48 protein-coding genes (2 of these 48 only partly in view) are annotated in these 56,798 nt (G+C 65.6%); 24 read left to right on the top strand and 24 right to left on the bottom strand.

The genetic code is table 11. The features are described 5' to 3' along the window. The 5 genes from F6X42_RS14740 to F6X42_RS14720 form a co-directional block, all read right to left on the bottom strand. On the bottom strand, positions 1 to 2,135 hold the 5' portion of the coding sequence (locus F6X42_RS14740) for a RelA/SpoT family protein (RefSeq protein ID WP_187634923.1). It extends 109 nt beyond the left edge of the window; the window shows 2,135 of its 2,244 coding nt (coding positions 1–2,135); its start codon is at positions 2,133 to 2,135; the stop codon falls past the left edge of the window. Positions 2,136 to 2,204: 69 nt separating this feature from the next. Continuing rightward, positions 2,205 to 2,558, bottom strand: coding sequence for a RidA family protein (locus tag F6X42_RS14735; RefSeq protein ID WP_187634922.1), 354 nt, complete (start codon positions 2,556 to 2,558; stop codon positions 2,205 to 2,207). A gap of 79 nt (positions 2,559 to 2,637) precedes the next feature. Beyond that, entirely contained in the window at positions 2,638 to 3,549 is a 912-nt protein-coding gene (locus tag F6X42_RS14730; protein WP_187634921.1) for an alpha/beta fold hydrolase, read from the bottom strand. A gap of 225 nt (positions 3,550 to 3,774) precedes the next feature. Continuing rightward, positions 3,775 to 4,416, bottom strand: coding sequence for a CoA transferase subunit B (locus F6X42_RS14725; RefSeq protein WP_187634920.1), 642 nt, complete (start codon positions 4,414 to 4,416; stop codon positions 3,775 to 3,777). 2 nt (positions 4,417 to 4,418) lie between these two features. After that, a complete protein-coding gene (locus F6X42_RS14720) occupies positions 4,419 to 5,123 on the bottom strand; it encodes a CoA transferase subunit A (protein WP_187634919.1) in 705 nt (234 codons plus the stop codon). Positions 5,124 to 5,342: 219 nt separating this feature from the next. Between F6X42_RS14720 and F6X42_RS14715 the strand changes: the two genes are divergently transcribed. Next, the gene (locus tag F6X42_RS14715; RefSeq protein ID WP_187634918.1) at positions 5,343 to 5,888 is read left to right on the top strand and encodes a LuxR C-terminal-related transcriptional regulator; all 546 of its coding nucleotides are present in this window, start codon (positions 5,343 to 5,345) and stop codon (positions 5,886 to 5,888) included. A gap of 54 nt (positions 5,889 to 5,942) precedes the next feature. Here F6X42_RS14715 and F6X42_RS14710 read toward each other — a convergent pair whose 3' ends face one another. After that, positions 5,943 to 6,374, bottom strand: a complete 432-nt coding sequence (locus F6X42_RS14710; RefSeq protein WP_187634917.1) for an acyl-CoA thioesterase — start codon at positions 6,372 to 6,374, stop codon at positions 5,943 to 5,945. Positions 6,375 to 6,429: 55 nt separating this feature from the next. After that, positions 6,430 to 7,206: an SDR family oxidoreductase gene (locus F6X42_RS14705; RefSeq protein WP_018421159.1), complete on the bottom strand. Its 777-nt coding sequence runs from the start codon at positions 7,204 to 7,206 to the stop codon at positions 6,430 to 6,432. Positions 7,207 to 7,393: 187 nt separating this feature from the next. Between F6X42_RS14705 and F6X42_RS14700 the strand changes: the two genes are divergently transcribed. Continuing rightward, positions 7,394 to 9,067: an electron transfer flavoprotein-ubiquinone oxidoreductase gene (locus tag F6X42_RS14700; RefSeq protein ID WP_187634916.1), complete on the top strand. Its 1,674-nt coding sequence runs from the start codon at positions 7,394 to 7,396 to the stop codon at positions 9,065 to 9,067. 172 nt (positions 9,068 to 9,239) lie between these two features. On the opposite strand, the gene aroC is transcribed toward F6X42_RS14700, so the two are convergent. From aroC to F6X42_RS14685, 3 genes are all read right to left on the bottom strand, one after another. Then, positions 9,240 to 10,340 carry a chorismate synthase gene (gene aroC, locus F6X42_RS14695; protein ID WP_187634915.1) on the bottom strand — a complete coding sequence of 367 codons (1,101 nt, stop codon included), beginning with the start codon at positions 10,338 to 10,340 and terminating at the stop codon, positions 9,240 to 9,242. A gap of 91 nt (positions 10,341 to 10,431) precedes the next feature. Beyond that, positions 10,432 to 12,369 carry an MFS transporter gene (locus F6X42_RS14690; RefSeq protein ID WP_187634914.1) on the bottom strand — a complete coding sequence of 646 codons (1,938 nt, stop codon included), beginning with the start codon at positions 12,367 to 12,369 and terminating at the stop codon, positions 10,432 to 10,434. A 202-nt stretch (positions 12,370 to 12,571) separates the two neighbouring features. Beyond that, a complete protein-coding gene (locus tag F6X42_RS14685; RefSeq protein ID WP_187634913.1) occupies positions 12,572 to 13,039 on the bottom strand; it encodes a CBS domain-containing protein in 468 nt (155 codons plus the stop codon). A gap of 301 nt (positions 13,040 to 13,340) precedes the next feature. Here F6X42_RS14685 and F6X42_RS14680 point away from each other — a divergent pair, with 301 nt between their 5' ends. From F6X42_RS14680 to F6X42_RS14670, 3 genes are all read left to right on the top strand, one after another. Then, positions 13,341 to 14,738, top strand: a complete 1,398-nt coding sequence (locus F6X42_RS14680) for an O-acetylhomoserine aminocarboxypropyltransferase (RefSeq protein WP_187634912.1) — start codon at positions 13,341 to 13,343, stop codon at positions 14,736 to 14,738. After that, on the top strand, positions 14,735 to 15,568 hold the full coding sequence (locus F6X42_RS14675) for an alpha/beta fold hydrolase (RefSeq protein ID WP_187634911.1): 834 nt from the start codon (positions 14,735 to 14,737) through the stop codon (positions 15,566 to 15,568). The genes F6X42_RS14680 and F6X42_RS14675 overlap by 4 nt, the downstream gene beginning before the upstream one ends. Before the next feature lie 143 nt (positions 15,569 to 15,711). Then, positions 15,712 to 16,032, top strand: coding sequence for an Mpo1-like protein (locus F6X42_RS14670; protein WP_187634910.1), 321 nt, complete (start codon positions 15,712 to 15,714; stop codon positions 16,030 to 16,032). A gap of 34 nt (positions 16,033 to 16,066) precedes the next feature. On the opposite strand, the gene F6X42_RS14665 is transcribed toward F6X42_RS14670, so the two are convergent. Beyond that, positions 16,067 to 17,380: a YihY family inner membrane protein gene (locus F6X42_RS14665; protein WP_187634909.1), complete on the bottom strand. Its 1,314-nt coding sequence runs from the start codon at positions 17,378 to 17,380 to the stop codon at positions 16,067 to 16,069. Between the two features lie 129 nt (positions 17,381 to 17,509). Here F6X42_RS14665 and wrbA point away from each other — a divergent pair, with 129 nt between their 5' ends. Genes wrbA through F6X42_RS14645 form a run of 4 tightly spaced genes read left to right on the top strand, consistent with a single transcriptional unit; the run spans position 17,510 to position 20,871 of the window. Further along, entirely contained in the window at positions 17,510 to 18,112 is a 603-nt protein-coding gene (gene wrbA, locus F6X42_RS14660) for an NAD(P)H:quinone oxidoreductase (protein WP_187634908.1), read from the top strand. 22 nt (positions 18,113 to 18,134) lie between these two features. Then, a complete protein-coding gene (locus F6X42_RS14655; RefSeq protein WP_187634964.1) occupies positions 18,135 to 18,545 on the top strand; it encodes a DUF2069 domain-containing protein in 411 nt (136 codons plus the stop codon). A gap of 48 nt (positions 18,546 to 18,593) precedes the next feature. Then, positions 18,594 to 20,012 (top strand): FAD-binding oxidoreductase, encoded by a 1,419-nt coding sequence (locus tag F6X42_RS14650; RefSeq protein ID WP_187634907.1) that lies wholly within the window; start codon positions 18,594 to 18,596, stop codon positions 20,010 to 20,012. Between the two features lie 52 nt (positions 20,013 to 20,064). Then, positions 20,065 to 20,871: a metallophosphoesterase gene (locus tag F6X42_RS14645; RefSeq protein ID WP_187634906.1), complete on the top strand. Its 807-nt coding sequence runs from the start codon at positions 20,065 to 20,067 to the stop codon at positions 20,869 to 20,871. A 36-nt stretch (positions 20,872 to 20,907) separates the two neighbouring features. On the opposite strand, the gene F6X42_RS14640 is transcribed toward F6X42_RS14645, so the two are convergent. Next, on the bottom strand, positions 20,908 to 21,060 hold the full coding sequence (locus F6X42_RS14640) for a hypothetical protein (RefSeq protein WP_187634905.1): 153 nt from the start codon (positions 21,058 to 21,060) through the stop codon (positions 20,908 to 20,910). A 197-nt stretch (positions 21,061 to 21,257) separates the two neighbouring features. Beyond that, entirely contained in the window at positions 21,258 to 22,196 is a 939-nt protein-coding gene (locus tag F6X42_RS14635) for a LysR family transcriptional regulator (RefSeq protein ID WP_187634904.1), read from the bottom strand. 156 nt (positions 22,197 to 22,352) lie between these two features. On the opposite strand from F6X42_RS14635, the gene F6X42_RS14630 reads away from it, so the two are divergent. Genes F6X42_RS14630 through F6X42_RS14615 form a run of 4 tightly spaced genes read left to right on the top strand, consistent with a single transcriptional unit; the run spans position 22,353 to position 27,297 of the window. Beyond that, positions 22,353 to 23,975, top strand: a complete 1,623-nt coding sequence (locus F6X42_RS14630) for an efflux transporter outer membrane subunit (protein WP_187634903.1) — start codon at positions 22,353 to 22,355, stop codon at positions 23,973 to 23,975. Positions 23,976 to 23,983: 8 nt separating this feature from the next. Further along, positions 23,984 to 26,200 carry an FUSC family protein gene (locus tag F6X42_RS14625; RefSeq protein WP_187634902.1) on the top strand — a complete coding sequence of 739 codons (2,217 nt, stop codon included), beginning with the start codon at positions 23,984 to 23,986 and terminating at the stop codon, positions 26,198 to 26,200. Continuing rightward, on the top strand, positions 26,190 to 26,390 hold the full coding sequence (locus F6X42_RS14620; protein WP_018421177.1) for a DUF1656 domain-containing protein: 201 nt from the start codon (positions 26,190 to 26,192) through the stop codon (positions 26,388 to 26,390). The genes F6X42_RS14625 and F6X42_RS14620 overlap by 11 nt, the downstream gene beginning before the upstream one ends. A gap of 13 nt (positions 26,391 to 26,403) precedes the next feature. Beyond that, positions 26,404 to 27,297, top strand: coding sequence for an efflux RND transporter periplasmic adaptor subunit (locus F6X42_RS14615; RefSeq protein WP_187634901.1), 894 nt, complete (start codon positions 26,404 to 26,406; stop codon positions 27,295 to 27,297). Positions 27,298 to 27,312: 15 nt separating this feature from the next. Here F6X42_RS14615 and F6X42_RS14610 read toward each other — a convergent pair whose 3' ends face one another. Then, the gene (locus F6X42_RS14610) at positions 27,313 to 28,914 is read right to left on the bottom strand and encodes a methyl-accepting chemotaxis protein (RefSeq protein ID WP_187634900.1); all 1,602 of its coding nucleotides are present in this window, start codon (positions 28,912 to 28,914) and stop codon (positions 27,313 to 27,315) included. A gap of 481 nt (positions 28,915 to 29,395) precedes the next feature. On the opposite strand from F6X42_RS14610, the gene F6X42_RS14605 reads away from it, so the two are divergent. Next, entirely contained in the window at positions 29,396 to 30,622 is a 1,227-nt protein-coding gene (locus F6X42_RS14605) for an MFS transporter (protein ID WP_187634899.1), read from the top strand. Positions 30,623 to 31,250: 628 nt separating this feature from the next. Here the strand turns inward: F6X42_RS14605 and F6X42_RS14600 are convergent. Next, positions 31,251 to 31,556: a hypothetical protein gene (locus F6X42_RS14600; protein WP_246530096.1), complete on the bottom strand. Its 306-nt coding sequence runs from the start codon at positions 31,554 to 31,556 to the stop codon at positions 31,251 to 31,253. A 214-nt stretch (positions 31,557 to 31,770) separates the two neighbouring features. On the opposite strand from F6X42_RS14600, the gene F6X42_RS14595 reads away from it, so the two are divergent. After that, positions 31,771 to 33,675, top strand: coding sequence for a propionate--CoA ligase (locus F6X42_RS14595; protein ID WP_187634898.1), 1,905 nt, complete (start codon positions 31,771 to 31,773; stop codon positions 33,673 to 33,675). A gap of 31 nt (positions 33,676 to 33,706) precedes the next feature. Here F6X42_RS14595 and F6X42_RS14590 read toward each other — a convergent pair whose 3' ends face one another. Both F6X42_RS14590 and F6X42_RS14585 read right to left on the bottom strand, forming a co-directional pair. Beyond that, positions 33,707 to 34,501 (bottom strand): 5'-methylthioadenosine/adenosylhomocysteine nucleosidase, encoded by a 795-nt coding sequence (locus F6X42_RS14590; RefSeq protein WP_187634897.1) that lies wholly within the window; start codon positions 34,499 to 34,501, stop codon positions 33,707 to 33,709. Next, on the bottom strand, positions 34,498 to 36,852 hold the full coding sequence (locus F6X42_RS14585) for a UvrD-helicase domain-containing protein (protein ID WP_187634896.1): 2,355 nt from the start codon (positions 36,850 to 36,852) through the stop codon (positions 34,498 to 34,500). The genes F6X42_RS14590 and F6X42_RS14585 overlap by 4 nt, the downstream gene beginning before the upstream one ends. A 719-nt stretch (positions 36,853 to 37,571) precedes the next feature. Between F6X42_RS14585 and F6X42_RS14580 the strand changes: the two genes are divergently transcribed. Continuing rightward, complete coding sequence (locus F6X42_RS14580) at positions 37,572 to 40,463, top strand: valine--tRNA ligase (RefSeq protein ID WP_187634895.1); 2,892 nt, start codon at positions 37,572 to 37,574, stop codon at positions 40,461 to 40,463. A 63-nt stretch (positions 40,464 to 40,526) separates the two neighbouring features. Further along, the gene (galU, locus tag F6X42_RS14575; RefSeq protein ID WP_187634894.1) at positions 40,527 to 41,408 is read left to right on the top strand and encodes a UTP--glucose-1-phosphate uridylyltransferase GalU; all 882 of its coding nucleotides are present in this window, start codon (positions 40,527 to 40,529) and stop codon (positions 41,406 to 41,408) included. Between the two features lie 97 nt (positions 41,409 to 41,505). Here the strand turns inward: galU and F6X42_RS14570 are convergent, their stop codons facing one another. The 4 genes from F6X42_RS14570 to F6X42_RS14555 form a co-directional block, all read right to left on the bottom strand. Further along, positions 41,506 to 41,733, bottom strand: coding sequence for a sulfurtransferase TusA family protein (locus F6X42_RS14570; RefSeq protein ID WP_026225937.1), 228 nt, complete (start codon positions 41,731 to 41,733; stop codon positions 41,506 to 41,508). 137 nt (positions 41,734 to 41,870) lie between these two features. After that, positions 41,871 to 42,917, bottom strand: coding sequence for a Gfo/Idh/MocA family oxidoreductase (locus tag F6X42_RS14565; RefSeq protein ID WP_187634893.1), 1,047 nt, complete (start codon positions 42,915 to 42,917; stop codon positions 41,871 to 41,873). Further along, on the bottom strand, positions 42,917 to 43,933 hold the full coding sequence (gene iolG / locus F6X42_RS14560) for an inositol 2-dehydrogenase (RefSeq protein WP_187634892.1): 1,017 nt from the start codon (positions 43,931 to 43,933) through the stop codon (positions 42,917 to 42,919). Before iolG ends, F6X42_RS14565 begins: the two co-directional genes overlap by 1 nt. Continuing rightward, complete coding sequence (locus tag F6X42_RS14555; protein ID WP_187634891.1) at positions 43,926 to 44,810, bottom strand: MurR/RpiR family transcriptional regulator; 885 nt, start codon at positions 44,808 to 44,810, stop codon at positions 43,926 to 43,928. Before F6X42_RS14555 ends, iolG begins: the two co-directional genes overlap by 8 nt. A gap of 277 nt (positions 44,811 to 45,087) precedes the next feature. On the opposite strand from F6X42_RS14555, the gene F6X42_RS14550 reads away from it, so the two are divergent. From F6X42_RS14550 to iolB, 7 genes are all read left to right on the top strand, one after another. Next, positions 45,088 to 46,134: a sugar ABC transporter substrate-binding protein gene (locus F6X42_RS14550; RefSeq protein WP_187634890.1), complete on the top strand. Its 1,047-nt coding sequence runs from the start codon at positions 45,088 to 45,090 to the stop codon at positions 46,132 to 46,134. A 176-nt stretch (positions 46,135 to 46,310) separates the two neighbouring features. Beyond that, positions 46,311 to 47,501: an ABC transporter permease gene (locus F6X42_RS14545; RefSeq protein WP_187634889.1), complete on the top strand. Its 1,191-nt coding sequence runs from the start codon at positions 46,311 to 46,313 to the stop codon at positions 47,499 to 47,501. Between the two features lie 13 nt (positions 47,502 to 47,514). Then, the gene (locus tag F6X42_RS14540; protein ID WP_187634888.1) at positions 47,515 to 48,321 is read left to right on the top strand and encodes an ATP-binding cassette domain-containing protein; all 807 of its coding nucleotides are present in this window, start codon (positions 47,515 to 47,517) and stop codon (positions 48,319 to 48,321) included. A gap of 86 nt (positions 48,322 to 48,407) precedes the next feature. Next, on the top strand, positions 48,408 to 50,432 hold the full coding sequence (locus tag F6X42_RS14535) for a bifunctional 5-dehydro-2-deoxygluconokinase/5-dehydro-2-deoxyphosphogluconate aldolase (protein WP_187634887.1): 2,025 nt from the start codon (positions 48,408 to 48,410) through the stop codon (positions 50,430 to 50,432). Beyond that, positions 50,429 to 52,384, top strand: coding sequence for a 3D-(3,5/4)-trihydroxycyclohexane-1,2-dione acylhydrolase (decyclizing) (gene iolD, locus F6X42_RS14530; protein WP_187634886.1), 1,956 nt, complete (start codon positions 50,429 to 50,431; stop codon positions 52,382 to 52,384). Before F6X42_RS14535 ends, iolD begins: the two co-directional genes overlap by 4 nt. A 19-nt stretch (positions 52,385 to 52,403) precedes the next feature. Then, positions 52,404 to 53,312, top strand: coding sequence for a myo-inosose-2 dehydratase (gene iolE, locus F6X42_RS14525; RefSeq protein WP_187634885.1), 909 nt, complete (start codon positions 52,404 to 52,406; stop codon positions 53,310 to 53,312). Beyond that, the gene (iolB, locus tag F6X42_RS14520; protein ID WP_187634884.1) at positions 53,309 to 54,109 is read left to right on the top strand and encodes a 5-deoxy-glucuronate isomerase; all 801 of its coding nucleotides are present in this window, start codon (positions 53,309 to 53,311) and stop codon (positions 54,107 to 54,109) included. Before iolE ends, iolB begins: the two co-directional genes overlap by 4 nt. Before the next feature lie 21 nt (positions 54,110 to 54,130). Here the strand turns inward: iolB and F6X42_RS14515 are convergent, their stop codons facing one another. The 3 genes in view from F6X42_RS14515 to F6X42_RS14505 are tightly spaced (each overlapping or abutting the next) and all read right to left on the bottom strand, a layout consistent with a single transcriptional unit that may run on beyond the window. After that, positions 54,131 to 54,856 (bottom strand): ABC transporter ATP-binding protein, encoded by a 726-nt coding sequence (locus F6X42_RS14515; protein WP_187634883.1) that lies wholly within the window; start codon positions 54,854 to 54,856, stop codon positions 54,131 to 54,133. After that, positions 54,853 to 55,653, bottom strand: a complete 801-nt coding sequence (locus F6X42_RS14510; RefSeq protein WP_187634882.1) for an ABC transporter ATP-binding protein — start codon at positions 55,651 to 55,653, stop codon at positions 54,853 to 54,855. The genes F6X42_RS14515 and F6X42_RS14510 overlap by 4 nt, the downstream gene beginning before the upstream one ends. Next, on the bottom strand, positions 55,650 to 56,798 hold the 3' portion of the coding sequence (locus F6X42_RS14505) for a branched-chain amino acid ABC transporter permease (RefSeq protein WP_187634881.1). It continues 198 nt past the right edge of the window; the window shows 1,149 of its 1,347 coding nt (coding positions 199–1,347); the start codon falls outside the window, past its right edge; the stop codon is at positions 55,650 to 55,652. The genes F6X42_RS14510 and F6X42_RS14505 overlap by 4 nt, the downstream gene beginning before the upstream one ends.

Genomic DNA, 56,798 nt, shown 5'->3' with positions numbered 1-56,798 from the left:
GCATTGCGGCGCGATTGCGTCTTCACGCCGATCACGTTCATCTTTTCCCGCGCGAATACTTCGGAGATATCGCGCAGCAGACCTTGCCGGTCCGTCGCCTCGATACTGAGGTCGACCGGGTAGACGGAGTGGCCGCGGCCGCTCATCACGTCCGCCGACCACGCTGTCTGCAGCACGCGCTCCGGCGCGCGCTCCGCCATGCGGCGGAACGTCGCGCAGTCGCTGCGATGAACCGACATGCCCTTGCCGCGCGTCACGAATCCGCAGATGTCGTCGGGCGGTGCTGGCCGGCAGCAGCGCGCGAGTTGTGTGAGCAACGCATCGACGCCGACCACCAGCACCCCCGTGGATGCGCCGCGCGCAACGCTCGCGCCGCTGCTGCGTTTCTCGAATTTCTCCGGCGCATCGACCTCGGGCTCGGGCGGCGGCGCATCCTGCAGCGCCTGCTCGACGAGCCTCAAGCTGAACTCCTCCTTGCCGACCACGGAGAACAGATCGTCGGTGGCCTTGAAGCCGAGCCGCGTAGCCAGCTGATCGAGATTGACCGAGGTCTTGCCCTCGCGCTGCAGGGTTTTTTCGACCATCGCGCGACCGTTCGCGATGTGCTCCTGTAACTCGACCGCGTTGAACCACGCGCGCACCTTCTGCCGCGCGCGCGAGCTTTGCAGATAGCCGAGCTGCGGATTGAGCCAGTCGCGCGACGGACCGCCCTCCTTCACCGCCACGATCTCGACCGTCTGGCCGTTCTGCAATGGCGTGTTGAGCGGCACCATCACACCGTCGATGCGCGCGCCGCGGCAGCGATGCCCAAGCTCGCTGTGCAGGTGATACGCGAAGTCGATCGGCGTCGCGCCGTGCGGCAACGGAATCACGCGCGCCTGCGGCGTCAGCACGTAGATGTGATCGTCGTCGAGCGTGGCCTGGCGCAACTGCTCCCACGGCCGCGCCGCAGTCGCTTCGCCGTGCTCGCCCTCGGACACCTCGTCCTTCCACGCGAGCAGCTGCCGCAGCCATGCGATCTTCTCGTCGTATTTCTCGTTCGCGCTGAACGTGCCGCCATAGCCGCGCGCGCCCGCTTCCTTGTAGCGCCAGTGCGCGGCCACGCCGTATTCGGCGAAGCGATGCATTTCCTGCGTGCGGATCTGCACTTCGAACGCACGGCCGTCGTCGCCGATCACGACCGTGTGCAGTGACTTGTAGCCGTTAGGCTTCGGCCGTGAGATGTAGTCGTCGAATTCCTTCGGCACCGGCTGCCACAGGTTGTGCACGATGCCGAGCACGGTGTAGCAGTCCTTGACGTCCGGCACGATCACGCGAAACGCGCGCACGTCGTACAACTCGGCGAACTCGAGCTCCTTGCCGCGCATCTTGCGCCAGATGCTGTAGATATGCTTCGGCCGACCGCTCACTTCCGCGCGGATATGCGCGGCGGCCAGCTCCTGCTGCAGGCGTTCGATCGCCTGCGCGACATAGCTCTCGCGCTCGACGCGCTTCTCGTCGAGCAACTTCGCCACGCGCCTGTAGGTGTCCGGCTCCTCGAAACGGAACGCGAGGTCTTCGAGTTCCCACTTCAATTGCCAGATGCCAAGGCGGTTCGCAAGCGGCGCGTAGATATCAAGCGTTTCGCGTGCGACGTCGGGCGACGGCGTGATCTTCGCCGCCGCGTAGTAGCGCAGTGTCTGCAGCCGCGAGGCGAGGCGGATCAGCACGACGCGAATGTCCTGCGCGAACGCGAGCAACATTTTGCGCAGCGCCTCGACCTGCGCGCGACGCGCGGCCTGCGCGTCACGCCCGGCCTCGGGCATCGCGTTTTGCGCCGCACGCAGACTGACCGTGCCGAGGCGCAGCAGCTTGCGTACGTCGCCGACCAGTTGCGCGACCTCTTCGCCGAAGTTGTCCGCGATCACGCGCTCCGGATCGCGCAGATGCGGTGTCAACGCAAACAGCGCCGCGGCCAGCACAGCCGGCGGGTCGACGTTGAGCTTGCGCATGATCGACGCGGTGCCCGCCGCGTGATCCGCGAGCAATTCGCCCGACGACAGCCGCACGTCACCCGCATGTTCGCGCACGAACGCCATCGCTTCGTCGAAGGAACGATGGGGATGAGGCGCGTTCGAAACGGTTTCGGTGTTCATAGTGCGACGGCCCGCCGGGCCAGACGATTCAACGGAAAATCAACAACGATGCTGCCTGACGACCGCGACTCAGCTGCGCTGCGCGGCGATCACGACGATTTCGACGAGGCACTTCGGATTCGCGAGCTTGGCCTCGACGGTTGCGCGCGGCGGCGTATCGCCCTGCGCGACCCACTCGTCCCACACGGCGTTCATGCCGGCGAAATGCACCATGTCCGAGATATAGATCTGCACCGACAGCAGCAGCGATTTGTCGCTGTTCGCTGCAGCGAGCAGACGGTCGATGTGGCCGAGCACTTCGCGCGTCTGGCCGGTGATGTCCTGATCGTCGTCTTCGGCGATCTGACCCGCGAGGTACGCGGTGCCGTTGTGCACGGCCATTTCCGAAAGACGCTTGCCGACGTGGTAACGAATGACTGCCATGAAAAGTCCTGAGCTGAGGGGTTAGTCGAACCGCATCCCGCACGACACTGCCAATCGCAGCGTCATGCTGAACTCAATATTATGACGCGTTCGCGGCTGGACCGAAGAACTCCCGCGCGAGCGCGATCTGGTCAGCCTCCAGAAACGCCGGCGCATGCCCGACGCCCGCGATTTCCACGCTCGATACCGCACGCCCGGTCGCCACCATCTTCGCGATCGTTTCACGCGACAGCAAATCCGACTGCTCGCCGCGCACCACGAGCACCGGCCCCTGGAACGACGCGAGCGAATGCCACAGCGCCGCCTCGCCCTGCTTCGCCGCTTCCTCGGTGACCGCGGCGAACGGCTGCGCGATGCGCGGGTCATAGCGCAACACCCACCCGCCGCCCTCCTCGCGCAGCAACGGCGTATTGATTTCGCGCCATTCGTCCGGCGTCAGCGGGCCGAAGCTCTGCGCGAGCTGCGCGGCGTAGTCGACACCCTGCTGCAGCGTATCGAAGCGCGCGGGCTTGCCGAGGTAATCGCCGATGCGCTTGACCGCGGCCGGCTCGAGATGCGGCCCGACGTCGTTCAGCAGCAGCTTGCGGATCGGCGTATGCGGCAGACCGGCGAGCCCCATGCCGATCAGGCCGCCCATCGAGGTGCCGAACCAGTCGACGGTGTCGACATCGAGCCGCGCGATCAGCGTGACCATGTCGGCGACGTACTGCGGCACCGCGTACAAGTTGGGGTTCGCGAGCCACGACGACAAGCCCCGGCCGACCACGTCCGGGCAGACCACGCGATAGGTCCCGGCGAAGTCGGCGGCGAGGCGGTCGAAATCGCGCCCCGATCGCGTGAGTCCGTGCACGCATAGCAGCACGCGCGGATTGTCCGGTTCGCCCCACTCGGTGTAGGCGACGCGATGCAGGCCGGCAGCGCTCGCGCACTGCACGTAACGTTGACGCGGCGCGGGCCGCCCGACGGTGGAAGCGGAGGTCGTTGCGGTCATACGGGATCCTTGCAATGGCGCCGCGGATTGGGCCTGCGAACGATTGTAAACCGCTTCGTCGCGCAGCAAGCATCGGCCAGAAGGCTTAGGAAGATCGACTCAACCGCCCCGCGCATCCGGTGCCGCGCGCAAAAACAAAACGGGCGAGACTCACGCCTCGCCCGTCCGAACGGCACCGTTGCCGCCGCGCCGTCGCATCGACTCGCGCGGCGCGTTTGAACCGCGTCAGCTCACCGCGCTCACATCGAGCGGCGCGCCGGTCTTCGCCCTGATTTCGTCGACGCTCACGCCGGGCGCGAGTTCGGTCACCTTCAGGCCGTTTTCGGTCACTTCGATCACACCGAGATCGGTGATGATCTCGTCGACCACACCCACGCCCGTCAGCGGCAGCGTGCATTCTTCGAGGATCTTGTGCTGATCGCCTTTCGCGACGTGCTCCATCAGCACGACCACGCGCTTGACGCCCGCGACCAGGTCCATCGCGCCGCCCATGCCCTTGATCATCTTGCCCGGGATCATCCAGTTCGCGAGATCGCCCTTCTTGCTGATCTGCATCGCGCCGAGAATCGCCAGATTGACGTGGCCGCCGCGAATCATCGCGAACGAATCCGCCGACGAGAAAATCGACGAACCCGGCAGCGTCGTCACCGTCTGCTTGCCGGCGTTGATCAGGTCGGCGTCGACTTCGTCTTCGGTCGGCGACGGGCCGATGCCGAGCAGGCCGTTCTCCGACTGCAGCCACACCTCGACGCCCGGCGGCACGTGGTTCGCGACCAGCGTGGGCAGGCCAATGCCGAGGTTCACGTAAAAGCCGTCCTGCAGTTCCTTCGCCGCGCGCGCGGCCATTTCCTCACGAGTCCATGCCATGATCAGTCTCCTTTCGCGCGGACGATGCGTTGTTCGATGCGTTTTTCCGGATGCGCATTCAGCACGATGCGCTGCACGAAGATGCCAGGCGTGTGGATCGCGTCGGGATCGAGCTCGCCCACTTCGACGATCTCTTCGACTTCAGCGACGGTGATGCGGCCGGCCATCGCGCACATCGGATTGAAGTTGCGCGCGGTGCGGCGATAGATCAGGTTGCCAGACTTGTCGGCCTTCCATGCCTTGACGAGCGCGATGTCGGCGGTCAGCGAATGTTCGAGCACGTAGTAGTTCGCGCCGAACTGGCGGGTTTCCTTGCCCTCGGCGATCTGCGTGCCGTAGCCGGTATTGGTGAAAAACGCGGGGATCCCCGCGCCGCCCGCGCGCAGCTTCTCGGCGAGCGTGCCTTGCGGCGTGAATTCAAGCTCGAGTTCGCCGGCCAGATACTGGCGCTCGAACTCCTTGTTCTCGCCGACGTACGACGAGATCATCTTCTTGATCTGGCGAGTCTCGAGCAGCAGGCCAAGGCCGAAACCGTCGACGCCCGCGTTGTTGCTGATGCACGTGATGCCCTGCACCTTCGAATCGCGCAGCGCCACGATCAGCGCCTCAGGAATGCCGCACAATCCGAAGCCGCCGACGGCGAACGTCTGCCCGTCCTTGACGATGTCCTTCAGCGCCTCGGCGGCGCCTGGATAGACCTTGTTCATCTGAATGTCCCTTCCTCTATGGAAACCCGAAACCTGTACGCCTGCCGCCGGATCATTGCGGCTGATATCGCAACTGGCGAACTTAACGCCGCCTCGCGATACCGCTACGTCATTCTAGTCATACGCGGCAAGCGCCGCGCTGTCATCTGCCCGGAAGAGTACGCTGGGCCCACCATACGGCACAATACGCAAAAATACATAAGTACTTACCGCCCGCCCATGCCCGCCCTGGATTACCGCACTGCGTTTCACCTCGCGCCGATCGGACTCGCGCTGTCGCGCGAACGGACCATCGAAGACTGCAACGACCAGCTCGCGTCGATTTTCGGCTATGCGCGCGACGCGCTGATCGGCCAGTCGTTCCAGGTGTTGTATCCATCGGCGGATGAGTTCGAGCGCATCGGCGTGCGCATTCCGCCGATCATGACCGCGCAAGGCAGCTACGCGGACGATCGCATCATGAAGCGCGCGAACGGCGAGCTGTTCTGGTGTCACGTGACGGGCCGCGCGCAGCGGCGCACCGACCCGCACGCGGCGGGCGTCTGGACCTTCGAGGATCTGAGCGCGACCCGGCGCGTCGCGGTGGAGCTCACGCCGCGCGAGCGCGAAATCGCCGCGCAACTGGTCACCGGTAAAACCAGCAAGCAGATCGGCCGCGTGCTCGACATCAGCCCGCGCACGGTAGACGTCTACCGCGCAAGGCTCATGCGCAAATACGGCACAGGCAATGCGACCGAGCTGTTGCAGCGGCTGCTCGGCAATTGACAGAGAGGGAGTTGGCGGCGCGCGGTCGCGCACCAGGCCGCACTGGCCGCGCGCTCAGGCCGCCTTGACGAGCGCCGCGCCCTCGATGGCCGCGCGCAGCACGTCGGGCACCGGCATCGACTTGCCGCCCGCGTAATCGATCCACACGCATCGCGCGGCGCCCCGCGCATAGAGCGTTTCCGGTTCATCGGCGCGCAGCAGCTCGAAAGCCGTATCGAAGCTGCTGCGCCCCGGCGTCGCCACCGACATCCGGCCGATCACGTCGCCCGGATAGTGCAGTTGCCTCAGAAACTCCATCGACGCATTGACGATCACCGGCCCTTGCCCGTCCATGCGCTGGTCGAGAAAGTCCATGTGCTCGAACCACGAGATCCGCACCTGCTCCATGTAGCGGAAATAGACCGTGTTGTTCACGTGACCGAAGGCGTCCATGTCACCCCAGCGGATCGGCATCGTCATTTCGAAGACTGCGTGAAAATCGCTCATTCTGTACTTCCGTTCTTCCTTTGCTTCCTGACTTTTGAAACCTTGGACGACCCGCTCACGCGAGCCCGAAACCGTCGTCGGCGACGATCACCGAGCCGTTGATGAACTGCGATTCGTCCGCCGCGAGCAGCAGCAGCAGCCCGTCGAGATCCTCCGGCTTGCCCACCCGATGACGCGGCAGCATCGCAACGAGTTTCTGCCCCTGATCGGTCGACCAGTGGTGATGGTTGATCTCGGTATCGATATACCCCGGGCAGATCGCGTTCACATTGATGCCGTGCTTGCCCCATTCGAGCGCCATCGCTTTCGTCATGTGAACGACCGCCGCCTTGCTCATCGAATACAGGCCGATTTGCGGCAGCACGCGCAAGCCCGCCATCGACGCGATGTTGATGATCCGGTACGACGGCTTCTGCGCGTTGTTGCCGCGCATGATCATGCGCTTGGCGACTTCCTGCGCGACGAAAAACGCGCCGCGCGTATTCGTGTCGAACACATATTCGAAGTCCGCTGGCGTGACCTCGGACAGCTTTTGCGTGGTCGACACGCCCGAGTTATTGACGAGGATATCGATCGTGCCAGCCTCGGTCTCCGCGTGCGCGACCGCCGACTTGATGCTCTGATAGTCGGTCACGTCGAGCGACACGACATGCGCGGCGCCGCCGGACGCCTCGATTTCCGCGCGCAGCTCCTTCAGCCGCTCCGTTCGTCGGCTCGCCAGCACGACCTTTGCACCCGCCTGCGACAGTACCTGCGCGAAGCGCTTGCCCAACCCGCTCGAAGCGCCCGTAATCAGCGCGACCTTGCCTTCCAGATTGATCGAACGGCCCATTGTCTTTCCTTGTTCGGTTGTATGACAACTGCGGTTGACGGGGTTCGGTAGGACCGCCACTAAGGGTCGATACCGTGTCATTAAATAGTACGATCGTGCTAATCTTTGGCTTTTGGGTTGCGGCACTGGGATCGAACGCCCACAATACGAACCCGAAAAAAGTATTCTAACGGTAAGAGGAGCATCAATGACCCCCGCAAGTCTCATTGAGCAGCACGGCCCGCGCGAGTCGATGGAGTATGACGTCGTGATCGTCGGCGGCGGCCCTGCGGGCCTGTCGGCCGCCATTCGTCTGAAGCAGCGCGCTGCCGAACAAGGCGTCGAGCTTGGCGTGTGCGTGCTGGAAAAAGGCTCGGAGATCGGGGCGCATATCCTGTCGGGCGCCGTGATGGATCCGCGTGCGTTGAATGAACTGATTCCTGACTGGAAGGAAAAAGGCGCGCCGCTGACGGTCGACGTGACCGAGGACCGCTTCCTGTTTCTGTCGGAAACGGGCGCGAAGAGCGTGCCGAACTGGGCGCTGCCGGACAATTTCAAGAACCACGGCAACTACGTGATCAGCCTCGCGAACGTGACGCGCTGGCTGGGTCAGCAGGCCGAGGCGCTCGGTGTCGAAATCTTTCCCGGCTTTCCCGCCGCTGAAGTGCTGTACAACGACGACGGCTCGGTCAAGGGCGTCGCGACCGGCAACCTCGGCATCGGCAAGGACGGCCAGCCGACCGAGAACTTCCAGCTCGGCATGGAACTGCACGCGAAGTACACGCTGTTCTGCGAAGGCGCGCGCGGCCACCTCGGCCGTCAGCTTAACGACCGGTTCAAGCTGCGCGACGGCGCCGATCCGCAGGTCTATGGCCTCGGCATCAAGGAGTTGTGGGAAATCGATCCCGCGAAGCACAAGCCGGGTCTGGTGATGCATACGGCCGGCTGGCCGCTCGAAAACGACACGTATGGCGGCTCGTTCCTCTATCACATGGACAACAACCAGGTGGTGGTGGGCTTCGTGGTCGGTCTGGGTTATAGGAATCCGTATCTGTCACCGTTCGAGGAGTTCCAGCGCTACAAGACGCATCCGGCGATCCGCGCGATTCTCGAAGGCGGCAAACGCGTGTCGTACGGCGCGCGGGCGATTACCGCAGGCGGCCTGATGTCGCTGCCGAAGCTGGTGTTCCCGGGCGGTGCGCTGGTCGGCGACGATGCGGGCTTCCTCAACGCATCGCGCATCAAGGGTTCGCATGCGGCGATCAAGACCGGCATGCTCGCGGCCGACGCTGCTTTCGAAGCGGTACAGGCTGGCCGTCATAACGATGAACTCACTGCCTACCCGGAGTCCTTCAAGACCTCGTGGCTCTACACCGAGTTGTACCGCGCGCGCAACTTCAAGCAGTGGATGAGCAAGGGTCTGTACCTCGGCACGCTGATGGTCGGTCTCGAGCAGAAGCTGCTCGGCGGCAACGTGCCGTGGACGCTCCATCATCAGCATTGGGATCACGAGATGCTGAAGCCGGCGTCGCAGTGCAAGCCGATCACGTATCCGAAGCCGGACGGCAAGCTCACGTTCGACCGGTTGTCTTCGGTGTTCATCTCGAACACGAATCATGAAGAGAATCAGCCGGCGCACCTGACGCTGAAAGATCCGACCGTGCCGGTCAACGTGAACTGGCAGACCTATGCGGGACCGGAGTCGCGCTATTGCCCGGCCGCAGTGTACGAGTTCGTCAAGAACGACGATGGCAGCGAGCGGCTCGTCATCAATGCGCAGAACTGCGTGCACTGCAAGACCTGCGATATCAAGGACCCGACGCAGAATATCGTGTGGGTCACGCCGGAAGGTGGCGGCGGTCCCAACTATCCGAACATGTGATGGGTGTGCTGCTTGCCTTCGCGGTGCTGTGCGATAACCGGCAGCGTCGTGAAGGCAAATTCCGATGGCGCGTTCGCGCTTTCGTCTGCGCGCTTTCTTGCGCGTTTCGTTCGTCCGCTTCCCTATTCTTTTTGGCGGCTCATTTACCGCCAATCGCCGGGCCGCGTCAGCGTTACGGCGCGCTTGCCGCGATCTTCGGCGTGCTCACGGCCACGTCGCCGCATTGCGCGCGATGACGCAACGCGTGATCGATCAACACGAGCGCGAGCATCGACTCGGCGATCGGCGTCGCGCGAATGCCGACGCACGGGTCGTGTCGCCCGAAGGTTTCGACGACCGCCGGCTGCCCCGCCTTGTCGATCGAACGGCGCGGCGTGCGAATGCTCGAGGTCGGCTTGATCGCGATCGACACCGTGATGTCCTGCCCCGTCGAAATACCGCCGAGCACACCGCCCGCGTGATTGCCGACGAAACCCTCCGGCGTCAGTTCGTCGCCATGCACCGAGCCGCGTTGCGCGACGCTCGCGAAACCCGCGCCGATCTCGACGCCCTTCACCGCGTTGATGCCCATCATCGCGTGCGCGATGTCGGCGTCGAGGCGGTCGAACAGCGGCTCGCCTAGGCCGACCGGCACCCCGGACGCGACCACGTTGATGCGTGCGCCGATCGAATCACCGTCCTTGCGCAGCGCGTCCATATACGCTTCGAGTTGCGCAACGATCTGCGCATTCGGCACGAAGAACGGGTTTTCGCGCACGTGCGCCCAATCGACGAACGGCACGTCGATCTCGCCGAGCGCGGCCATATACCCGCGAATCTCGGTGCCAAACTTCTCGCGCAGCCACTTCTTCGCGACCGCGCCAGCCGCGACCGTCGGCGCCGTCAGCCGCGCCGACGAGCGGCCGCCGCCGCGGTAATCGCGAATGCCGTATTTTTGCCAGTACGTGTAGTCGGCATGGCCGGGGCGGAACGTCTCGGCGATGTTGCCGTAGTCCTTGCTGCGCTGGTCGGTGTTGCGGATCAGCAGCGCGATCGGTGCGCCGGTGGTTTGATCTTCGAACACGCCTGACAGGATCTCGACCTTGTCCTCTTCCTGGCGCTGCGTCACATGGCGCGACGTGCCCGGCTTGCGGCGATCGAGCTCCGACTGGATGTCGGCTTCGTTGAGCGCCATGCCCGGCGGGCAGCCATCGATCACACAGCCGATAGCGGGGCCGTGCGATTCGCCGAAGGTCGTGACAGTGAAAAGCGTACCGAGCGTGTTGCCGGACATGAGCGTCGTCCAAAGAAATACGGGGAGAACGCCATTATGCCAGCCCGCTCGCCGCGAAGCCCGGGCCTGGCGACGGCGATGGCGATGGCCGCTATTTCCGCGCGCCGCGCAGCTCGGTCACGACCTGCTGCAGCTTCTCCGGCGTCGCGAGCGCCGGGTCGATCGGCTCGCCCACCGCGAGGCTCAGCCGGCTCATCACGCCTTTTCTGAGCGGACGCGGCCAGTGGGCATCGACCGCGCGCGAGAACACGCTGCCCCACAGACCGCGCAGCGCCATCGGGATAACCGGCGCCGGCGTGCGCCTGACGATGTCGGCGACGCCGTGGCGAAATGGATTCAGCTCGCCCGTGCGCGTCAGCTTGCCTTCGGGAAAGATGCAGACGAGTTCGCCGGCCGCAAGCGCCTGCGCGCACAGATCATACGCGCGCGCGAGCAGCGCCGCGTCCTGATGGGCCGGCGCGATCGGAATCGCCTTCGCGTGCCGGAACAGCCAGCCGACGACCGGCGAGCGGAAGACCTGATGGTCCATCACGAAGCGGATCGGCCGCGGGCTTTCGGCCATGATGACGATCGCATCGACGAAACTGACGTGGTTGCACACGAGCACCGCCGCGCCCTCCTCCGGAATCCGCTCCGCATGCACGAGCCGGATCCGGTACAACGTATGCACGAGCAGCCACGCAATGAAGCGCAGCAGGAACTCGGGCACGAGCGAATAGATGTAGCCCGCGACGACCACGTTCAGCAGCGCGGTGACGAGGAAGATCGCCGGAATGCCGAAGCCCGCTGCGGTCAGGCCCATCGCCATCAGCGCCGACACGATCATGAACAGCGAATTGAGGATATTGTTCGCGGCGATGATGCGCGCGCGATGGCTCGGCTGACTACGGCTCTGGATCAGCGCATACAGCGGCACGCTGTAGAAGCCGCCGAACATCGCGAGCAGGAACAGATCGGCGAGCACGCGCCAATGCGCGAGCCGCGCGAGAAATTCGCCGACGCTCAGCAAATGCCCCGCCGGCGGCAGCGCGTGGCTGGCGAAAAAAAGATCGATCGCGAACACGCTGATGCCGATCGAGCCGAGCGGCACGAGCCCGATCTCGATCCGGCGCTTCGACAGCCGTTCGCACAGCAGCGAGCCAATGCCGATGCCGATCGAGAACGTGGCCAGCAGCACGGTCACGACGTCGGGATCGGCGGACAGCACGTCCTTCGCGAAGTTGAAAAACGACGCGAGAAATGTCGCGCCGACGAACCACAGCCATGAAATGCCGAGCAGGCTCAGAAACACCGTACGGTTCTCGTGCGCGAGCTTCAGATTGCGCCACGTTTCGCTGACCGGATTCCAGTTGATGCGCAAGCCGGGCTGCGGCGCGGGCGTAGCCGGCACGAAGCCCGACACGACACGCCCGAGCAGCGCGATCGCGATACACGCGCAAGCCAGCACCCCCGCGCCATGCTCGGCGAACCCCGCGCCCGCGCCGCCGACGATCGTGCCAATCAGGATCGCGACGAAGGTGCCCATCTCGACCATGCCGTTGCCGCCGACCAGTTCCGCCTGCGACAGATGCTGCGGCAAATACGAGTACTTGACCGGCCCGAACACGGTCGAATGCACGCCCATCAGGAACGTGCACAGGTACAGCAACGGCGCGCTATGCAGCCAGAACCCCGCGCCGCCGACCAGCATCACCGCGATCTCGAAAGTCTTGACGACGCGCGTGAGCAACGCCTTGTCGTACTTGTCGGCGATCTGGCCGGAAGTGGCCGAGAACAGCACGAACGGCAGAATGAAAATCGCGGAGATCAGGAACGCCGCGGTTTTCGGGTCGACGCCCGAAAACCGCGCCGCCTGATACGTAACGAGCGACGTAAAGCCGATCTTGAACACGTTGTCGTTCATCGCGCCGAGAAACTGTGTCCAGAAGAACGGCGCGAAACGGCGCTGGCCGAGCAGGCGGAACTGGGATTCGTGCGCTTCGTGCGCGCGAGCGGCGCGGCGGGCGGCGGGCAACGGACGATCGTTCATGAAGTCTGGAGAACGGCGCGGAAAAATGGCCACGAAGCGGGCGGCACGGCCGGCAAGCGGATCGCCGCGACACGCGCACGCGGCTCCCGCAATCCGCCCGCACCAGTTCCAGACACAAAAAAAGCGCCCGCTTGCGCGCGCGCCCTGTCGGCGGATTTGCGCTCGCGGCAACGGCCGGAGCGCGACGTTCGAGCCACGCGCATCAACGCGCCGGCTGCTGGTCCTGTCCTTCCTGTTCTTCCGGCCAGTCGCGGATATACGCCTTCAGCATGCGGTTCTCGAACCCCTGCTCCTCGACCACCGCCTTCGCGACGTCGTAAAACGAGATCACGCCCATCAGCGTGCGGCTTTCCATGACGGGCAGATAGCGCACGTGATGCTCGAGCATCATGCGGCGCACTTCGTTGACGTCGGTTTCGGGCGTGCAGGTGAGCGGATGGTCGTCCATCACCTTGCGGATCGTCGAGGTGCCGACGCTGCCGCCGTTCTCGCGCAAGGTCAGAATGATTTCGCGAAACGTCAGCATGCCGACGAGGTCGCCGTACTCCATCACGACAAGCGAGCCGATGTCGCGCTCGGCCATGGTATTGACGGCGTCATGCAGTGTGGTTTCCGGCGTGACCGTAAAAAGGGTATTGCCCTTGACTTTAAGAATGTCGCTGACTCGCATGATCTATCTCCTGATGCCGCCAATCTTGCAGTGCATGAAATGTTTTTTCGATCCTATCGGAAAGGCCCGTAAAAGGAAAGCCGGCCGCCAGCCAAGGCTCGGCGGCCTTCCGGGTCCTCCCATTCATCTGACTTCCAGATAGCGAGCATGCCCCGCTCCCGGCACACGCCGCACGAAGCCATAGACCAACCGGGTACAAACCCACGGGAAAACCGCGCTTGAAGCGGCGCGCGCCAATGATAGGATGGCCGGCCCACCCTGTTCTTTCGCGAGGCCGCCGCACGCGGCCCCGCCGCCCACGATGTCCGCCAACCGTTTCGATACGCTCGCGCTGCACGCCGGCGCAGCCCCCGACCCCGCCACCGGGGCGCGCGCGACGCCGATCTACCAGACCACGTCGTTTTCGTTCCGCGACTCGGACCACGCCGCCGCGCTATTCAACATGGAGCGCGCCGGCCACGTCTACTCGCGCATCTCGAATCCGACCGTCGCCGTGTTCGAGGAGCGCGTCGCCGCGCTCGAAAACGGCGCCGGCGCGATCGGCACCGCGAGCGGCCAGGCCGCGCTGCATCTCGCGATCGCGACGCTGATGGGCGCAGGCTCGCACATCGTCGCGTCGAGCGCGCTGTACGGCGGCTCGCACAGCCTGCTGCATTACACGCTGCGGCGCTTCGGCATCGAGACGACCTTCGTCAAGGCCGGTGACCTCCCCGCGTGGCGCGCCGCGCTGCGCCCCAACACGCGCCTGCTATTCGGCGAAACGCTCGGCAATCCGGGCCTCGATGTGCTCGACATCGCCGCGCTCGCGCAGATCGCGCACGCGCACCGGGTGCCGTTGCTGGTCGATTCGACCTTCACGACGCCTTACCTGCTGCGCCCGTTCGAGCACGGCGCCGACTTCGTCTACCACTCGGCGACCAAGTTTCTCGGCGGCCACGGTACGACGATCGGCGGCGTGCTGGTCGACGGCGGCACGTTCGACTTCGAGGCTTCCGGCCGCTTTCCCGAATTCACCGAGCCGTACGACGGTTTCCACGGCATGGTGTTCGCCGAGGAAAGCACCGTCGCGCCGTTCCTGCTGCGCGCGCGCCGGGAAGGCTTGCGCGACTTCGGCGCGTGCCTGCATCCGCAGGCCGCGTGGCAGCTGCTGCAAGGCATCGAGACGCTGCCGTTGCGCATGGAGCGTCACGTCGCCAACACCCGGCGCGTGGTCGAATTTCTCGCCGGGCATGCGGCGGTCGAATCGGTCGCCTATCCCGAGTTGCCGACGCATCCCGACCACGCGCTCGCCAGGCGGCTGCTACCGCGCGGCGCCGGCGCGGTGTTCAGCTTCAACCTGCGCGGCGACCGCGCGGCCGGGCGCGCCTTCATCGAAGCGCTCACGCTCTTCTCGCATCTCGCGAACGTCGGCGACGCGCGCTCGCTGGTGATCCATCCGGCATCGACGACGCATTTCCGCATGGATACCGCCGCGCTCGCAGCGGCCGGTATCGCGGAAGGCACGATCCGTCTGTCGATTGGTCTCGAAGATCCGGATGACCTGATCGACGATCTCAAGCGCGCGCTGAAGGCCGCGCAAAAAGCCGCGCAACCGGCGGGCGGCAGACGTACCGCAACGCCAGACGCCAGCGCCTCGCAGCAAACCGCCACTGCCGCGCCCGCCGGCACCAGCGCCCCCGCCCGCCCGGAGTCCGCATGATCGTCACCGTTCAAGGCAAACCGGCCTACGCCTACACAGGCGGCAAACCCTTCGATGCGAGCCTGCCGACAGCGGTATTCATTCACGGCGCCGAACACGATCACAGCGTGTGGGCGCTGCAAAGCCGCTACTTCGCGCATCACGGCTTCGGCGTGCTCGCGGTGGATCTGCCGGGCCACCGCCGCAGCGCCGGACCCGCGCTCGCCAGCATCGCCGCGCTGGCCGACTGGCTCGCCGCGTTGCTCGACACCGCGGGCGTCACGCGTGCGTTCGTCGCCGGTCACAGCATGGGCTCGCTGATCGCCCTCGACTTCGCCGGCCGCTATCCGCAGCGCGCGACGCATCTTGCGCTGCTCGCGACCGCGCTGCCGATGACCGTCTCCGACGCGCTGCTCGACGCCGCGCTCCATCGCGAGCCCGAGGCGATCGCCATGGTCAACCAGTGGTCGCATTCGACGCTCGCCGCGAAGCCGTCCTGCCCCGGCCCCGGTTTCTGGCTGCACGGCATGAACCAGCGGCTGATGGAGCACGTCGCCTCTAGCGGTGAACCGCATCTGTTCCACACCGATTTCACCGCCTGCCACACCTATGCGGACGGCCTCGCCCGCGCGGCGCAGGTGCGTTGCGCAACGCGTCTGATCGTCGGCCGGCGCGACGCAATGACCCCGCCGCGTGTGGCGAAAGCGCTTGCCGATGCGCTCGCGCAAGCGGGTATGCCGGTCGACACCGTCACGCTCGATGCGGGCCATGCGTTAATGACCGAGCAACCCGACGCGACGCTCGATGCGCTGTACGGCTTCGCTTCGCGGCCGCCGCACGAAGCGCGTTGAGTGGGCGTGCGATTGCGGCTCTGCGTGCACCTCGGTGGTCCGCGGGCGGTCGCCGCAAAGGCGTCGCGAATGGCCAGGTTGCGTTAGGCAGGCGATCGCCGGAGAATGATTGAAGCTGTCTTTTTCAGCCTCCGGAGGCCGTCATGGCTCATACAGCACATACCGATCACTTCGCGAGCTTCGCGGAGTTTTATCCGTACTACCTGAGCGAGCATCGCAACCTCGTGTCGCGGCGGCTGCATTTCGTCGGCTCGCTCGGCGTGATTGGCTGTCTCGCGATGGCGCTCGCCACCGGCGGCTGGCTATGGTTGCCGGCGGCCGTGGTGTGCGGCTATGGCTTCGCGTGGGTCGGCCATTTCTTCTTCGAAAAGAACCGGCCGGCCACCTTCCGTCATCCGTTTTACAGCCTGATGGGCGACTGGGTGATGTTCAAGGACATCTGCGTGGGCAAGATTTCGTTGTAGTTCTACCGGGGCGGCTCGAAGTCGAGCCGCCCTGTCACGCTGCCTGGTGCGGCATCGAAGCCGCCGCTCGCTCGCCGTCTCCGGGTCGCGCCGCCCTTGCCGCCGCGCGCGAGGCGAGCAACGCGGCGAGCGTCACCTTCAGCTGGTCGTTGTCGAGCGCGGCAAGCAGCATGCCGCTGTCCACCCGCGTTGAGTCGAGTTCGAGCTGATACGTGAGCTCCGCACGGTCGATCACGAACAGGTCGTACAGCCGCTGCACGGTCACCTGCGCCGGGTTCGCGAGCAACACGAAGTGCGGGCCGGTATGGTCCTCCTCCAGCCGCGCGATCCACTCGATCTCCTCGAGACGCTGCAACAGCATCAGCGTCGTATCCATGTCGCGGCGAAGCATGCGCGCAAGCTCGGGCATCGTGTAGCCGCGCCTGCCGGCCTCGCGCGCTTCGCACAGCCGCGCGAGCAATTCGAGCGAATCGAACAGATTGCTGCCGTAGAACACGGGGCGGTGAAACTGACCGATGCGAATCGCCGGCAACGCCGATGCAATCATCGCGCCGGTCAGCGTGATGAACCAGCACAGGTACATCCACAGCAGGAACAGCGGCACCGCGGCGAACGCGCCATACACGGCCGTATAGGTCGGAATACGGCGCACGTAGTAGCCGAAGCCGCGCTTGGCGAGCTCGAACGCGACCGCCGCGATCACGCCGCCGACCACCGCGTCGCGCCATTCGACGCGGCAATTCGGCAGATAAACGTAAAGAATCGTGAACGCGAGCATCGTAAACGGCAGCGAGGCGCTCGCGAGCGCCCATTCGATCAGCGGGGTGATGCGCTGCGCGGCACTGAACGACATCGATTGCGTGAACAGATACGACGAGATCGACAGACTCACGCCGATCAGGATCGGACCGAGCGTGATGATCGCCCAGTAGACGAGAATGCGCTGCGCGACGGGCCGCGCCTTGCGTACGCGCCAGATCACGTTGAACGCGGACTCGACGGTCATCATCGTCATCACCGCGGTGACGAACAGCACGATCATGCCGATCGTGGTCAGCCCTTTGGCCTTCGACGCGAACTGGTTCAGATACTTGAAGATCTGATCGTTCAACTGCGCGGGCATCAGGTGGTCGGCCAGAAAAAACTGCAGCGACGCCTGGAACGAGCTGAAGATCGGAAACGCGGTGAACAGCGCAAACGCGACGGTGGCGAGCGGCACGAGCGCGAGCATCGTCGTGAACGTCAGACTGCCCGCGACCTGCGGAATCCGGTCCTCGCCGATGCGTTGCGCGGCGAATTGCGCAAGCCGTTTGAGCGTGTCGAGATCGAAACGCACCCTAACCAACAAACCTGCCTCCTTGCTTGCTGAACCGCCAGACCGGGACTGCGGGAACCCCGCCCGGCACCTTGCCGAACGGCTGTGAGCGGCCTGTGCAACGGACCGAACCCCTATAATACCCGTTCAATGATGAGGCCTATGAAAGACATTCTCGTGCTTTATTACAGCCGTCACGGCGCCACGCGCGAGCTCGCGCTGGCGATCGCACACGGCGTCGATAGCGTCCCCGGCATGCAGGCGCGCGTGCGCACCGTGCCGGCGGTCTCCACCGTCTGCGAAGCGAGCGAGCCGGACATCCCCGCCGAGGGACCGCCGTACGTCGAACTGCGTGACCTCGAAGAATGCGCGGGCCTCGCGCTCGGCTCGCCGACCCGCTTCGGCAATATGGCGGCCGCGCTCAAATACTTCCTCGACGGCACTACGCCGCAGTGGCTATCCGGTACGCTGTCGGGCAAGCCGGCCTGCGTGTTCACGTCGACCGGCAGCCTGCACGGCGGCCAGGAATCCACGCTGCTGTCGATGATGCTGCCACTGCTCCACCACGGCATGCTGATCATCGGCATTCCGTACACCGAGAGCGCATTGTCCACCACGCAAACCGGCGGCACGCCGTACGGTGCATCGCATTTCGCGCGGGCGGGCTCGGCCGGCCAAGGCATCTCCGCCGAAGAACGGACGCTTGCAATTGCGCTCGGTGCTCGCGTCGCGCGCACGGCGGCGTCGATGAGCGAAAGGCCATGAGTACCAAGCCGTGAACGAACCCATGCCCGTGCAGCCGAAAGCCGCCGCCGCGCTCGTCGCCGCGTTCACGCTGGTCGCGATGATCGCGCTTGCGATCGCGTGGGAATGGTGGCTCGCGCCGTTGCGGCCCGGCGGCTCGCTGCTCGTGCTGAAGGCGTTGCCGCTGCTCTGCGCGTTGCCGGGAGTGTGGCGACGCCGGCTTTATACGATGCAATGGGCTTCGATGCTGATCCTGCTGTACTTCGCCGAAGGCGTCGTGCGCGGCTGGAGCGACCATGGCTTGAGTGCGCGGCTCGGCTGGCTGCAAGCGGCGCTGGCCGTGATTTTCTTCGCTTGCGCACTCGCGTACGTCGGGCCTTTCAAGCGTGCGGCTAAACGGGCCGCAAAACGGGCCGCAAAGCAGGCCGCCAGCGAACCCACCCCGCCCGCCTGACGGCCTAGCCCCGACACGCTGCCGCCCCTAATACCGCCAATCGACCAGATGACCCACACCGCTTTTCTCGCCGCCTGCCGCGACGCCATCGGCGCGGCTCACGTACTGACCGACCCGCACGACACGGCGCCCTTTCTGACCGACTGGCGCGGACGATACACCGGCGCGGCCTGCGCGGTGCTCGCTCCGGCCACATCCGCCGAAGCTGCCGCGCTCGTCAAGCTCGCGGTCGAACATCGCGTCGCGCTGGTGCCGCAGGGCGGCAACACCGGCCTCGCGGGCGGCGCGACACCCGACGCGAGCGGCGCGCAGGCGGTCATCAGCCTGCGCCGCCTGAATCGCGTGCGCGACATCGATCCGCACAACAACACGATCACCGTCGAAGCCGGCGTGATTCTCGCCGAGGTGCAGAAGCACGCCGAAGCGGCCGGGCGTCTGTTTGCGCTGAGCCTCGCCGCCGAAGGCAGCTGCACGATCGGGGGCAATCTGTCGACCAACGCGGGCGGCACCGGTGTACTGCGTTATGGCAACGCGCGCGAACTATGTCTCGGCCTCGAAGTGGTGACGCCGCAAGGCGAACTATGGGACGGCCTGCGCGGGCTGCGCAAGGACAACACTGGCTACGATCTGCGCGACCTGTTCATCGGCGCGGAAGGTACGCTCGGCCTGATCACCGCGGCGGTGTTGAAGCTGCATCCGCAGCCCGCCGCGCGAGTCACCGCGCTTGCCGCGCTCGCGTCGCCGCATGCGGCGCTCGATTTTCTCGCGCTCACGCAGCGCGTCGCCGGGCCGCTGTTGACCGGCTTCGAGCTGATGTCGGATTTCTGCCTGCGCCTCGTCGGCCGGCATTTCGAGCAGATGCGTTATCCGTTCGCCGAACCGCATGCGCAGGTCGTGCTGCTCGAACTGTCGGACAGCGAAAGCGAAGTCCACGCGCGCACGCTGTTCGAGGGGCTGATGGAGACCGCACTCGAACAGGGTCTCGTCGAAGACGCCGTGGTCGCGGAAAACCTCGCGCAGTCGCGCGCGTTCTGGAATCTGCGCGAGCACATTCCGCTCGCGCAGGCCGAGGAAGGGCTTAACATCAAGCACGACATCGCGGTGCCGATTTCACGCATCGGCCATTTCATCGAGGCGACCGACGCCGCGATCGCGCAAGCCGCACCGGGCGCGCGCATGGTCACGTTCGGCCATCTCGGCGACGGCAATCTGCACTACAACGTGCAGACACCCGAGGGCGTCGACGCGAAGGCGTTTCTGCGGGAATATCAAAGCCCGATCAACCGGATCGTCTACGACAGCGTGGCTGCGCATCGCGGCAGCATCAGCGCCGAACATGGACTCGGCCAGCTGAAGATCGACGATGCCGCGCACTACAAGCAGGACGTCGAAGTGCGGATGATGCGCGCGATCAAGCAGGCGCTCGATCCGCTGAACCTGATGAATCCGGGCAAGGTGCTACGCTAATGTCTGAAGCCTCCGCGATCCGGCGCGCAGGCGTTTCGCAGGAGTCGCGTCCGTGAAGATTCGCGTGCTGTCCGATCTGCATCTGGAAAACGACGAACCTGAACTGATCCCACATGCTCAGGCGGATCTGGTCGTGCTGGCGGGCGACATTCACAACCATGCGGCCGGCCCGCGCTGGGCCGCGCAGGCGTTCGACGACGCGGTGCCGGTCGTCTACGTGCCGGGCAATCACGAGTATTACGACGGTGAGTTCGGCGCGCTGGAGAGCGCGATGCTCGACGCGGCCGCGCAGGTCGACAACGTGCATGTGCTGAACAACGCCGCGCTCGTCGACAGCCACGGACGCTGGCGCGTGCTCGGCACGACGTTGTGGACCGACTTCGCGCTGTACGGCGCGACGCCCGATGCGATCGAGGAATCGATCGCCGCCGCGCGCCGGGTCATGCTCGACTATCGCGGGTTGATCCAGATGAACTGGCCGCACGACCCGCGCGACGCCGCGCGCGACTTCACGCCCGCAGATTCGCTCGCGCTGCACCGGCATGCACGCGCATGGCTCGAAAGCGAGCTTGCGAGGCCGTTCGCCGGCCAAACGATCGTGGTCACGCACCATGCGCCGCATCGGCTGAGTCTGGCCGGGCGCTTTGCCGAGGACCGCGTATCCGCGGGCTTCGTCAATCATCTGCCGGAGCTGGTGCGCGCGCCTGTCGCGCTGTGGATTCATGGCCACACGCACACATCGTTCGACTACGTGGTGGACGGCACGCGCGTCGTGTGCAATCCGCGCGGCTATTTCAACCGACGCACGCGCCAGTGGGAAAATCCGCTGTTCGCGTGGGACAAGGTTGTCGAGATCTAGCGAGCCCGTTGCATCGGATCAGCCCGCTGCCGCGCCTCACCGCTCCCGGCGCCGCGCATCCTGTGACTCGACCTCGACCGGCACGAGTTGCGGCTGCTGTTCGCGGATGCGGCGCAGCAGATCGCGCGACGCGGCGACGCCGATCAGACCAAACATGACGGCCAAGCCGATCATCAGGTGCGTATCCATGGATGTGTCGTCCTTCAGTGGTTGCGAGGTGCCGAACGGTGGCGAATCCAGCGCGTCCGGCCAGAGCGGCGGCGCGTGAACGACACGTTAGCAAATCGACTGCGCGGGAGAAGTAAAGAAATGTTGCGGCGCGGCGAGCGTGTAACAGGCTGTCACGCCACGCACCGGCCGAACGTCAACGCATGGCAAGCACGCGCTCAGGTCCGCGCGAACTGCCGCAACTCTTCCTGATCCGCCGCCAGCGTGGAGGGCAACTCGTCGCGCAGGAATTCGACCCACGTGCGGATCTTCGCGTCGAGATACTGCCGCGACGGATACAGCGCATACAGATTCATCTGCTGGGAAGTGTACTCGGGCATCAGCCACACCAGCTCGCCGCTGCGCAGACGGCTGATCGCCGAGTAGATCGGAATCAGCGCCACGCCCATCCCCTGGCAGACGGCCACGACCATCGCCTCGGCCACGTTCACCTGAAACGTCGTCGCGCCGAGCGAGACGGTTTCCTCGCCGTTCGGGCCGTCGAAGGTCCATTTGTCCGGCGGATTCACCGGCGTCACCATCTGCAGGCAGGTGTGCCGCGCGAGGTCCGCCGGCGTTTGCGGCACGCCGTGCCGCTCGAGGTAAGCCGGCGACGCGCACGCAATGCTGAACGCGCTGCCGAGGCGCTGTGACACGAGGCCCGAATCCGGCAGGCCGGTCGCGAGCGTCAGCGACACGTCGAAGCCTTCGTCGAGCAGATCGGGCATGCGCTGCGCGAGCGTCAGTTCGATATGCACGTCCGGGTAGCGCTGCTGGTAACGTCCCACGGCCGGTACCACGTAATGCTGGCCGAAGCTCGTCATCGCGTGAACCTTGAGCTTGCCGGATGGGCGCGCGTGCGCGTCGCTCGCCTCGGCCTCCGCCTGATCCACATACGCAAGAATCTGCTCGCAGCGCTGCAGATAGCGCTCGCCAGCTTCGGTCAGCGCGATGCGGCGCGTGGTCCGGTTCAGGAGCCGCGTGCGCAGATGCGCTTCCAGATCGGAAACCGCGCGCGACGCGTAGGCCGTCGTCGTATTCAGGTGCTGCGCGGCGCCCGTGAAGCTGCCCGCTTCGACGACGCGGACAAAAACGCGCATGTTTTGGAGCGTGTCCATACCTATCCTCAGAAAATCGGCAGCGATTGTTACACGATCAGCAATGGCGATTATGTCATGTTACGTAAAAATGCCTTGCATCCTTACCGGTTATTCCGCAATCGATCGAAAAATATAATTGCGCACAAGCTTCTATAGTCAATTTTGGAGGAAATCGTGCAGTCTCCGGTACCCAAAGGGATCGCCGCAGCCGCGGTTCTTACGATCCTATTAACAATCGCCGGATGCGCAAGTCCCGGAGGCGTCGCGCCGCAGACGCACACGATCAATCCTGCGTCGCTCGATGCGGGCAACGCAATCCGCGCCGCCAACGCCGATGCGCAGTGGCCCGCCGCCGACTGGTGGCGCGCCTACAACGATCCGCAGCTGGACCGTTGGATCGCGGACGCTCAGGCCGGCAATCCCAGTCTCGCGGTCGCCCAGGCGCGCGTGCGCGAAGCGGCGTCGATGGCCGGCGTCGCGCGCGCGGCGCTCGCGCCGCAAGTCAACGGCAGCCTGTCGATTCAGCGCCAGCAGTGGGCCGACAACGTGTTCTACGGTCCGGGGCCGCTGGCGGGCGCGCAGTCGTGGAACAACACCGGCACGCTCGGCCTCGCGTATCACCTCGATTTCTGGGGCAAGGACAAGAACGCCGCCGAGCGCGCGCTCGACCTCGCGCACGCCAGCGCCGCCGATGCGCGCGCCGCGCAACTCGAGTTGCAGGCGAACGTCGTGCGCACCTATATCGAGATGTCGCTGAACTACGCGTTGCTCGACATCGCGAAGGCCACGTTGCAGCAACAGCAGCAGATCGTCGACCTCGCGAACCGGCGCCTGAAGGGCGGCATCGGCACGCAGCTCGAAGTGAGCCAGGCCGCAACGCCGATGCCAGAGTACGAGCGTCAGATCGACGCAATCGACGAGAAAATCGCGCTCGGCCGCAATCAGTTGGCCGCGCTCGCGGGCAAGGGTCCGGGCGCCGGCGACGCGATCCAGCGTCCGGCGCTGTCGCTCGCCGCGCCCGCTGGTCTGCCGGCTGCGCTGCCCGCGGATCTGATCGGCCACCGCCCCGACGTGGTCGCGGCGCGCTGGACGGTCGCCGCGCAGGCGCGCGGCATCGACGTCGCCAAGGCCGGGTTCTATCCGGACATCAATCTGCTGGCGTCGATCGGCGGCTATGCGGCGATGGGGCCGCTGTTCCAGTTCCTGAAGAGTCCGTCGCATAGCTGGAGCGTGGGTCCCGCGCTGACGCTGCCGATCTTCGACGGCGGCCGGCTGCGCTCGCAGCTCGGCGCGGCGTCGGCGGGCTACGACGAGGCCGTCGAGCGCTACAACCAGTCGATCGTGGGCGCGCTGAAGGACATCTCCGACCAGCTGATCCGCATCCGTTCGCTGACCACTCAGGCCGACGACGCCGACCGCTCGGTCGCCGCCGCGCGGCGGAACTACGAACTGTCGCGCGAAGGCTACCGGCGCGGCTTGACCGACTATCTGAACGTGCTGGTCGCGCAAAACCAGTTGCTGCGCGCGCAGGAAGGCGTCGCCAAAGTGCAGGCCGAGCGGCTCGGCGCGCATGCGTCGTTGATGACGGCGCTCGGCGGCGGTCTCGACGATCCGGCCAACGGTCCGCGGGATAACGAAACGTTGCCGGCGCATGGCAAGGGCAGCGGCGAGAGCAAGAGCGGCGCGGCGAGTAGCGACACGGCAACAGCGGATGCGAACGTCAACGCCAAGACCAACGCAGCCATCACCGCCGCCACCACCGCCTCGCGCGCCCCGAACGCGCCCACGTCCGAGTAAGGAAGGCCATGTCCTCCTCGCCCTCCCCGTCGAGCGCGCGCCCCGCCTCGCTCGCCGCGCTCTACGAAGCCGCCGCCCACTGGGCGCGCACCGACGGCCTCGTATGGATCTATCTGTTCAAGTCGCTCGCCGCATGCTTCCTCGCGCTCGGCATCGCGATGAAGCTCGATCTGCCGCAGCCGCGCACCGCGATGACCACCGTGTTCATCGTGATGCAGCCGCAAAGCGGCGCAGTGTTCGCGAAGAGCTTCTATCGGATCTGCGGCACGCTGGTCGGTCTCGTCGTGATGCTCGCGCTGATCGGACTGTTCGCGCAGCAGCCCGAGCTGTTCCTCGTCACGACCGCGATCTGGGTCGGCATCTGCACCGCCGGCGCCGCGCGCAATCGCAACTTCCGTTCGTACGGCTTCGTGCTGGCGGGCTACACGGCCGCGCTGATCGGCATCCCCGCTTCGCAGCATCCGGACGGCGCATTCCTGAGCGCGCTCACGCGGGTCGCGGAAGTGGTGATCGGTATCATCTGCGCGGGCGCGGTCAGCGGCCTCGTGTTTCCGCAGTTCGCCGGCCTGCAGATGCGCGGCACCGTGCGTGCGCGCTTCTCGGCGTTCGTCGAGTACGTGTCGGCATCGCTTGCCGGGCGCAACGACCGCGCGCAGATCGAGGCGACCAATGCGCGCTTCGTCGCCGACATCGTCGGCTTCGAGGCCGCGCGCAGCATCGCCGTGTTCGAAGGCCCCGAATCGCGGATGCGCGGCGGGCGCCTCGCGCGTCTAAACAGCGAGTTCATGACCGCGTCGACGCGCTTTCACGCGCTGCATCAGCTGATGAACCGTCTGCGCGACAGCGGCACGCACGGCGCGGCGATCGCGATCGCCGCGCTCGAACCGTACTTCAAGGAGATCGCGCCGTTGCTCGCGAAGTCGGGCGAGCCGGTGCTGAGCGCGGCCGACGCCGCGCACGCCGCGGCCCAGCTCGACACCTACAGAAGCGAGTTGCCCAAACGCGTGCGCGCAACGCGCGACGAGCTCGAAACGCACCCCGACGCGCCGTTGCTCGATTTCGACACGGCCGCCGAGCTGCTGTACCGCTTCATCGACGACCTGCATGCGTACGCGGCGACCTACGCGTCGCTCGCCGTCGACACGCACGCGCGCGAACGCTGGATCGAGCGCTACGAGCCGAAAACCAACGCGATCGCGGCCGGCGTCGCGGGCCTGCGCGCGGCCATCGTGATGATGGTGCTCGGGGCGTTCTGGATCGCCACCGCGTGGCCGAGCGGCTCGACGCTGACGCTTGACGCGGCGGCCGTGTGTGCGCTCGCGTCGGCGTCGCCGGATCCGAAGCGCACCGCGTTCCAGATGGCCGGCGGCACCGTGCTCGCGACGCTGATGGGCATGATCGCGATGTTCGGCGTGTATCCGCACATCGACGGCTTCGTGATGTTGTGCGTCGCGCTCACGCCGTTCCTGCTGCTCGGCGTGTTGATGACCACGCGTCCGACGCTCGCGGGCTACGGCGTCGGCTACTGCATCTTCTTCTGCTTCCTCGCCGGCCCCGACAACGTGGTTCACTACGACCCGAGCGCGTTCATGAACGACGCGCTCGCGCTGGTGCTGTCGATGCTGGTGTCGTCGATCGCGTTCGCGGTGCTGCTGCCGCCGTCGACGCCGTGGCTGCGCAACCGCCTGCTCGTCGACCTGCGCCGCCAGGTGGTGCTGGCCGGCCGCGCGAGTCTGGCACGCGTGCGCTCGCGCTTCGAAAGCGGCGCGCGCGATCTGATGTTCCAGATCAACGCGCTGTCGCAGAACGAGCCCGAAACGAAGCGCGACACGCTGCGCTGGCTGTTTTCGGTGTTGGAGGTCGGCAACGCGGTGATCGACCTGCGCCGCGAAATCGCGACGCTGCCCAACGAGCCGCGCTACCACAAAGCGGCACCGTGGCGCGTCGCGCTGCGCGCGCTGCGCGATGCGCTCGCCGCACTGTTCGAGCGGCCGCGGCAACGGCACTTCGAGCGCGCGCTCGCGGCGACCGCCGATGCAATCGCGCAAGTGCAGCAGACGATGGCCGGCTTCACGTCATCGCGCGAAGAACGCCATCAACTGCTGCGCATCCTCAGTCAACTGCATTTCATCCGTACCGCGCTGCTCGATCCGCAGTCGCCGCTCGCCTCGGCGATCGGCGCGCGCGCGGACGCATCAGAAGAAGGAGCTCCTCATGCCGCGTGATATCGCCGTGCTCGATGCCTATGTGCCGGCCATTGTGCTGCTGTTCATCGCGGGCGCCGCGCTGACCTGGCTCGTCGATCGCGTGATCGCCTATACCGGCCTGTATCGCGTCGTGTGGCACCCCTCCCTGTTCCGGGCCAGCTTGCTCGTGTCCGTGTGCGGCCTTCTCGGCCTCGCCGTTTATCGTTGATCAGAGTCGAAACATGACCATCCGAAATCTTGTGGGCTTCATCGCGACAGCCGTCATTTTCATCGTCGCGATCCTGATTGGGCGCGTGCTGTGGGTCCATTACATGGACGAACCGTGGACCCGCGACGGCCGCGTGCGCGCCGAGATCGTCAACGTCGCGCCGGACGTGTCGGGCGCAATCGTCGCTCTGCCGGTCAAGGACAACCAGTTCGTGAAGAAGGGCGACCTGCTGATGCAGATCGATCCGTCGCACTATCAGATCGCGGTCGAGCAGGCGCAGGCCGCCGTTGCCGCGCGCAAGGCCGAATTGCAGATGAAGCGCGACGACGCGCAACGTCGTGCCGATATGGATTCGCAGGTGGTGTCGAAGGAAAGCCGCGAAAACGCGACGCATACCGCGTCCGCCGCCGATGCCGCCTATCAGCAGGCGCTCGCCGCGCTCGATGCCGCGAAGCTGAACCTCGAGCGCACCCGCGTCGTGTCGCCGGTCGACGGCTACGTGACGAACCTGTCGGTGTTCCGCGGCGACTATGCGAGCGCCGGCGCCGCGAAGCTCGCGATCGTCGACAGTCACTCGTTCTGGGTGTATGGCTACTTCGAAGAAACCAAGCTGCCGCACGTGCGCGTCGGCGATCAGGCCGAAGTGCGCCTGATGAGCGGCGGCACGCTGCAGGGCCATGTGGAGAGCATCTCGCGCGGCATCTACGACCGAGACAATCCGCAAAGCCACGAGCTGCTCGCGGACGTGAATCCGACCTTCAACTGGGTGCGCCTCGCGCAGCGCGTGCCGGTGCGCGTGAAGATCGACTCGGTGCCCGCCGACGTGATGTTGGCGGCGGGCACGACCTGCACGGTGATCGTGCGGCCGGGCTCGGGGTCCAGCGCCGGGTCGGCCAGCGCGGGTTGACGTCCGCGCCGCTTTTTACAGCCTGAACTGCCCGACCATCGCCTTCAGCCCGCGCGCCTGATCGTCGAGCGAGCGGGCCGCGGCGGTGGCCTCCTCCACCAGCGCGGCGTTCTGCTGCGTGCCCGCGTCCATCTGCGTGACCGCGAGATTGATCGCCTCGATACCGGCGCTCTGCTGGGACGACGCCGCCGAAATCTCGCCCATGATGTCGGTGACGCGCTTCACAGCCTTCACGATTTCGTCCATCGTCTGACCGGCGTCCGCGGCGAGCGTCGAGCCGTTGGCGACGCGCTCGACCGAGGTCTGGATCAAGCCCTTGATCTCCTTCGCGGCCGCCGCGCTGCGCTGCGCGAGGTTGCGCACTTCCGCCGCGACGACCGAAAAGCCGCGTCCATCCTCGCCCGCGCGTGCCGCCTCGACGGCCGCGTTCAACGCGAGAATGTTGGTCTGGAACGCGATCCCCTCGATCACGCCGATGATGTCGCCGATGCTGCGCGCGCTGTCGTTGATGTCGTTCATCGTCGCGACCACGCGGCTCACGACCGTACCGCCTTGCTCGGCGATCGCCGACGCGTTGTTCGCCAGCGTGCTCGCCTGCTTCGCGTTGTCGGCGTTCTGACGCACCGTCGAGGTCAGCTGCTCCATGCTGCTCGCGGTGCGCTCGAGCGCGAGCGCCTGCTGCTCGGTACGCTGCGACAGATCGAGATTGCCCATCGAAATCTGCCCGGAGGCGGTCGCGATCGCATCGGCGCTCGACGCGATGTCGGCGACCGTCGTCGCGAGTCCGCTTTGCATGTCGGACAGCGCGAACAGCATGCTCGCACGGTCCTTGCCGCCGAGCGCGATGCGGTTCGACAGATCGCCCGCGGCGATGCGGCGCGCGATCTCCTTCGCGTACGCGGGCTCGCCGCCGAGCTGCGCGGTAAGCCGCCGCACGACCCATGCGGCGATGCCGAACGCGAGCACGATCAGCGCAAGCGTCATCACCGCGATCATCACGAACGACGAACGGTAGATGAAGCCGGACGCGTCGATCGTTGCCTTCGCGGCGGTGCCGCGCTGCGCGACGAGTTCGTCGACGAGCTTTTCGAGCTTGCCGGTCTCGACGAGCAGCGACACGTCCTGCGTGCCGACCTGCCAGTTCATCTGCGACAGATCGAGCGGCTGCGCTTTCACGAGCGTGACGAAGTCGCGCAGATGGTTGCTCCATGCCGCGACCGCCACGGCGAAGGCCTTCTGCTCGCCGACCGCTTTCGCGTCCGACGTATCGACGTACTGCTGCAGCGTGCGCAGTTGCGCGTTGAGACCGGCAAGGCCGCGCTCGATGTCGGCGCCGAGTTCGTCGCGCTCCTTCGCGGTGGTCGCGGTCAGCAGCATCTTTTGCGCGCGGCTCGCGCGCAGCATGTGGCCGCGCGCTTCCTCGGCGGCGCGGCTCGCGACGTGGCCCTGGTCGTAGATCGATTGCGCGGACGCGTTCAGCCGGCCGATCTGCAGCAGCGAAAACACGCCGATCAGCAGCGTGCCGGCGAGCAGGATCGCGAACGCGAGGCGCAGCGTCGCCTTCACCGACAGGCCGTTGAACTTCGTTGCCGCTGCGCTGTGTGCCACTGCTTTCATAATCCCCGTCCCCACATGTCGACGCGCCGGCAAGGTCGGTTCCGGCGTTCCCGCTTGTCTCTCCGAGTCTACGGCAACCTGGTGCGCGATCTTGAGCGTCGCGCGATCAGACTGCGGCGGGTCGTCCGCCGCTTGCCGTTCCCGGTCCCATGTTCGACGCGCCGCTTCGTGAGCCTCGCAGTCGCGAGCGCTTTATACCGTAGACAAAAAACCGCCAATAGTCGGTCGACGGGTCGAAGCAGATCCTGGCCATCCGGCCCCATGTCCGATTCGCGACAAAAGTTGTCCTTACATTTCGCTCCGGCCACCTTAAACTTCCGCTAAATACTGAAAACGCCGGTTGGCGCGACGAAACGCCGCGGAGCTTCGCGAAACGCGGCTTCGAACCGTGCCTATGAAGCGCGCCTGGAAAGCGCGCTGCCCCACCGGCTCAGCGTCGATTTTTCATCTCACCGTTTGCCCGATCTTTTTCTTCTAGCGTATGGAAACGAGCCTCGATAAAAACGCCCTCGCCGCCGCGCCGGCGGCCGCCAAGGTCCAGCGCACGGTGTATTCCGTGCTCGGTGCGATCAGCTTTTCGCATCTGCTCAATGACATGATCCAGTCGCTGATCCTCGCGATCTATCCGATGTTCAAGGACGACTTCTCGTTGTCGTTCGGGCAGATCGGTCTGATCACGCTGACCTACCAGATCACCGCGTCGCTGCTGCAGCCGCTCGTCGGCAGCTATACCGACAAGCATCCGAAGCCGTACTCGCTGCCGGTCGGCATGGGCTTCACGCTGGCCGGCCTGTTGCTGCTGTCGGTCGCGCCGAACTTCGGCGTGCTGCTGGTCGCCGCGGCGCTAGTCGGCTGCGGGTCGTCGGTGTTCCATCCGGAATCGTCGCGGGTCGCGCGGATGGCGTCGGGCGGCCGTCACGGTCTCGCGCAGTCGCTGTTTCAGGTCGGCGGCAATGCGGGCTCCTCGCTCGGGCCGCTGCTCGCCGCGCTGATCGTGATTCCGCACGGCCAGCGCAGCATCGCGTGGTTCTCGGCCGCGGCGCTCGTCGCGATCGTCGTGCTCACGCAGATCGGCCGCTGGTACAAGCGTCATCCGTCGGTCAGGAAGGCGCGCGGCCAGATTGCGCATGCGGCGCCGCCGCGCAACGAGGTCATGCTGGCGATGAGCGTGCTGGTGCTGCTGGTGTTTTCCAAATACTTCTACCTTGCGAGCATTAACAGCTACTTCACGTTCTATCTGATCGACAAGTTCCATCTGTCGGTGCAGGCCGCGCAGATCCATCTGTTCGTGTTCCTCGCGGCGGTCGCGGCGGGCACGGTGATCGGCGGGCCGATCGGGGACAGGATCGGGCGCAAGTACGTGATCTGGGTGTCGATTCTTGGCGTCGCGCCGTTCACGCTGTTGCTGCCGTATGCGAATCTGTTCTGGACTGGTGTGCTGACTATTGTGATCGGCGTGGTGCTTGCGTCGGCGTTCTCGGCGATTCTTGTTTATGCGCAGGAGTTGATTCCTGGGAAGGTTGGGATGGTGGCGGGGTTGTTTTTTGGATTTGCGTTTGGGCTTGGCGGGGTGGGGGCTGCGGTGCTCGGGCAGCTTGCTGATGCTACGAGTATTGGGTTTGTTTATAAGGTTTGCTCGTTTTTGCCGTTGATTGGGGTGCTCACCGTGCTGCTGCCGGATGTTGAGGGGAAGCGCGGTAGGGGTTGATGTTTGCGGGGGCTTGGGGTTGTTGTCTTGGTCTTAGGGTGTTGGCCTTTCCTTGCTTTGTTATCGGTCTATTGGCGTTGCCCCTGTGCGGGGCGGCACCTACTTTGCTGCTGCAAAGAAAGTAGGCAAAGAAGACAGCTTTAAACCGCCAGCTCATAAGCGGGTCCCTTGGCTTGGAAGGGGTAGTGGTGCATCTGGAATCCGTGCTCCTGCACATTCGGCGCTAGTGACAACGCAGTCATTCTTCCGGCGGCGCTACGCGCCCCGAAGCCCCGTTCCCAAACCACCCGTTGTTTCGGCGCATCGCCGAGGCGCAGCCGACGGCCCCCGCTGCGCGGGCGACACCATTGGTTTGCCTGGCAGACACGTCCGCGACGCACGCAGTGCGGAGTGGGAGCGGATGACGGCTTTGTCACCATGGTGGAATGTGCGGGGGCACCGACTCCAGATGCACCACTACCTCACGCAGACCGAGGGACCCGCTTATGAGTTGGCGGTTTGAGCTGTCTTCTTTGCCTACTTTCTTTGCAGCAGCAAAGAAAGTAGGTGCCGCCCCGCACAGGGGCACCGCTAATAGACCGACAACAAAGCAAGGAAAGGCCAACACCGCAAAATTCACGACATCGCCTTAGACCCGCGTCAGTCTCCACAGAAAAAAACCCCCAGCAACCACGACGACCACAACACTGTCGACGACAGCCAGAACCGGTAAAGGATCGCTCCACTTATCCATATTCGTCGTGCGAGAAAAATAGGGCTCACCGCTGCCATACGCTTCGTTCAGGTTGACCATGTCGAACGCAGCAACCGCGATGACGATGACGAGGGCAGGTACAACGACGCCAGCAAAAAGACGGACAACGTCACTGCGCTCGGACGAGTATCGATCGGACATGCAAACCTCAATATCTGGAACAAAAAATAGATGTGTCATGCTAGCCGCCTATACCCTACCTGGCAGTGAAAAAAGAAGAAATGGGCGACGGATGAATTGACGAGGAACGACGTTTTTCTGTTGCCCTTCGCCCTCGTCTCGAACTGCTTGCCCGCCCCCTCGTCCGTGGCTATGCTTGTGCCGATAACCCACGCCGCCCCAGGCGCACAATTTGCACGCTTTCCTGCGTCCCCCCGCACGAGGATCGCCGCCGATGACCCGCTACCGCGATTTCCACCGCCGCTCGATCGACAACCCCGAAGCCTTCTGGCGCGAAGAAGCACAGCGCATTCACTGGCACACTCCGTTCGGCACCGTGCTCGACCGCTCGAAGCCGCCGTTCGCGCGCTGGTTCGTCGGCGGCCGTACGAACCTCTGCCATAACGCGGTCGACCGCCATCTGGCCGAGCGCGCGCAGCAAAACGCACTGGTCTACGTATCGACCGAAACCGGCATCGAGCGGCGCTACACGTATGCCGAGCTGTACGCCGAAATCAACCGGATGGCCGCGGTCATGCGCTCGCTCGGCGTGAAGCGCAGCGACGTCGTGCTGATCTATCTGCCGATGATCCCCGAGGCGCTGTTCGCGATGCTCGCGTGCGCGCGCCTCGGTGCGATCCACTCGGTCGTGTTCGGCGGCTTCGCGGCGCCGAACCTCGCCGCGCGTATCGACGACGCGAAGCCGGTGCTGATCGTGACCGCCGACGCCGGCGCGCGCGGCGGCAAAGTGGTCGACTACACGCCGCTCGTCGACGAAGCGCTCGCGCGCGCCATGCACAAGACGCCGCACGTGCTGCTGATCGACCGGCAGCTCGCACCCGAACGCCTGAACGCACCCTACCTGGTCGCCTACGAGCCGCTGCGCGAGCGGTTCTACGACGCGCATGTGCCGTGCGAATGGCTCGAATCGAACGAGCCGTCGTACGTGCTGTACACGTCGGGCACGACCGGCAAGCCGAAGGGCGTGCAGCGCGATGTCGGCGGCTATGCGGTCGCGCTCGCGGCATCGATGGAATACATCTTCGAGGGCAAGCCCGGCGACACGATGTTCACCGCGTCCGACGTCGGCTGGGTGGTCGGCCACAGCTATATCGTGTACGCGCCGCTAATCGCGGGGCTGACCACCGTGATGTACGAGGGCACGCCGATTCGCCCGGATGGCGGAATCTGGTGGCGGCTCGTCGAGCAGCACAGGATCAACCTGATGTTCACCGCGCCGACCGCGATACGCGTGCTGAAGAAGCAGGACCCGGCGCTGATGAAGGCAGCCGATCTGTCGAGCCTGCGCACGCTGTTTCTCGCCGGCGAACCGCTCGACGAACCGACCGCCGCGTGGATCACGAGCGCGCTGAACAAACCGGTGATCGACAACTACTGGCAGACCGAAACCGGCTGGCCGATGCTCGCGATTCCGCGCGGCATCGAGGCACTGCCGACCAAGCTCGGCTCGCCGGGCGTGCCCTCGGTCGGCTATCGCCTGACCGTGCGCGACGAGCTGACCGGCGAGCCCTGCGCGGTCGGCGAAAAAGGCGTGCTGACGCTCGACTATCCGCTGCCGCCGGGCTGCATGTCGACGGTGTGGCGCGACGACAAACGCTTCGTCAGCACCTACTGGTCGAGCGTGCCGAACCAGCAGGTCTATTCGACGTTCGATTGGGGCGTGCAAGACGAGGACGGCTACGTGACGATCCTCGGCCGCACCGACGACGTGATCAACGTCGCGGGCCATCGCCTCGGCACGCGCGAAATCGAGGAGGCGCTGTCGAGCCACGCGGCCGTCGCGGAAGTTGCGGTGGTCGGCGTGACCGATCCGGTCAAGGGTCAGGCGGCGATGGCCTTCGTGGTGCTGCGCGGCGCGCAAGCCGAAGGCGACCCGAGCGAGCGCGCGCGGCTCGCAGCCGAGCTGACGATGACGGTCGACCACCATTTGGGCTCGATTGCGCGGCCCGCGCGCGTGGTGATGGTATCGATGCTGCCGAAGACGCGCTCCGGCAAGCTGTTGCGCCGCGCGATCGCCGCGCTCGCCGAAGGGCGCGAGCCGGGCGATCTGCCGACGATCGAAGATCCGGCCGCGCTGCAGCAGGTGCGCGACGCGTTCGACGCCGGCGGCAAGAAATAAGCGGGCGAACCAGCCGACGAACAGGCGGCGCTCAGTTCGCGGTGTGCTGCGTGCCGAGAAAGCGCGCGAGGATCGCGTTCGAATACGTGCCCGCGATTCCCGTCAGGAACGACATGAACGATCCCGGCGCGTGGTCGTCGGCGGTATCGGAGATCGTGCGCACGACCGCGCACGGCACGCCGTACTCGAAGCAGACCTGCGCGATCGCCGCGCCTTCCATCTCGACCGCGAGCGCGTCGGGCAGCGCGTCGCGCAACGCCGCGACGGCCGCCGCGCTGGCGACGAACTGATCGCCGCTGACGATCAAGCCGCGATGCACGCGCGGCTCGCGCGTGCCGAACCGGGCCGCGCAGGCCGCGCCTTCCTCGGCGACGAACTGTTCGCATGCGGCGGTGAGACGGTCGGCGAGCGCCGCATCGGCGGCAAAGCGCGACATGCCGAGCAGCGGTACCTCGAAGCGCGGAAACAGCGGCGATGCGTCGATATCGTGCTGCATCAGCGTGCTCGCGACGACGATATCGCCGACATGCACGTCGCCGCCGACACCCCCCGCAACGCCGGTGAACACAATGGCTTCGACATCGAACGCGTGAATCAGCGCGCTGACCGTCGCGGCCGCCGCGACCTTGCCGACGCGCGCAAGCGTGACGACGCACGTCGTGCCGTGCACGGTGCCGACGTGGTAATCGCGCTGGCCGTGCGTGAGCGTGCGCACGCCGGACTCGGCGCGCATCGCCTCGATCAGGTCGCCGAGTTCCTGCGGCAACGCGGCCAGGATGCCGAGCGGCCGCCGCACTTCGTGGCTCGTGTTCAAGGGCGCGCTCACTCGACCGCCTGCAATTTAGCCACCGCGAGCGCCAGCCACTTCTCGCCGTGCCGCTTGAAGCGGACCTGCGCCTTCGCGTCGGTGCCGCTGCCTTCGAGCGCGGTGATCGTGCCTTCGCCGAACTTCGTGTGGAACACCTGCTGGCCGACCCGGAAGCCCGTTTCGGCCGCGCGCTGCTCGTTCGCGAACGCGGGCGCCGGCGCGGAGGCCACCGCCGCCGAACCGCCGCCGTAGCCCGGCCGCGCGAACCAGTCGCGCCCGTAGCCGGCGTTGTCCGAGCGGCCGCCCCAGCGCGAGCCCGCCTCGACCTTCGGCGTGAGCCACTTCAGCGTTTCCTGCGGCAATTCGTCGAAGAAGCGCGAGCGGATGTTGTAGCGGGTCTGGCCGTGCAGCATCCGGCTTTGCGCGAACGACAGGTACAGCCGCTCCTTCGCGCGCGTGATCGCGACGTACATCAGGCGCCGCTCTTCTTCGAGGCCATCGGTTTCCATCGCGCTGTTCTCGTGCGGGAACAGCCCTTCTTCGAGACCGGTGATGAACACCGCGGTAAATTCGAGCCCCTTTGCCGCGTGCACCGTCATCAGTTGCACCGCTTCCTGGCCGGCCTGCGCCTGGTTATCACCCGCTTCGAGCGACGCGTGCGACAGGAAACCCGCCAACGGCGTCATTGTGTCTGGGTTTTGCGCCGGATCGGCGATGCCCGGCGCGTCGTGGACCACCGTGTTCGGATCGTCGGTCGCGACCGCGAGTTCGGGCGCGGCGCTCGCTCCGGGGCGCAGCGGAATCGAGCGGGCGGGCGTATCGAGCTCGTAGCCTTCCTCGCTGACGAACGCGGCGGCCGCGTTGACGAGTTCCTGCAAGTTTTCGAGCCGCTCCTGGCCCTCGCGCTCGTTCTGATAGAAGTCCGCGAGACCGCTCGCGCGGACCACGTACTCGACGGTCTCGGGCAGACTCATCTGCTGCGTGTCGGCGCGCATCTTGCCGATCAGGTTCGCGAACGCGGCGAGGCTCGATCCCGCCTTGCCCGCGACGTACGGAATCGCCGCGGCCATCGAGCAGTTGTACAGACGCGCGGCGTCGGCGAGCTGTTCGATCGAACGCGCGCCGATGCCGCGCGTGGGGAAATTGACGACGCGGCCGAACGCGGTGTCGTCGTTCGGGTTGTCGATCAGGCGTAGATACGCGAGCGCGTGCTTGACTTCCTGACGTTCGAAAAAGCGCAGGCCGCCATACACGCGATACGCGATGCCCGCGTTGACGAGCGTGTGCTCGATCGTGCGCGACTGCGCGTTGCTGCGGTAGAGCACCGCGATTTCGCTGCGCGACAGGCCGGTGTTGATCAGCGCGCGAATCTCTTCGACGATCCAGCCGGCTTCCTGCGAATCGCTCGCCGATTCGTACACGCGCACCGGTTCGCCGTGCCCCGCATCGGTGCGCAGATTTTTGCCGAGGCGCCGCGAGTTGTTCGCGATCAGCTGGTTCGCGGCATCGAGAATATGGCCGTGCGAGCGATAGTTCTGCTCGAGCTTGATCAGATTGCGCACGTTGAACTCGTGCTCGAAGTCGCGCATGTTGCCGACGTTCGCACCGCGGAACGCGTAGATCGACTGGTCGTCGTCGCCGACCGCGAAGATCGCGTTGTGCTGACCCGCGAGCAGCTTGAGCCACGCGTATTGCAGCTTGTTGGTGTCCTGAAACTCGTCCACCAGGATGTGCCTGAAGCGCGCCTGGTAATGCGCGCGCAGCGGCGGATTGTGCGCGAGCAGTTCGTAGCAGCGCAGCAGCAGTTCGGGGAAGTCGACGACGCCTTCGCGCTGGCATTGCTGGTCATAGGCTTCGTAGAGCTCGACGAACTTGCGGTTGAAGTTGTCGGTGGCGTCGACGTCTTTGGGGCGCAGGCCCTGCTCTTTTGCGTTGTTGATGAAGTACTGGAGATTTTTCGCCGGGTACTTTTCATCGTCGATGTTGAGGCCCTTCATCAGGCGCTTGATCGCCGACAGTTGGTCCGCGGTATCGAGAATCTGGAACGTGGCGGGCAGCCCGGCGTCGCGGTGATGCGCGCGCAGCATGCGGTTGCACAGGCCGTGGAACGTGCCGATCCACATGCCGCGCGTGTCGATCGGCAATAGCGCCGACAGGCGCGCCATCATTTCGCGGGCGGCTTTGTTGGTGAAGGTCACCGCGAGGACGGTCGCGGGGGACGCGAGGCCTTGCTGGATCAGCCACGCGATGCGGGTGATCAGGACGCGGGTTTTGCCGCTCCCCGCACCCGCCAGGATCAGGGCGGGCTCATTCGGGAGCGTTACGGCGGCGTGTTGTTCGGGGTTTAGATTGGAGAGGAGGTCGGGCATTTTTTCGCGGTGGCGCAGTTCGGGGGACATTATATGCCCCGGCGGGGGCGACGCTTTTTTGGTTTTTTCGTTCTTCTGGATATGCGTGGGGTTTTTTCGTTGTTCTGGACTTGTTGGCCTTTCCTTGCTTTGTTATCGGTCTATTGGCGTTGCCCCTGTGCGGGGCGGCACCTACTTTCTTTGCTGCTGCAAAGAAAGTAGGCAAAGAAGACAGCTCAAACCGCCAGCTCATAAGCGGGTCCCCTGGCTTGGAGGGGGTAGTGGTGCATCTGGAGTCTGTGCCACCGCACATTCCACCTCGGTGACAAAGCCGTCATCCGCTCCCACTCCGCACTACGTGCGTCGCGGACGGGTCTGCCAGAAGAACCGACCGATGGTTTGGGAACGGGGCTTCGGGGCGCGTAGCGCCGCCGGAAGAATGACTGCGTTGTCACTAGCGCCGAATGTGCAGGAGCACGGATTCCAGATGCACCACTACCCCCTCCAAGCCAGGGGACCCGCTTATGAGCTGGCGGTTTAAAGCTGTCTTCTTTGCCTACTTTCTTTGCAGCAGCAAAGAAAGTAGGTGCCGCCCCGCACAGGGGCAACGCCAATAGACCGATAACAAAGCAAGGAAAGGCCAACAAGTCCAGAACAACGAAAGCCGCCAGCCGGCAAAAAACCCTCCCCAGCTATAATCAACCCTTCCCCGCCTCCAAAATCCTGCCTTTAACAGAAACATGAGCGACACCCCGAGCGACACCCCAAGCGACCCGACCTCGACGCTTGCAAAAAGCTTCGAACCCCACACCATCGAAGCCCACTGGGGCCCTGAATGGGAAAAGCGCGCCTACGCCGCGCCCTCCTTCGACGCGAACCGCAAGGATTTCTCGATCCAGTTGCCGCCGCCGAACGTCACGGGCACGCTGCACATGGGCCACGCGTTCAACCAGACCATCATGGACGGCCTGACCCGCTATCACCGCATGCTCGGCGAGAACACGCTGTGGGTGCCGGGCACCGACCACGCGGGCATCGCCACGCAGATCGTCGTCGAACGCCAGCTCGACGCGCAGGGCGTGTCGCGCCACGACCTCGGCCGCGAGAAGTTCGTCGAGCGCGTGTGGGAGTGGAAGCAGCAATCCGGCTCCACGATCACGAATCAGGTGCGTCGTCTCGGTGCATCGATCGACTGGTCGCGCGAATACTTCACGATGGACGACAAGACGTCGGCCACCGTGCGCGACGTGTTCGTGCGTCTGTATGAACAGGGCCTGATCTATCGCGGCAAGCGCCTCGTGAACTGGGACCCGGTGCTGCTCACCGCCGTATCGGACCTCGAAGTGGTCAGCGAGGAAGAAAACGGCCACCTGTGGCACATCCAGTATCCGTTGACCGACGGCTCGGGCCATCTGACCGTCGCCACGACCCGTCCGGAAACCATGCTCGGCGACACCGCCGTCATGGTGCATCCGGAAGACGAGCGCTACGCCCACCTGATCGGCCAGACCGTCACGCTGCCGCTGTCGAACCGCGAAGTGCCGATCATCGCCGACGATTACGTCGACCGCGAATTCGGCACCGGCGTCGTCAAGGTCACGCCCGCGCATGATTTCAACGATTATCAGGTCGGCCTGCGCCACAAGCTGCCGCAAATCGAAATCCTCACGCTCGACGCGAAGATCAACGGCAACGCGCCCGAAAAGTACCGCGGCCTCGACCGTTTCGAAGCCCGCAAGCTGGTGGTCGCCGATCTCGAGGCGCTCGGCATGCTCGAATCGGTGAAGTCGCACAAGCTGATGGTGCCGCGCGGCGACCGCACCGGCGTCGTGATCGAGCCGATGCTGACCGACCAGTGGTTCGTCGCGATGAGCAAGCCGGCGCCCGAAGGCACGTTCAATCCGGGCAAGTCGATCACCGAGACCGCGCTCGACGTCGTGCGCAACGGCCAGATCAGGTTCGTGCCGGAAAACTGGACCACCACGTACTACCAGTGGCTCGAAAACATCCAGGACTGGTGCATCTCGCGTCAGCTGTGGTGGGGTCATCAGATTCCGGCGTGGTACGGCGAGAACGGCGAAGTGTTCGTCGCCAAGACCGAGGAAGACGCGCGCGCGAAGGCCGTCGCGGCCGGCTACATGGGCGCATTGAAGCGAGACGAAGACGTGCTCGACACGTGGTTCTCGTCGGCTCTCGTGCCGTTTTCGTCGCTCGGCTGGCCGAACCAGACGGAAGAGCTGAAGCACTTCATGCCGACGTCGGTGCTCGTCACCGGCTTCGACATCATCTTCTTCTGGGTCGCGCGCATGGTCATGATGACCACGCACTTCACGGGCAAGGTGCCGTTCGAAACGGTCTATATGCACGGCCTGGTGCGCGACGCCGAAGGCCAGAAGATGTCGAAGAGCAAGGGCAACACGCTAGACCCGATCGACATCGTCGATGGCATCGACCTCGACGCGCTCGTCGCGAAGCGCACCACCGGCCTGATGAATCCGAAGCTGGCCGCGTCGATCGAGAAGAAGACCCGCAAGGAGTTTCCGGACGGCATTCCGGCGTTCGGCACCGACGCGTTACGCTTCACGATGGCGTCGATGGCCACGCTCGGCCGCAACGTCAATTTCGACCTCGCGCGCTGCGAAGGCTATCGCAACTTCTGCAACAAGCTGTGGAATGCCACGCGCTTCGTGCTGATGAACTGCGAAGGCCATGACTGCGGTTTCGGCCAGCCCGCGCAATGTGGTGAATGCGGGCCAGAAGGCCATCTGCATTTCTCGCAGGCCGACCGCTGGATCGTATCGCAACTGCAGCGCGTGGAAGCCGAAGTCGTCAAGGGTTTTTCCGACTATCGTTTTGATAATGTGGCCAACGCCCTATACAAGTTCGTATGGGACGAATATTGTGACTGGTACCTCGAACTCGCCAAGGTGCAGATCCAGACGGGTCAGCCGAACCAGCAGCGCGCAACGCGACGCACGCTGCTGCGTGTGCTCGAAACGGTGTTGCGTCTCGCGCATCCGGTCATCCCGTTCATCACCGAAGCGCTGTGGCAGAAGGTGGCGCCGCTTGCAGGGCGCTACCCCGAAGGCAAGGCGGACGGCGAGGCGTCCATCATGGTGCAGCCATACCCCGTCGCGGAGCCGTCGAAGCTCGACGAAGACGCGGAGCGGTGGGCGGCCGACCTGAAAGCGGTGATCGATGCGTGCCGGAATCTGCGCGGTGAAATGAACCTGTCGCCGGCGGTCAAGGTGCCGTTGCTCGCCACTGGCAACGCGGAGCGCCTTCGCACTTTCGCGCCTTACGCTCGAGCGTTGGCACGGCTGTCCGAGGTGCAGATCATCGCTGACGAGGCCGCGCTCGACAACCAGGCGGCTGGCGCGCCGATTGCTATCGTAGGAACCGACAAGCTTGTATTGAAGGTCGAAATCGACGCGGCGGTCGAACGCGAGCGCCTGTCGAAAGAGATCACGCGATTGAGCGCCGAAATCGTCAAATGCACCGGCAAGTTGCAGAATCAAGCGTTCGTTGCGAAGGCGCCGGCGGCGGTCGTGGAACAGGAGCAGAAACGGCTTGCCGATTTCGAGGCTACCGTCGGCAAGCTGAAAGCGCAACTGGCCCGCTTGCCGGCCTGATCGACGCGCCCGCCCACCTCACAGGCGGGCAAGGACTTAAACCAGAGGACTCAGGGTATTCACATGCTAAAAGTTACGAAGGCGGTTTTTCCTGTAGCCGGTCTTGGCACCCGCTTCCTCCCCGCCACGAAGGCTAGCCCGAAAGAGATGTTGCCGATCGTCGACAAGCCGCTGATTCAGTACGCTGTCGAAGAAGCCATGGCGGCCGGCATCACCGAGATGATCTTCGTCACGGGCCGCAGCAAGCGCGCGATCGAAGATCATTTCGACAAGTCCTATGAGATCGAGGCCGAACTCGAGGCGCGCGGCAAGGACAAGCTGCTCGAACTCGTACGCAGCATCAAGCCGAGCCACGTGGACTGCTTCTACGTGCGCCAGGCCGAGGCGCTGGGTCTCGGCCATGCGGTGCTGTGCGCCGAGAAGCTCGTCGGCGACAACCCGTTCGCCGTGATTCTCGCGGACGACCTGCTGTACGGCACGCCGCCCGTGATGACGCAGATGATCGAGGTGTTCGATCACTATCACAGCTCGGTGATCGGCGTCGACGAGATTCCGCCGCAGGACACGAAGTCGTACGGCATCGTCGACGGCAAGGAGTGGGAAGATTCGATCGTCAAGATGTCGGGCATCGTCGAAAAGCCGGAGCCGAGCGCGGCGCCGTCGAATCTCGGCGTGGTCGGCCGTTATGTGCTGAAGCCGCGCATTTTCGATCACCTGCGCTCGATCAAACCGGGTGCGGGCGGTGAGTTGCAGCTGACGGACGCGATCCAGTCGCTGCTCGCCGACGAACAGGTGCTCGCATACAAGTATCACGGCACCCGTTTCGACTGCGGCAGCAAGCTCGGCTACCTGAAGGCGACCGTCGAATTCGCGCTGCGTCACCCGGAAGTGGCCGCCGATTTCGAAGAATATCTGCGCACCCGCTCGCCGGTTCTCGAAGGCTGACACCAAAAGATCGGCTGAAACGAAGAAGGCGCTGTGCCCCAATAAAGGGGACGGCGCCTTCTTTTTACATCGGACGGACAGTTTTACCGAATGCCGCTCAACGGCGGCGCATCAGAAACGTAAACACCTTGTCATGCGCCGAGCTTTCGACAATCTCGTTGCCGGTCTGCTTCGCGAACGCGGCGAAATCGCGCTGCGAGCCGGGATCGGTGGCGAGCACCTTGAGAATCTGGCCGCTTTCCATGTCGGCGAGCGCCTTTTTGGCGCGCAGGATGGGCAGCGGGCACATGAGCCCGCGCGCATCGACTTCCTTGTGAATCTGAATTTGCATCGACGATGACCTTCGGGACGAGGCGTCGCTGACGACGCCGGACAGAGCGTCAAATTCTACAGCAGGCTGAGCGCCGCCGCCGGGCAGCGCGCGGCGGCAAGCGCCGCGACGACGCCCGTTTGCGCGACCCGCTACAGCGTCACTGCCTCGCCGCTTTGCAGCGACTCGCGCAGCGCCACGCCGATACGCGTCGCTTCGAGCGCATCGGCAAGCGTCGCGCCGCTCGACGCCCCATCGCCCTTGCCCGCCCCGTTTTGCACCGACGCGACGAACGCGCGTGCCTCGTGCAGAAACGCGTCCTCGAACCGGTCGAAAAAGTTCGGCGTGCATTCGTTGCGAATGCCGGTCGCGTCGTAGATCTCGACGCGATTCGCGCGCGGATTGCGGCCGACCGTCAGTGCGCCCGCCGTGCCGATGACTTCGCTATGCGTATCGTTGCCGTGCGCCTGCGTACGCGACGCATAGAACATCGCGAGCTTGCCGCCCTCGAACTCGCAGATCGCGACGCCGTTGTCGACGTCGCCGAATTCGCGCAGACCTTCGTGCAGCGCGACCGTGCCCGCCGCGAACACACGCGTCGCGCGCGGCTTGCCGAGCAGCCAGCGGGCGACGTCGATATCGTGCACCGTGCAGTCGAGAAAGATGCCGCCCGAGGTCGCCGCGAAGCGCACGAAGAAGCCGTCGGTGTCGTTTTTATCAGTGGTTTGCGAGCGCACGAGGAACGGCCGGCCGATCTGACCGGCAGCGATCTTCTCGAACGCGTCGCGGTAGCTCGGGTCGAAGCGGCGCATGAAGCCGATCGTCGCCTGCAGATGCGGATAGCGCGCCGCTTCGGCCAGCACGCGTTCGCATTCTGCGACCTCTAGCGACAGCGGCTTTTCGCAGAACACATGCTTGCCCGCCTGCAATGCGTCGACGATCTGCTGCGCGTGCAGCGACGACGGCGTGACGAGCCATACCGCGTCGACGTGCGGATCGGCGAGCAGGTCCGCGTAATCGGCGTAGAGACGCGGCTCGGGCAGCGCATCGCGCGCCCACGCAAGCTCGTCTTGCAGCGGGCTGCACGCGGCCGCGAGCGTCGCGCCCGGCACGCGATACGCGAGATTCTCCGCATGCCGCTTGCCGAGCCGCCCAAGGCCGGCCACGCCGAGCCGCAAGCGTTCCGTGGCGGGCTTCATCACGCTGCCTCGCCAAGTTTGATCGCGCGGCCCTCGCGCCACGAACGCGTCGCGGCTTCCGCGAGTTCGAGCGCTTTCAGGCCATCGGCGACGGTCGCGCGCACCGGCGTACCGTGCGTGAGCGCGTCGAAGAAATGTGCGATTTCGAGCGCGTACGCCGTGCGATAGCGTTCGAGAAAGAACGCCTCGGGCACGTCGCTCGACACTTCCGTCTTCGAGTACGCGGTGACTTCGGTCGGCCGCACATTGCCCGCCTGCAGCATGCCGGTGCTGCCGAGCACTTCGAAGCGCTGGTCGTAGCCGTACGCGGCGCGCCGCGCGGTGTTGATCTGGCATAGGCGCCCGCCCTTCGTGCGAATCGTCACCGCGGTCGAATCGATGTCGCCCGCGTCGGCGATCGCCGGGTCGGTCAGGCAACTGCCGGTGGCGTGCAGCGTGTCGGCTTCGTCGTCGAGAATCCAGCGAAAGATGTCGAAATCGTGAATCAGCATGTCCTTGAAGATGCCGCCCGAGTGCCGGATGTACTCGAGCGGCGGCGCGCCCGGATCGCGGCTCGTGACGACCAGCATTTCCGGCGTGCCGATCTCGCCCGCGTCGATGCGCGCCTTCAACGACGAAAACGTCGGATCGAAGCGCCGCTGAAAGCCGATCATGCAGACGACCCCCGCGCGCTCCACGGCTTGCGCGCACACCCGCGCACGCTCCAACGTCAGATCGACGGGCTTCTCGCAGAATATGTGCTTCTTCTGCGCGGCCGATTTGACGATCAGGTCCGCATGCGTGTCGGTGCTCGAACAGATCACGGTCGCGCCGATCGACGCGTCGCCGATCGCGCCATCGATGTCGGCGACCTGCGCGCCATGCTGCGCGGCCAACGCGGCCGCCGCCTCGCGATTCACGTCGACTACGTATTTGAGCCGCACGCCGGGCTGCCGCGCGAGATTCGCCGCATGGATCTTGCCGATGCGTCCCGCGCCGAATACGGCGACATCGATCATGTTTACCGCGTCAGTCATCGTAGCCTCCAGTGTCGTTGGATTCTTCAACGTTCAGTTCGAGCTTGTACGCGAGCGCGATGAAGAGCGCCTGGCACAGGCAGATCGTGCTGGTCAGCGAGCGGAACGCGAACGCGCTGCCCTCTTTCACGTACAGCTGCGTGCTCGCGTAGCGCGCGAGCGGTGATAGTTGGCTATCGGTAATGACGAGCGTCTTCGCCTGATGATGATGCGCGACCCGCAGACAGTACTGCGTCTCCTTGCCGTACGGCGCGAAGCTGATCGCGATCACCACGTCGCCCTTCCTGACGCTGCGGATCTGCTCGCGATACATGCCGCCGAAACCGGACACCAGATGCACGCGCTTATGCGTGTGCTGCAACGCGTAGACGATATAGCTCGCGACCGGAAACGAGCGCCGCACGCCGATCACGTAGATGTTGTCGGCCTGCTGCAGCATCTTCACGGCGGCGTCGAACTGCTTGTCGTCGAGGCCAACTTCGAGTTCTTCGAGCCCCCCGCGCGACGCGGCGATGAACTCGCGCGCGACCACGCCGCCCGACAACGTGCCGGGCTTCTCGTCGATCAGCTTGCGGATGCGCTGCTGATAGCTCGACGACGACACGCCCTGCCCCGTATACGCCTGACGAAACACCGCCTGCAGATCCGAAAACCCGGAAAAGCCGAAGCGCTGCGCAAAGCGCACGACCGCCGACGGATGCACACCGCAACTCGCGGCGATATCGCTCGTGCGATCCATCATCACGCTCGCGCGATGCTGCTCGATGTACGTCGCCACGCTCTTCAACTGGCGCGGCAACGATTCGTAGGTATCCGCGATGCGCTGCATCAATTCGTCGACGCCCGGCACCGCCTCTTCGGTGATCTGTTCCGCCATGACTGCCTCTCGGGGTTTCCTGCAATGCGGCAGACGCGCCCGCGACCCGCCGCAACACGCATCCGACGTTGCCGATTATAGGCAGCGGTCCTGTCAAAATGGAATGTATTTTCCATTTTTATTTTTCATGAAATTTTCTTTGCAAGGCTTCGGAAGATGACCTAATCTTGGTCGTGAGCGATGGCGCTTCGGCCTCGTTGGGTGGGTCATCGGAATGAAAAGCCGCCCGCCATGCGCTCCCTCAATAACGAACGACAGACCGAGAAAGGTGGAGACAATGAGACTTTGCAGAGGCAAGGCAACGCTCAGGATTCTGGTGACGGCGTTGACGTTGGCGACGGGATTCGGCGCGGCCTCGGCCGCCCGCGCGGCGGACGCGCACTTCGTGCTGATCAGCCACGCGCCGGATTCGGACTCGTGGTGGAACACGATCAAGAACGCGATCAAGCAGGCCGACGAGGACTTCAACGTTCAGACCGACTACCGCAACCCGCCGAACGGCGACATCGCCGACATGGCGCGTCTAGTCGAACAGGCGGCCGCGCGCAACTACGACGGCGTGATCGTATCGATCGCCGACTTCGACGTGCTGAAGAGCTCGATCGGGAAGGTCACCGAGAAACACATTCCGCTCGTCACGATCAATTCGGGCACCGAGGAGCAAAGCGCGAAGCTCGGCGCGATCATGCACGTCGGCCAGCCCGAGTTCGCGGCCGGCAAGGCGGCGGGCGAAAAGGCCAAGGCCGCCGGCATCAAGTCGTTCCTGTGCGTGAACCACTACGCGACGAACCCGGCCTCGTTCGAACGCTGCCGCGGGTTCGCCGAAGCGATCGGCGCCAACTTCAAGACCTCGACGCTCGACGCGGGCCAGGACCCGACCGGCGTGCAGTCGAAGGTCAGCGCGTTCCTGCGCAATCATCCGGACACCCAGGCGGTGCTGGCGCTCGGTCCGCTGTCGGCCGACCCGACGCTGAAGGCGCTGCAACAGATGGGCCTCGCGGGCAAGATCTGGTTCGCGACGTTCGACTTCGACAGCGACATCGCGAAGGGCATCCAGGACGGCACGATCCAGTTCGCGATCGACCAGCAACCGTACTTGCAGGGCTATATCCCGGTTGCCGTGCTCGCGATCATCAAGAAGAACCACACCACCGATCCCGCGAAGATCCGCGAGATCCTGCAGGCGAATCCGAAGTTCAAGGAGCGTCTTGCGACCTATGGACTCGCGCCGTCGTACGGGCCGCGCAATATCGGCTCGGGCCCGGGCTTCATCACGAAGGCCAATGTCGACAAGGTTCTGAAGTACGCGGGCCAGTACCGCTGAACGCACGGCAACGCATCGCATCGCGCGCCTAAGCCGCCGCGCTGGCGGCAAGGTTGAAAAGACAGTGACCGGCGGGACGCATGGCGTCTTGCCGGCGCTCGCCCGCTCAGCGGATTCGCAAACGCCCACGGCATCGTGCCGAGCCGCCGGTCGCGGGCGTATCAAGGAGAGCTTCAATGGGTGTCGCCGACCTGTTTCATCCCCATCACCGCAAGCAACCGCCCCCTGATCCACAGGACCCGGCGAAGGGTGCTGCGACGACCGCTTCGCAGTCCGCCGCCGTCGACGAACGCGTACGCAAGGAATCCTGGTCCCGCCATCTGCTCGGCCGACCGGAATTCGCGGCGCTCGCCGGCACCGTGATGGTGTTCATCGTGTTCGGCGTGGCGGCCGGCAACTCGGGGATGTTCAATCTCGACGGCGTGATGAACTGGTCGCAGGTCGCCGCCTATCTCGGTCTGATCTCGGTCGGCGCGTGCCTGCTGATGATTGCCGGCGAGTTCGATCTGTCGATCGGTTCGATGATCGGCTTTGCCGGCATGATGGTCGCGCTGCCGACCATGTACTTCCACTGGCCGATCTGGCTGGCGATCGTGTTCGCGTTCGTCGGCTCGATGCTGCTCGGCGCGCTCAACGGCTATCTGGTGATGCGCACGCGCCTGCCGTCGTTCATCGTCACGCTCGCGTTCCTGTTCATTCTGCGCGGCCTCACGCTCGCGCTGTCGGTGATGTTCGCCGATCGCACGATCATCTCCGGCGTCGGCGACGTCGCGCGTCAGGACTGGTTCGCGCACACGTTCTTCCAAGGCGTCGCGTTCAAAGGTCTGTTCGTGTGGCTCGGCCACCTCGGCCTCGTGAAGATGCTCGACAACGGCACGCCACTCGTGCCGGGCATTCCGAAAGTACTGCTGTGGTGGCTCGTGCTTGCCGTGGTGTGCGCGTTCACGCTTGCGAAAACGCGCTTCGGCAACTGGATTTTCGCGGTCGGCGGCGATGCCAACGCGGCCAAGAACGTCGGCGTGCCGGTGCGTCGCGTGAAGATCTCGCTGTTCGTGCTGACCGCTTTCTGCTCGGCGCTGTACGCAGTGCTGCAGGTGTGCGACATCGGTTCGGCCGCGGCCGACCGCGGTTTGCAGGCGGAATTCGAGGCGATCATCGCCGCGGTGATCGGCGGCACGCTGCTGACGGGCGGCTACGGCTCGGTGATCGGCGCGTGCTTCGGCGCGCTGATCTTCGGCGTCGTGCAGATCGGCATCACGTACACCAATGTCGATTCCGACTGGTTCCGCGTGTTCCTCGGCGTGATGCTGCTGTTCGCCGTGCTGTTCAACCACTACGTGCGCGGCCGCGTCGCGGCATCGCGCTAGAAGGAGGTTCACGATGAGCACCCCCGAACAGAACGCCGACGACATCATCTTGTCGCTCGAAGGTGTCAGCCGTTATTTCGGCAACATCATCGCGCTGAACGACATCACGCTGCGGCTCAAACGCGGCGAAGTGCATTGCCTGCTCGGCGACAACGGCGCCGGCAAGTCGACGCTGATCAAGACGCTCGCGGGCGTGTATCAGCCGAGCAAAGGCACCTACCGGGTGGACGGCAAACCGGTGCACTTCACGTCGCCGAAAGACGCGCTCGATCTCGGCATCGCCACCGTCTACCAGGATCTGGCGCTGGTGCCGCTGCTATCGGTCGCGCGCAATTTCTTCATGGGCCGCGAGCCGCAGAAAAAGCTGTTCGGCCTTCTGAACGTGATGGACCTCGAAACCTGCGCAACCACCGCGCGCGACAAGCTCGCCGAAATGGGCATCAACGTGCGCGACCCGCACCAGCCGATCGGCACGATGTCGGGCGGCGAGCGTCAATGTCTGGCCATCGCGCGTGCGATTCACTTCGGCGCGCGCGTGCTGATTCTCGACGAACCGACCGCCGCTCTCGGCGTCAAGCAGAGCTTCAACGTGCTGAAGCTGATCCATAAGGCGCGCGCCAAAGGCATCTCGGTGATCTTCATCACGCATAACGTGCACCACGCCTATCCGATCGGCGATTCGTTCACGCTGCTCAATCGCGGCCGCTCGCTCGGCACGTTCACCAAACAGACCATCAGCAAGGACGAAGTGCTCGACATGATGGCCGGCGGCGCCGAGATGCAGAAGATGATCGGCGAACTCGAAGGCGCGACGATCTGACCGATTCGCGCAGCACGGCCGGCCTCGACGCGTTTCGCGTGGCCGGCCACCGCGCACCCACCGCGCACTGTTACTCAGGACTATTCATGGCTCACTCCAGCACCTCTAGCGGCATCGCAGCAGGCAGCCGGTTCGCGCCGGGGCGTGCCCTCGACATCGTGTGCCTCGGCCGGCTGGCCGTCGATCTGTACGCGCAGCAGGTCGGCGCGCGACTCGAAGACGTGTCGAGTTTCGCGAAGTATCTCGGCGGCTCGTCGGCGAACATCGCGTTCGGCTGCGCGCGGCTCGGACTCGACGCGGCCATGCTCGCGCGCGTCGGCAACGATCACATGGGGCGCTTTCTGACCGAAACGCTCGCGAAGGAAGGCTGCGACGTGAGCCACGTGCGCATCGATCACGAACGGCTGACCGCGCTCGTGCTGCTCGGGCTGAAGGATCGCGACACGTTCCCGCTGATCTTCTACCGCGAGAACTGCGCGGACATGGCGGTCGACGAGGCCGATTTCGACGAGGCGTTCATCGCGTCGTCGAAAGCGCTGCTGATCACCGGCACGCACTTCTCGACCGGGCAGGTCAATCGCACGAGCCGCCGCGCGCTCGACTACGCGCGCCGCAACGACGTGCGCACCGTGCTCGACATCGACTACCGCCCGGTGCTGTGGGGACTCACGGGCAAGGCCGACGGCGAGACGCGTTTCGTCGCGAGCGAGGGCGTCAGCGCGCATTTGCAGCGGATTCTGCCGCTGTTCGATCTGGTGATCGGCACCCAAGAAGAGTTTCGCATCGCCGGCGGCAAGACCGACCTCGCCGACGCGCTCGCGGTGGTGCGCGCCGTGACGCCGGCCACGCTCGTGCTGAAACGCGGGCCGCTCGGCTGTCAGATCATCGACGGCGACGTGCCCGCATCGCTCGATGCGGCGCCGCTGCACGGCGGCGTCGAAGTCGACGTGCTGAACGTGCTCGGCGCGGGCGACGCGTTCGCTTCCGGCTTCCTGTCCGGCTGGTTGCGCGATCAGCCGCTCGACGCCTGCGCGCGCGCCGCGAACGCGAGCGGTGCGCTGGTCGTGTCGCGGCACGGTTGCGCTCCGGCGATGCCGACACCGGCCGAGCTCGACTACTTCCTGCGCGAAGCGCAGGCCGATCCGCAGCGCATGCGCCGCCCCGACCTCGACGCGAAGCTCGCAAGACTGCATCGTGTGTCGCCGGCGCGCAAAGCGTGGCACGAAGTGCTCGGCTTCGCGTTCGATCATCGCAATCCGTTCTTCGAACTCGCGCAGCAGACCGGCGCCGACGAAGCGCGCATCGCCGCGTTGAAGGGCCTGTTCGTCGAAGCGGTCGCGCAGACCGAACGCGCGTTGAACCTGCAGGGACGTATCGGCGTACTGATCGACGACCGCTATGGTCAGGACGCGCTGAACGCCGCGACCGGCCGCGGCTGGTGGATCGGCCGCCCGGTCGAGTTGCCCGGCTCAGTGCCGCTGGAATTCGATCATGGCCGCTCGATCGGCACCACGCTGATTGCGTGGCCACAGGAACACGTCGTCAAATGCCTCGTGCAGTTTCATCCCGACGAGCCGATCGAGCAGCGGCTCGAACAGGAAGCGCAACTGCGCGCGCTGTACGACGCGACGCAGGCAAGCGGCCATGAATTGCTGCTCGAAGTGATCCCGCCGAAGCATGCGTCGCTGCCGCAAGGACCGGACATCGTGTATCGCGCGTTGAAGCGCCTGTACAACCTCGGCATCTACCCCGAGTGGTGGAAGCTCGAACCGATGGACGCCGCGCAATGGCAGACCATCGACGCGCTGATCGCCGAGCGCGATCCGTATTGCCGCGGCGTCGTGCTGCTCGGTTTGTCGGCGGCGGTCGAGCAATTGAGCGAAGGCTTCCGCGCGGCCGCGCAAGCGGCGACGTGCCGCGGCTTCACGGTCGGCCGCACGATCTTTCACGAACCGAGCCATGCGTGGCTCGCCGGCGACATCGGCGACGACGAATTGATTGCGCGCGTGCGCCAGACCTTCGAAACACTGATCGCCGCGTGGCGCGGCGCGCGCGGCGATCCGACGGCACGCAATTCGCCTCGTCGCGCTCACCAGGAGCAGGCCGCATGAACGAGCGCATCATGCATGACGACACCCCAGCCAGCACCGGTGGCACGATTCGCCTGACGATGGCGCAGGCGCTCGTGCGCTATCTGGCCGCGCAACGCGTCGCCAGCGAAGACGGCCACGACGTCGAACCGCTGTTCGGCGGCGTGTTCGCGATCTTCGGCCACGGCAACGTCGCGGGCATCGGCGAGGCGCTGCATCAGCATCGCGACGCACTGCCGACTTTGCGTGCGCACAACGAGCAGGCGATGGCGCACAGTGCGATCGCTTACGCGAAGGCGCACTTGCGCCGCCGCATGATGGCCGTGACGACGTCGATCGGCCCCGGCGCCACGAATCTGCTGACCGCGGCCGCGCTCGCGCACGTGAACCGTCTGCCGGTGCTGCTGCTGCCCGGCGATATCTTCGTGTCGCGCGCGCCCGATCCGGTCCTGCAGCAACTCGAGGATTTCACCGACGGCGGCGTGTCCGCGAACGACGCGTTCAAGCCGCTGTCGCGCTACTTCGACCGCATCGTGCATCCGGCGCAATTACTGAGCGCGTTGCCGCGCGCGATCCGCGTATTGACCGATGCCGCGTCGTGCGGCCCCGTCACGCTCGCGTTGCCGCAGGACGTGCAGGCACAGGCGTGGGACTTTCCGGAGGACTTCTTTACGCCGCGTGTCGTGCGCTTTCATGCGCCCGCGCCACGTAGCGACGATATCGACGCCGCGTGCGCGCGCCTGCGGCACGCGAAGCGTCCGCTGATCGTCGCCGGTGGCGGGGTGCTGTATAGCGGCGCGGCCGATGCGCTGCACCGCTTCGCGAGCGCGCATGGCGTGCCGGTCGCGGAAACGCAGGCCGGCAAAAGCGCGCTCGCGTGGAACGATCCACTGAACGCCGGCGCGCTCGGCGTGACTGGCTCACCGGCCGCCAACGCGCTCGCGCATGACGCCGACTGCGTGCTCGCGCTCGGCACGCGCCTGCAGGACTTCACGACCGGTTCGAACACACTGTTCACGCAAGCGGACGTGATCGCGATCAACGCGAACGGGTTCGACGCGCTCAAGCATCGCGGCGTCATCGTCGAAGCGGATGTGAAGCTCGCGCTCGATGCGCTCGCCGGGCCGCTGCAAGGCTGGCACGCCGAGCGCGGCTGGACCGCGCGCGCGCACAAGCTCGCGGCGAACTGGCGCGACACTGTGCACACGCTCACGCATGCGCCGCAACGCGACGCGGTGCTGCCCTACGAGGGCGACGTGATCGGCGCGGTGCAGCGCTCGAGCGCGCACTCGCCGACCGACGACATCGTCGTCTGCGCGGCCGGCACGCTGCCCGCCGATCTGCACAAGCTGTGGCGCGCGGGCCGGCCCGGCGCGTATCACGTCGAATACGGCTACTCGTGCATGGGCTACGAGATCGCGGGCGGCCTCGGCGTGAAGCTCGCGCGGCCCGAGCGCGAGGTGATCGTGATGGTTGGCGACGGCAGCTATCTGATGATGAACAGCGAGATCGCGAGCTCGGTGATGCTCGGCGCGAAGCTGATCGTCGTCGTGCTCGACAATCGCGGCTTCGGCTGCATCAATCGACTGCAACAGGCTTGCGGCGGCGCACCGTTCAACAATCTGCTCGACGATTGCGTGCACGCGCCGGAAGGCGCGCCGCGCATCGACTTCGCCGCGCATGCGCGCGCGCTCGGCGCCGAGGCCGAGCATGCGGGCAATCTCGCCGAGTTCGAAGCGGCGCTGCAACGGGCGCGCGCGGCGAAACGCACGTACGTGATCAGCATCGACACCGACCCGGCGCGCAGCACCGAAGACGGCGGCTGGTGGTGGGAAGTCGCGGTGCCCGAGGTGTCGGCGCGCGCGCAAGTGCGCGACGCCCGCGCGAAGTACGACGCGCAGCTGGCCGCGCGCGCCGCGCCGCCTGCACCGCCTGCACCGCCTGCGCCGTCCCAAGGCACCGATCACGAGTGACAACCACGAGGACTCCGGCATGACTGCTTTCGACGTACGCATCGGCATCAATCCGCTATCCTGGATGAACGACGACCTGCCGTCGCTCGGCGGCGAGACGCCGCTCGAAGTCGCGCTAACCGAAGGTCGCCAGATCGGCTATCAGGGCTTCGAACTTGGCAACAAGTTTCCCCGCGAACCTCAAGCGCTGAAGACCCTGCTCGCGCAATACGACCTCGCGCTCGTGTCCGGCTGGTACTCGGGACAACTGGCTAAACGCAGTGTCGCGGAGGAAATCGACGCGGTCGGCCCGCATCTCGAGTTGCTTGCGCGCAACGGCGCGACCGTGATGGTGTATGGCGAAGTCGCCGATTCGATCCAGGGCGCGCCGCGCCCGCTGTATCAACGGCCGCGCTTTTTCAGCGACGCGCAATGGGCCGCGTACGCGGCACGTGTCGATGAATTCGCACGCTATACGCTGAGCCGTGGCGTTCGGCTCGCCTATCATCATCATATGGGCGCGTACGTCGAAACGCCGGCCGACGTCGATCAGTTGATGGCACGCACCAGCGACGCCGTCGGCCTGCTGTTCGACGCCGGGCATATCACGTTCGCGGGCGGCGATCCCGTTGCCGTGCTCGACGCGCACATCGCGCGCGTCTGCCACGTGCATTGCAAGGACGTGCGCCCCGCCGTGACGAGGCTCGCGCGCAATCGCAACTGGAGTTTTCTCGATGCGGTGATCGCCGGTGCATTCACGGTGCCCGGCGATGGCGCGGTCAATTTTCCGGCGCTGATCGAGCGTTTGAAGCGGCATGGTTATTGCGGCTGGCTCGTCGTCGAGGCGGAGCAGGACCCGGTGGTCGCGCCGCCGTTCGACTATGCGCAGAAGGGATACGGAACTTTGCGGGCGCTCGTCGATGCGCCGCTCGGCAAGGAGGCAGCATGAGCTTATTGGTGAAGGCAGAGCGCGAAGGCCAGACGATCGCGCGCGTGACGCCGCAGTCGGCCTGCTGGCGCTATGTGGGATTCGCCGCGTACCGGCTGGGCGCGAACGAACTCGTGTACGTGTTCGAGCCGGCGCGCGAAAGTTGCATCGTCGTGCTGAGCGGCGCGGTCGATATCGAAACGGCAGATACGACGTGGCGTTCGCTCGGTTCGCGCGATAGCGTGTTCGAAGACGCGGCGCCCTACGCGGTATATCTGCCGCCGAATCTGCGCGCGACGGTGCGCGCGTGCCGCGACGCGGAGATTGGAGTCGCGAGCGCGCCGGCCACAGGCGAGTATCCGGCGCGGCTGATCGAACCTGCGTCGATGACGCGCTCGACGCGCGGCAAATCGCTGAATACGCGCTATGTGTGCGATATTCTTCCGCAGACCGAGCCGGCGGAATCGCTGCTGGTGGTCGAAGTGAGAACGCCGGGCGGTCACGCGTCGAGCTATCCGCCGCACAAGCACGACACCGACAACGTTCCGCTCGAAAGCTCGCTCGAAGAAACCTACTACCACCGGCTCGATCCGCCGCAAGGCTTCGCGTTCCAGCGGGTGTACACCGACTCGCGCGATATCGACGAATCGATGGCCGTCGAGGATCGCGACGTCGTCATGGTGCCGCGCGGTTATCACCCGGTCATCGTGCCGTATGGCTACGATTCGTACTACCTGAACGTGATGGCGGGCAGCCAGCGGCTCTGGCATTTCCATAACGATCCGGCGCATGAATGGATCATCAACAAGGATGCTTGACTGACTTGTCCATGATGCGCGTCAGCCAATCCCGAGCCATTCGCGCATCACATCGTCACGCGACAGAAACGACGCCAGCGCGCCGTCGAACACAATCTCGCCGTGCCCCATCACCGCGACGCGGCTCGCGATGTCCTGCGCGATCACGAGCCGCTGCTCGATCAACAACATCGCGACGCCACGCTCGCGCAGCGTGCGCAGACAGCCGGCGACCTGTTGCATCACGAGACGCGCGAGTCCTTCGCCGGGCTCGTCGATCAGCAGCAGATCGGGATCGCCGAGCAGCGCCCGCGCGAGCGCGAGCATCTGCTGCTCGCCGCCCGACAGCGCGCCGGCGCGCGTGCGCTTGCGCTCGGCGAGCACCGGGAATAGCGCGTACGCGTCGTCGAGCGTGAAGCGTGGTGCGCGGCCGCGAACGCGTGACGCGGCAGCCGGCGCAATGCCTAGCAGCAGGTTTTCGTGGACGCTCAGCGCGGCGAACACGTCGCGACGCTCGGCCACATAGCCGAGCCCGAGCCGCGCGATCTCGAACGTGCGCAGACCGGCGAGCGAGCGTCCCGCGAAACACAGTTCGCCCTCGCAGCGCACGAGGCCCATGATCGCGCGTGCGAGCGTCGAGCGGCCCGAGCCGTTGCGGCCGACCAGCGCGACCGCTTCGCCGGGCTCGATGCCGAGCGTGACGCCGTGCAACGCCTGGCTCGCGCCATACCACGCGTTCAGACCGCGGATGTCGAGCAGCGCGCTCATCGGCCCGCTCCGTGGTCCGGTTCATCACCCGCCCGCGCGCCTGAGCCGAGCTCGACGCGCTCGCCCAGATACGCGGCACGCACCGCCGCGTCAGCGCGAATCGCAGCTGGCGACCCGCTCGCGATGATGCGCCCCTGCACCAGCACCGAAATGCGATCGGCGATCGCGAACACCGCCTCCATGTCGTGCTCGACCATCAGCAGCGTGCGGCCCGCGGTGGTGTCGCGGATCAGTTCGATCGCGCGCGCCGCTTCCGCGCGGTTCATGCCCGCCGTCGGTTCATCGAGCAGCAGCGTGTGTGCGCCGCCCGCCAGCGCGATGCCGAGATCGAGCGCGCGCTGCTCCGCGTAGCTGAGCGTGCCGGCTGCGACGTCGCGGCGCGAGCGCAGGCCGACCGCGTCGAGTACGGCGGCGGCGCGCACATCGACCGCGGGCGTGCCGGTCAACCGCTGCCACCAGCGCGTGCGATCGCGCTCGGCAAGTTGCGCCGCGCAGCGCAGGTTGTCGAACACGGACAGACGCGGGAACACGCTGGTGCTCTGGAAGCTTCGCGCAAGGCCGCGGCGCGCGATCGCGGCCGGCGCGAGCCGCGTGATGTCCGAGCCGAACAGGTGGATGCGTCCCGCGCTGGGCCGCGCGCCGCCGCCGATCAGGTCGAACAGCGTCGACTTGCCCGCGCCGTTCGGGCCGATCAGCGCGTGCCGCTCGCCGGGCTCGATCGCGAGATCGACGCCGCGCAGGATCGGGGTTGCGCCGAAACGCTTTTCGACACCGTAGAGCGCGAGCGCGGGGATCATCGTGCGGCTCCGGCGGATCGCTCCGTGCCTGCCTGGGCGGTGGCGCGTGCATGCGTGCGCAGCGCATGGCGTGTGGTCAGCGCGGCGAGCGCAACGAGCGCCAGCGCGACAGGAAGCGGCGAGGCGCCGAGCATCGCGAGCAGCGGCGCACCGGCTGCATCCGCACCCGCGCCCGCGCCGGCACCGGTGCCGAACAACGCGCCGAACAACGCCCCTGAAGCCGCGCCTTGGTCCGAGCCGAACTGCGCCGCATAGGCCCACTGCACCGCGAACACGACGGCCGCGAGCCACAGCGACAGCGCCGCCGCGCTCCACAGATAGGCGGCGCGGCAACGTCGCCAGCCATAGGCCGCAATCCGCGCCATGTGACGCGACGCAAAGCCCGCGAGCCCATCCGGCGCGGCCATCACGACGACGACGAAGAACAGTCCGAGATAGAACAGCCAGGCCCGCGTGACACTCGCGACCACGACGCTGAAAAACGTCAGCACGATCGCACCCGCGACCGGCCCGAAAAACGTCGCCGTGCCGCCGATCACGGTCGCGATCAGCACCGCGCCCGAGCGCATCATGCCGACGCTCTCGGTCGACACGAGTTCGAGATTGATCAGTCCGAGCGTCCCCGCGATGCCCGCAAAAAACGCCGACAGCACCACCACGCCATAGCGAACCCGCCGTGGATAGCAGCCGATCGCCGCCGCGCGCGCCGGGTTGTCGCGCACCGCGTTCGCCAGCCGTATGAACGGCGTGCGCGACAGCGCGAACATCGCGACACTCGCGGCGACGCACCACAGCGCGATCAGCGCATAGGCCTCGCGCACCGGGCCGAAGCTCCAGCCGGCGAGCGGCGCACCGCTCGCGCGATCGATCGCGACGCCCGCCTCGCCGCCGAACCAGCCCGGCAGCGTCCACGCGGCCGCGACCACGAGCTCGCCCAGACCGAGCGTGATCATCGCGAACGCGGTGCCGGCGCGGCGCGTCGCGATGAAGCCGAACAGCACGCCGCACAGCGCGCCGCCGATGCCGCCGACGAACGGCAGCAGCACCAGCGGCATCCCGCTCGCGTTGAACACGCGCGCGGCGATCAGCGCACCGAGCCCGGCATACGCAGCATGGCCGAACGACAGCAGCCCGGTCGCGCCGAG

This window comes from Paraburkholderia podalyriae, assembly GCF_014397785.1.
In the GTDB taxonomy this organism is placed as follows: domain Bacteria; phylum Pseudomonadota; class Gammaproteobacteria; order Burkholderiales; family Burkholderiaceae; genus Paraburkholderia; species Paraburkholderia podalyriae.
The sequence above is the reverse complement of the archived record's forward strand: the minus strand, read 5'-3'. Positions and strand labels throughout refer to the sequence as shown.

What these genes read in the sequence shown, in the direction of transcription:
- F6X42_RS14735 (WP_187634922.1), bottom strand. Translation starts at nt 2,558, where the DNA reads ATGGCAGTCATTCGTTACCACGTCGGCAAGCGTCTTTCGGAAATGGCC.
- F6X42_RS14730 (WP_187634921.1), bottom strand. Translation starts at nt 3,549, where the DNA reads ATGACCGCAACGACCTCCGCTTCCACCGTCGGGCGGCCCGCGCCGCGT.
- F6X42_RS14725 (WP_187634920.1), bottom strand. Translation starts at nt 4,416, where the DNA reads ATGGCATGGACTCGTGAGGAAATGGCCGCGCGCGCGGCGAAGGAACTG.
- F6X42_RS14720 (WP_187634919.1), bottom strand. Translation starts at nt 5,123, where the DNA reads ATGAACAAGGTCTATCCAGGCGCCGCCGAGGCGCTGAAGGACATCGTC.
- F6X42_RS14715 (WP_187634918.1), top strand. Translation starts at nt 5,343, where the DNA reads ATGCCCGCCCTGGATTACCGCACTGCGTTTCACCTCGCGCCGATCGGA.
- F6X42_RS14710 (WP_187634917.1), bottom strand. Translation starts at nt 6,374, where the DNA reads ATGAGCGATTTTCACGCAGTCTTCGAAATGACGATGCCGATCCGCTGG.
- F6X42_RS14705 (WP_018421159.1), bottom strand. Translation starts at nt 7,206, where the DNA reads ATGGGCCGTTCGATCAATCTGGAAGGCAAGGTCGCGCTGATTACGGGC.
- F6X42_RS14700 (WP_187634916.1), top strand. Translation starts at nt 7,394, where the DNA reads ATGACCCCCGCAAGTCTCATTGAGCAGCACGGCCCGCGCGAGTCGATG.
- aroC (WP_187634915.1), bottom strand. Translation starts at nt 10,340, where the DNA reads ATGTCCGGCAACACGCTCGGTACGCTTTTCACTGTCACGACCTTCGGC.
- F6X42_RS14690 (WP_187634914.1), bottom strand. Translation starts at nt 12,369, where the DNA reads ATGAACGATCGTCCGTTGCCCGCCGCCCGCCGCGCCGCTCGCGCGCAC.
- F6X42_RS14685 (WP_187634913.1), bottom strand. Translation starts at nt 13,039, where the DNA reads ATGCGAGTCAGCGACATTCTTAAAGTCAAGGGCAATACCCTTTTTACG.
- F6X42_RS14680 (WP_187634912.1), top strand. Translation starts at nt 13,341, where the DNA reads ATGTCCGCCAACCGTTTCGATACGCTCGCGCTGCACGCCGGCGCAGCC.
- F6X42_RS14675 (WP_187634911.1), top strand. Translation starts at nt 14,735, where the DNA reads ATGATCGTCACCGTTCAAGGCAAACCGGCCTACGCCTACACAGGCGGC.
- F6X42_RS14670 (WP_187634910.1), top strand. Translation starts at nt 15,712, where the DNA reads ATGGCTCATACAGCACATACCGATCACTTCGCGAGCTTCGCGGAGTTT.
- wrbA (WP_187634908.1), top strand. Translation starts at nt 17,510, where the DNA reads ATGAAAGACATTCTCGTGCTTTATTACAGCCGTCACGGCGCCACGCGC.
- F6X42_RS14655 (WP_187634964.1), top strand. Translation starts at nt 18,135, where the DNA reads ATGCCCGTGCAGCCGAAAGCCGCCGCCGCGCTCGTCGCCGCGTTCACG.
- F6X42_RS14650 (WP_187634907.1), top strand. Translation starts at nt 18,594, where the DNA reads ATGACCCACACCGCTTTTCTCGCCGCCTGCCGCGACGCCATCGGCGCG.
- F6X42_RS14640 (WP_187634905.1), bottom strand. Translation starts at nt 21,060, where the DNA reads ATGGATACGCACCTGATGATCGGCTTGGCCGTCATGTTTGGTCTGATC.
- F6X42_RS14635 (WP_187634904.1), bottom strand. Translation starts at nt 22,196, where the DNA reads ATGGACACGCTCCAAAACATGCGCGTTTTTGTCCGCGTCGTCGAAGCG.
- F6X42_RS14625 (WP_187634902.1), top strand. Translation starts at nt 23,984, where the DNA reads ATGTCCTCCTCGCCCTCCCCGTCGAGCGCGCGCCCCGCCTCGCTCGCC.
- F6X42_RS14620 (WP_018421177.1), top strand. Translation starts at nt 26,190, where the DNA reads ATGCCGCGTGATATCGCCGTGCTCGATGCCTATGTGCCGGCCATTGTG.
- F6X42_RS14615 (WP_187634901.1), top strand. Translation starts at nt 26,404, where the DNA reads ATGACCATCCGAAATCTTGTGGGCTTCATCGCGACAGCCGTCATTTTC.
- F6X42_RS14610 (WP_187634900.1), bottom strand. Translation starts at nt 28,914, where the DNA reads ATGAAAGCAGTGGCACACAGCGCAGCGGCAACGAAGTTCAACGGCCTG.
- F6X42_RS14605 (WP_187634899.1), top strand. Translation starts at nt 29,396, where the DNA reads ATGGAAACGAGCCTCGATAAAAACGCCCTCGCCGCCGCGCCGGCGGCC.
- F6X42_RS14600 (WP_246530096.1), bottom strand. Translation starts at nt 31,556, where the DNA reads ATGACACATCTATTTTTTGTTCCAGATATTGAGGTTTGCATGTCCGAT.
- F6X42_RS14595 (WP_187634898.1), top strand. Translation starts at nt 31,771, where the DNA reads ATGACCCGCTACCGCGATTTCCACCGCCGCTCGATCGACAACCCCGAA.
- F6X42_RS14585 (WP_187634896.1), bottom strand. Translation starts at nt 36,852, where the DNA reads ATGCCCGACCTCCTCTCCAATCTAAACCCCGAACAACACGCCGCCGTA.
- F6X42_RS14580 (WP_187634895.1), top strand. Translation starts at nt 37,572, where the DNA reads ATGAGCGACACCCCGAGCGACACCCCAAGCGACCCGACCTCGACGCTT.
- galU (WP_187634894.1), top strand. Translation starts at nt 40,527, where the DNA reads ATGCTAAAAGTTACGAAGGCGGTTTTTCCTGTAGCCGGTCTTGGCACC.
- F6X42_RS14565 (WP_187634893.1), bottom strand. Translation starts at nt 42,917, where the DNA reads ATGAAGCCCGCCACGGAACGCTTGCGGCTCGGCGTGGCCGGCCTTGGG.
- iolG (WP_187634892.1), bottom strand. Translation starts at nt 43,933, where the DNA reads ATGACTGACGCGGTAAACATGATCGATGTCGCCGTATTCGGCGCGGGA.
- F6X42_RS14555 (WP_187634891.1), bottom strand. Translation starts at nt 44,810, where the DNA reads ATGGCGGAACAGATCACCGAAGAGGCGGTGCCGGGCGTCGACGAATTG.
- F6X42_RS14550 (WP_187634890.1), top strand. Translation starts at nt 45,088, where the DNA reads ATGAGACTTTGCAGAGGCAAGGCAACGCTCAGGATTCTGGTGACGGCG.
- F6X42_RS14545 (WP_187634889.1), top strand. Translation starts at nt 46,311, where the DNA reads ATGGGTGTCGCCGACCTGTTTCATCCCCATCACCGCAAGCAACCGCCC.
- F6X42_RS14540 (WP_187634888.1), top strand. Translation starts at nt 47,515, where the DNA reads ATGAGCACCCCCGAACAGAACGCCGACGACATCATCTTGTCGCTCGAA.
- F6X42_RS14535 (WP_187634887.1), top strand. Translation starts at nt 48,408, where the DNA reads ATGGCTCACTCCAGCACCTCTAGCGGCATCGCAGCAGGCAGCCGGTTC.
- iolD (WP_187634886.1), top strand. Translation starts at nt 50,429, where the DNA reads ATGAACGAGCGCATCATGCATGACGACACCCCAGCCAGCACCGGTGGC.
- iolE (WP_187634885.1), top strand. Translation starts at nt 52,404, where the DNA reads ATGACTGCTTTCGACGTACGCATCGGCATCAATCCGCTATCCTGGATG.
- iolB (WP_187634884.1), top strand. Translation starts at nt 53,309, where the DNA reads ATGAGCTTATTGGTGAAGGCAGAGCGCGAAGGCCAGACGATCGCGCGC.
- F6X42_RS14515 (WP_187634883.1), bottom strand. Translation starts at nt 54,856, where the DNA reads ATGAGCGCGCTGCTCGACATCCGCGGTCTGAACGCGTGGTATGGCGCG.
- F6X42_RS14510 (WP_187634882.1), bottom strand. Translation starts at nt 55,653, where the DNA reads ATGATCCCCGCGCTCGCGCTCTACGGTGTCGAAAAGCGTTTCGGCGCA.